Source organism: Corynebacterium sp. KPL2825 (assembly GCF_037908445.1).
GTDB lineage: Bacteria > Actinomycetota > Actinomycetes > Mycobacteriales > Mycobacteriaceae > Corynebacterium > Corynebacterium kefirresidentii.
This window is the reverse complement of record NZ_JBBMGI010000015.1, coordinates 1-56,754: the sequence shown is the minus strand read 5'-3', so window position 1 is coordinate 56,754 and position 56,754 is coordinate 1. Positions and strand designations below refer to the sequence as shown.

General features: G+C 56.4%; 55 protein-coding genes and 1 tRNA gene. 16 read left to right on the top strand and 40 right to left on the bottom strand.

Annotated features, from left to right (window positions below; translation table 11 throughout):
- Positions 1–166 precede the first annotated feature (166 nt).
- From WMQ00_RS11055 to WMQ00_RS11020, 8 genes are all read right to left on the bottom strand, one after another.
- Complete coding sequence (locus WMQ00_RS11055; protein ID WP_308767035.1) at positions 167–1,009, bottom strand: ABC transporter ATP-binding protein; 843 nt, start codon at positions 1,007–1,009, stop codon at positions 167–169.
- On the bottom strand, positions 993–1,904 hold the full coding sequence (locus WMQ00_RS11050) for an ABC transporter permease (RefSeq protein WP_308767036.1): 912 nt from the start codon (positions 1,902–1,904) through the stop codon (positions 993–995). Before WMQ00_RS11050 ends, WMQ00_RS11055 begins: the two co-directional genes overlap by 17 nt.
- 117 nt (positions 1,905–2,021) lie before the next feature.
- On the bottom strand, positions 2,022–3,329 hold the full coding sequence (locus tag WMQ00_RS11045; RefSeq protein WP_340441037.1) for a glycosyltransferase: 1,308 nt from the start codon (positions 3,327–3,329) through the stop codon (positions 2,022–2,024).
- A gap of 34 nt (positions 3,330–3,363) precedes the next feature.
- Positions 3,364–4,209, bottom strand: coding sequence for a hypothetical protein (locus tag WMQ00_RS11040; protein WP_340441036.1), 846 nt, complete (start codon positions 4,207–4,209; stop codon positions 3,364–3,366).
- 6 nt (positions 4,210–4,215) lie between these two features.
- The gene (locus WMQ00_RS11035; RefSeq protein WP_340441035.1) at positions 4,216–5,004 is read right to left on the bottom strand and encodes a hypothetical protein; all 789 of its coding nucleotides are present in this window, start codon (positions 5,002–5,004) and stop codon (positions 4,216–4,218) included.
- Between the two features lie 8 nt (positions 5,005–5,012).
- Complete coding sequence (locus WMQ00_RS11030) at positions 5,013–6,464, bottom strand: glycosyltransferase (RefSeq protein WP_340441034.1); 1,452 nt, start codon at positions 6,462–6,464, stop codon at positions 5,013–5,015.
- Positions 6,465–6,482: 18 nt separating this feature from the next.
- Positions 6,483–8,042 (bottom strand): glycosyltransferase family 4 protein, encoded by a 1,560-nt coding sequence (locus WMQ00_RS11025; protein WP_340441033.1) that lies wholly within the window; start codon positions 8,040–8,042, stop codon positions 6,483–6,485.
- Positions 8,039–9,331, bottom strand: a complete 1,293-nt coding sequence (locus WMQ00_RS11020; protein ID WP_340441032.1) for a glycosyltransferase family 4 protein — start codon at positions 9,329–9,331, stop codon at positions 8,039–8,041. The genes WMQ00_RS11025 and WMQ00_RS11020 overlap by 4 nt, the downstream gene beginning before the upstream one ends.
- 230 nt (positions 9,332–9,561) lie before the next feature.
- Between WMQ00_RS11020 and WMQ00_RS11015 the strand changes: the two genes are divergently transcribed.
- Positions 9,562–9,634, top strand: a tRNA-Asn gene (locus WMQ00_RS11015).
- A 78-nt stretch (positions 9,635–9,712) separates the two neighbouring features.
- Here the strand turns inward: WMQ00_RS11015 and WMQ00_RS11010 are convergent.
- From WMQ00_RS11010 to WMQ00_RS10995, 4 genes are all read right to left on the bottom strand, one after another.
- Positions 9,713–11,086, bottom strand: coding sequence for an NAD-dependent succinate-semialdehyde dehydrogenase (locus tag WMQ00_RS11010; RefSeq protein ID WP_200288806.1), 1,374 nt, complete (start codon positions 11,084–11,086; stop codon positions 9,713–9,715).
- 98 nt (positions 11,087–11,184) lie between these two features.
- Complete coding sequence (locus WMQ00_RS11005; RefSeq protein WP_340441031.1) at positions 11,185–12,390, bottom strand: oxygenase MpaB family protein; 1,206 nt, start codon at positions 12,388–12,390, stop codon at positions 11,185–11,187.
- Positions 12,391–12,433: 43 nt separating this feature from the next.
- A complete protein-coding gene (locus tag WMQ00_RS11000; protein WP_239208752.1) occupies positions 12,434–13,801 on the bottom strand; it encodes an oxygenase MpaB family protein in 1,368 nt (455 codons plus the stop codon).
- A gap of 44 nt (positions 13,802–13,845) precedes the next feature.
- The gene (locus WMQ00_RS10995) at positions 13,846–15,213 is read right to left on the bottom strand and encodes an oxygenase MpaB family protein (protein WP_234288169.1); all 1,368 of its coding nucleotides are present in this window, start codon (positions 15,211–15,213) and stop codon (positions 13,846–13,848) included.
- 464 nt (positions 15,214–15,677) lie between these two features.
- Between WMQ00_RS10995 and WMQ00_RS10990 the strand changes: the two genes are divergently transcribed.
- A complete protein-coding gene (locus WMQ00_RS10990) occupies positions 15,678–16,745 on the top strand; it encodes a PDR/VanB family oxidoreductase (RefSeq protein WP_200288804.1) in 1,068 nt (355 codons plus the stop codon).
- An 11-nt stretch (positions 16,746–16,756) separates the two neighbouring features.
- On the opposite strand, the gene WMQ00_RS10985 is transcribed toward WMQ00_RS10990, so the two are convergent.
- The 4 genes from WMQ00_RS10985 to WMQ00_RS10970 form a co-directional block, all read right to left on the bottom strand.
- Positions 16,757–17,680, bottom strand: coding sequence for a DMT family transporter (locus tag WMQ00_RS10985; RefSeq protein ID WP_239208750.1), 924 nt, complete (start codon positions 17,678–17,680; stop codon positions 16,757–16,759).
- Positions 17,681–17,848: 168 nt separating this feature from the next.
- Positions 17,849–19,222: an acetyl-CoA carboxylase biotin carboxylase subunit gene (accC, locus tag WMQ00_RS10980; protein ID WP_239208748.1), complete on the bottom strand. Its 1,374-nt coding sequence runs from the start codon at positions 19,220–19,222 to the stop codon at positions 17,849–17,851.
- 33 nt (positions 19,223–19,255) lie between these two features.
- Positions 19,256–19,807 (bottom strand): acetyl-CoA carboxylase biotin carboxyl carrier protein, encoded by a 552-nt coding sequence (accB, locus tag WMQ00_RS10975; RefSeq protein WP_239208746.1) that lies wholly within the window; start codon positions 19,805–19,807, stop codon positions 19,256–19,258.
- A gap of 2 nt (positions 19,808–19,809) precedes the next feature.
- Entirely contained in the window at positions 19,810–21,369 is a 1,560-nt protein-coding gene (locus WMQ00_RS10970) for a hypothetical protein (RefSeq protein WP_023021020.1), read from the bottom strand.
- A 398-nt stretch (positions 21,370–21,767) separates the two neighbouring features.
- Here WMQ00_RS10970 and WMQ00_RS10965 point away from each other — a divergent pair, with 398 nt between their 5' ends.
- Positions 21,768–23,120, top strand: coding sequence for an MFS transporter (locus WMQ00_RS10965; RefSeq protein WP_200288803.1), 1,353 nt, complete (start codon positions 21,768–21,770; stop codon positions 23,118–23,120).
- A gap of 160 nt (positions 23,121–23,280) precedes the next feature.
- Here WMQ00_RS10965 and WMQ00_RS10960 read toward each other — a convergent pair whose 3' ends face one another.
- A complete protein-coding gene (locus WMQ00_RS10960; protein WP_086589098.1) occupies positions 23,281–23,922 on the bottom strand; it encodes a 3-oxoacid CoA-transferase subunit B in 642 nt (213 codons plus the stop codon).
- Positions 23,922–24,665 (bottom strand): CoA transferase subunit A, encoded by a 744-nt coding sequence (locus tag WMQ00_RS10955; protein WP_023021017.1) that lies wholly within the window; start codon positions 24,663–24,665, stop codon positions 23,922–23,924. Before WMQ00_RS10955 ends, WMQ00_RS10960 begins: the two co-directional genes overlap by 1 nt.
- 115 nt (positions 24,666–24,780) lie before the next feature.
- Between WMQ00_RS10955 and WMQ00_RS10950 the strand changes: the two genes are divergently transcribed.
- Positions 24,781–25,551: an IclR family transcriptional regulator domain-containing protein gene (locus WMQ00_RS10950; RefSeq protein WP_200288802.1), complete on the top strand. Its 771-nt coding sequence runs from the start codon at positions 24,781–24,783 to the stop codon at positions 25,549–25,551.
- Positions 25,552–25,563: 12 nt separating this feature from the next.
- A complete protein-coding gene (locus tag WMQ00_RS10945) occupies positions 25,564–26,781 on the top strand; it encodes an acetyl-CoA C-acetyltransferase (protein ID WP_200288801.1) in 1,218 nt (405 codons plus the stop codon).
- A gap of 55 nt (positions 26,782–26,836) precedes the next feature.
- Here the strand turns inward: WMQ00_RS10945 and WMQ00_RS10940 are convergent, their stop codons facing one another.
- The 3 genes from WMQ00_RS10940 to WMQ00_RS10930 all read right to left on the bottom strand — a co-directional run bounded on the left by WMQ00_RS10940 (position 26,837) and on the right by WMQ00_RS10930 (position 30,087).
- Positions 26,837–27,502 (bottom strand): DUF1707 SHOCT-like domain-containing protein, encoded by a 666-nt coding sequence (locus tag WMQ00_RS10940; protein WP_023021014.1) that lies wholly within the window; start codon positions 27,500–27,502, stop codon positions 26,837–26,839.
- Positions 27,499–28,722, bottom strand: coding sequence for a non-hydrolyzing UDP-N-acetylglucosamine 2-epimerase (wecB, locus tag WMQ00_RS10935; protein ID WP_200288800.1), 1,224 nt, complete (start codon positions 28,720–28,722; stop codon positions 27,499–27,501). Before wecB ends, WMQ00_RS10940 begins: the two co-directional genes overlap by 4 nt.
- 84 nt (positions 28,723–28,806) lie before the next feature.
- A complete protein-coding gene (locus WMQ00_RS10930; RefSeq protein ID WP_234288168.1) occupies positions 28,807–30,087 on the bottom strand; it encodes an acid phosphatase in 1,281 nt (426 codons plus the stop codon).
- Positions 30,088–30,519: 432 nt separating this feature from the next.
- Between WMQ00_RS10930 and WMQ00_RS10925 the strand changes: the two genes are divergently transcribed.
- Positions 30,520–30,801, top strand: coding sequence for a hypothetical protein (locus WMQ00_RS10925; protein ID WP_023021011.1), 282 nt, complete (start codon positions 30,520–30,522; stop codon positions 30,799–30,801).
- 66 nt (positions 30,802–30,867) lie between these two features.
- On the opposite strand, the gene dnaG is transcribed toward WMQ00_RS10925, so the two are convergent.
- Positions 30,868–32,790: a DNA primase gene (dnaG, locus tag WMQ00_RS10920; protein WP_200288799.1), complete on the bottom strand. Its 1,923-nt coding sequence runs from the start codon at positions 32,788–32,790 to the stop codon at positions 30,868–30,870.
- A 211-nt stretch (positions 32,791–33,001) separates the two neighbouring features.
- Between dnaG and WMQ00_RS10915 the strand changes: the two genes are divergently transcribed.
- A complete protein-coding gene (locus WMQ00_RS10915) occupies positions 33,002–33,463 on the top strand; it encodes a ribonuclease domain-containing protein (RefSeq protein WP_200288798.1) in 462 nt (153 codons plus the stop codon).
- 2 nt (positions 33,464–33,465) lie between these two features.
- A complete protein-coding gene (locus WMQ00_RS10910; protein ID WP_023021008.1) occupies positions 33,466–33,699 on the top strand; it encodes a barstar family protein in 234 nt (77 codons plus the stop codon).
- A gap of 150 nt (positions 33,700–33,849) precedes the next feature.
- Here the strand turns inward: WMQ00_RS10910 and WMQ00_RS10905 are convergent, their stop codons facing one another.
- Positions 33,850–35,142 carry a deoxyguanosinetriphosphate triphosphohydrolase gene (locus WMQ00_RS10905; RefSeq protein WP_200288797.1) on the bottom strand — a complete coding sequence of 431 codons (1,293 nt, stop codon included), beginning with the start codon at positions 35,140–35,142 and terminating at the stop codon, positions 33,850–33,852.
- 47 nt (positions 35,143–35,189) lie between these two features.
- Positions 35,190–35,765, bottom strand: a complete 576-nt coding sequence (locus WMQ00_RS10900) for a YdcF family protein (protein WP_200288796.1) — start codon at positions 35,763–35,765, stop codon at positions 35,190–35,192.
- 54 nt (positions 35,766–35,819) lie between these two features.
- Between WMQ00_RS10900 and WMQ00_RS10895 the strand changes: the two genes are divergently transcribed.
- The gene (locus tag WMQ00_RS10895) at positions 35,820–37,844 is read left to right on the top strand and encodes a TPM domain-containing protein (RefSeq protein WP_259825547.1); all 2,025 of its coding nucleotides are present in this window, start codon (positions 35,820–35,822) and stop codon (positions 37,842–37,844) included.
- A gap of 60 nt (positions 37,845–37,904) precedes the next feature.
- Here WMQ00_RS10895 and WMQ00_RS10890 read toward each other — a convergent pair whose 3' ends face one another.
- The 3 genes from WMQ00_RS10890 to WMQ00_RS10880 are packed head-to-tail and all read right to left on the bottom strand — an operon-like array spanning position 37,905 to position 40,242.
- The gene (locus WMQ00_RS10890) at positions 37,905–38,351 is read right to left on the bottom strand and encodes a hypothetical protein (RefSeq protein ID WP_200288794.1); all 447 of its coding nucleotides are present in this window, start codon (positions 38,349–38,351) and stop codon (positions 37,905–37,907) included.
- Positions 38,351–38,860 (bottom strand): hypothetical protein, encoded by a 510-nt coding sequence (locus tag WMQ00_RS10885; protein ID WP_200288793.1) that lies wholly within the window; start codon positions 38,858–38,860, stop codon positions 38,351–38,353. The genes WMQ00_RS10890 and WMQ00_RS10885 overlap by 1 nt, the downstream gene beginning before the upstream one ends.
- Positions 38,861–38,862: 2 nt before the next feature.
- Positions 38,863–40,242: a glycine--tRNA ligase gene (locus WMQ00_RS10880; protein ID WP_259825548.1), complete on the bottom strand. Its 1,380-nt coding sequence runs from the start codon at positions 40,240–40,242 to the stop codon at positions 38,863–38,865.
- Between the two features lie 183 nt (positions 40,243–40,425).
- Here WMQ00_RS10880 and WMQ00_RS10875 point away from each other — a divergent pair, with 183 nt between their 5' ends.
- Entirely contained in the window at positions 40,426–40,716 is a 291-nt protein-coding gene (locus WMQ00_RS10875; RefSeq protein ID WP_200288791.1) for an ArsR/SmtB family transcription factor, read from the top strand.
- 70 nt (positions 40,717–40,786) lie between these two features.
- Positions 40,787–41,206, top strand: a complete 420-nt coding sequence (locus tag WMQ00_RS10870; RefSeq protein WP_049361563.1) for a Fur family transcriptional regulator — start codon at positions 40,787–40,789, stop codon at positions 41,204–41,206.
- A 110-nt stretch (positions 41,207–41,316) separates the two neighbouring features.
- Here the strand turns inward: WMQ00_RS10870 and WMQ00_RS10865 are convergent, their stop codons facing one another.
- Positions 41,317–41,979, bottom strand: coding sequence for a CPBP family intramembrane glutamic endopeptidase (locus WMQ00_RS10865; protein ID WP_200288790.1), 663 nt, complete (start codon positions 41,977–41,979; stop codon positions 41,317–41,319).
- A gap of 120 nt (positions 41,980–42,099) precedes the next feature.
- On the opposite strand from WMQ00_RS10865, the gene WMQ00_RS10860 reads away from it, so the two are divergent.
- Together WMQ00_RS10860 and WMQ00_RS10855 are read left to right on the top strand one after the other, a co-directional pair.
- Positions 42,100–42,567, top strand: a complete 468-nt coding sequence (locus tag WMQ00_RS10860; RefSeq protein ID WP_234288167.1) for a hypothetical protein — start codon at positions 42,100–42,102, stop codon at positions 42,565–42,567.
- Between the two features lie 3 nt (positions 42,568–42,570).
- A complete protein-coding gene (locus WMQ00_RS10855; protein WP_200288788.1) occupies positions 42,571–42,765 on the top strand; it encodes a helix-turn-helix transcriptional regulator in 195 nt (64 codons plus the stop codon).
- A gap of 24 nt (positions 42,766–42,789) precedes the next feature.
- Here the strand turns inward: WMQ00_RS10855 and WMQ00_RS10850 are convergent, their stop codons facing one another.
- The 4 genes from WMQ00_RS10850 to WMQ00_RS10835 form a co-directional block, all read right to left on the bottom strand.
- Positions 42,790–43,545, bottom strand: a complete 756-nt coding sequence (locus WMQ00_RS10850) for an isoprenyl transferase (RefSeq protein ID WP_200288787.1) — start codon at positions 43,543–43,545, stop codon at positions 42,790–42,792.
- A 10-nt stretch (positions 43,546–43,555) separates the two neighbouring features.
- Positions 43,556–44,272 carry a DNA repair protein RecO gene (gene recO, locus WMQ00_RS10845; RefSeq protein ID WP_049361567.1) on the bottom strand — a complete coding sequence of 239 codons (717 nt, stop codon included), beginning with the start codon at positions 44,270–44,272 and terminating at the stop codon, positions 43,556–43,558.
- 6 nt (positions 44,273–44,278) lie between these two features.
- The gene (gene era / locus WMQ00_RS10840; RefSeq protein WP_200288786.1) at positions 44,279–45,316 is read right to left on the bottom strand and encodes a GTPase Era; all 1,038 of its coding nucleotides are present in this window, start codon (positions 45,314–45,316) and stop codon (positions 44,279–44,281) included.
- A gap of 182 nt (positions 45,317–45,498) precedes the next feature.
- Positions 45,499–45,645 carry a hypothetical protein gene (locus WMQ00_RS10835; RefSeq protein ID WP_234288166.1) on the bottom strand — a complete coding sequence of 49 codons (147 nt, stop codon included), beginning with the start codon at positions 45,643–45,645 and terminating at the stop codon, positions 45,499–45,501.
- Here WMQ00_RS10835 and WMQ00_RS10830 point away from each other — a divergent pair.
- Positions 45,644–46,024, top strand: coding sequence for a hypothetical protein (locus tag WMQ00_RS10830; protein ID WP_200288785.1), 381 nt, complete (start codon positions 45,644–45,646; stop codon positions 46,022–46,024). The two genes, WMQ00_RS10835 and WMQ00_RS10830, sit on opposite strands and share 2 nt — an antisense overlap.
- Before the next feature lie 84 nt (positions 46,025–46,108).
- Here the strand turns inward: WMQ00_RS10830 and WMQ00_RS10825 are convergent, their stop codons facing one another.
- The 8 genes from WMQ00_RS10825 to hemW all read right to left on the bottom strand — a co-directional run bounded on the left by WMQ00_RS10825 (position 46,109) and on the right by hemW (position 54,150).
- Positions 46,109–47,125: a formamidase gene (locus WMQ00_RS10825; protein WP_200288784.1), complete on the bottom strand. Its 1,017-nt coding sequence runs from the start codon at positions 47,123–47,125 to the stop codon at positions 46,109–46,111.
- A 276-nt stretch (positions 47,126–47,401) separates the two neighbouring features.
- On the bottom strand, positions 47,402–48,250 hold the full coding sequence (pdxY, locus tag WMQ00_RS10820) for a pyridoxal kinase PdxY (protein WP_200288783.1): 849 nt from the start codon (positions 48,248–48,250) through the stop codon (positions 47,402–47,404).
- 51 nt (positions 48,251–48,301) lie between these two features.
- Entirely contained in the window at positions 48,302–48,919 is a 618-nt protein-coding gene (gene ybeY / locus WMQ00_RS10815) for an rRNA maturation RNase YbeY (RefSeq protein ID WP_200288782.1), read from the bottom strand.
- Positions 48,916–49,896: a PhoH family protein gene (locus WMQ00_RS10810; RefSeq protein ID WP_200288781.1), complete on the bottom strand. Its 981-nt coding sequence runs from the start codon at positions 49,894–49,896 to the stop codon at positions 48,916–48,918. The genes ybeY and WMQ00_RS10810 overlap by 4 nt, the downstream gene beginning before the upstream one ends.
- Positions 49,897–49,919: 23 nt before the next feature.
- Positions 49,920–50,681 (bottom strand): 16S rRNA (uracil(1498)-N(3))-methyltransferase, encoded by a 762-nt coding sequence (locus WMQ00_RS10805; protein ID WP_200288780.1) that lies wholly within the window; start codon positions 50,679–50,681, stop codon positions 49,920–49,922.
- A complete protein-coding gene (gene dnaJ / locus WMQ00_RS10800) occupies positions 50,681–51,832 on the bottom strand; it encodes a molecular chaperone DnaJ (RefSeq protein WP_200288779.1) in 1,152 nt (383 codons plus the stop codon). Before dnaJ ends, WMQ00_RS10805 begins: the two co-directional genes overlap by 1 nt.
- A gap of 69 nt (positions 51,833–51,901) precedes the next feature.
- Positions 51,902–52,951, bottom strand: coding sequence for a heat-inducible transcriptional repressor HrcA (gene hrcA, locus WMQ00_RS10795; RefSeq protein WP_200288778.1), 1,050 nt, complete (start codon positions 52,949–52,951; stop codon positions 51,902–51,904).
- A gap of 59 nt (positions 52,952–53,010) precedes the next feature.
- Complete coding sequence (gene hemW, locus WMQ00_RS10790; protein WP_200288777.1) at positions 53,011–54,150, bottom strand: radical SAM family heme chaperone HemW; 1,140 nt, start codon at positions 54,148–54,150, stop codon at positions 53,011–53,013.
- A gap of 147 nt (positions 54,151–54,297) precedes the next feature.
- On the opposite strand from hemW, the gene WMQ00_RS10785 reads away from it, so the two are divergent.
- Both WMQ00_RS10785 and WMQ00_RS10780 read left to right on the top strand, forming a co-directional pair.
- Positions 54,298–55,692: a hemolysin family protein gene (locus tag WMQ00_RS10785; protein WP_200288776.1), complete on the top strand. Its 1,395-nt coding sequence runs from the start codon at positions 54,298–54,300 to the stop codon at positions 55,690–55,692.
- On the top strand, positions 55,692–56,750 hold the full coding sequence (locus tag WMQ00_RS10780; RefSeq protein WP_200288775.1) for a CNNM domain-containing protein: 1,059 nt from the start codon (positions 55,692–55,694) through the stop codon (positions 56,748–56,750). The genes WMQ00_RS10785 and WMQ00_RS10780 overlap by 1 nt, the downstream gene beginning before the upstream one ends.
- Positions 56,751–56,754 lie beyond the last annotated feature (4 nt).

Below are 56,754 nucleotides of genomic sequence, written 5' to 3'. Positions count from 1 at the left end.
TTCACGCTCATTCGCTTCAGATGCCATAGGAAGCTCTCAGCGGCTCCCCTTCCGTTCTTGTCCTGGTCTCTATATTCTTTTAGGGTCCTGGAGCCTTTCGAATGGTAGTCATGAAACTTCAATTGAGCTTCTGAGAGCGCCCAGACGAGGAACCGCAACTATCGAATCAATTTAACCATTTACTTACTTGGGAATCGAATAAAATAGTCGGCTTTTTGTAAGCATTTTTGACACCGCAGATAAGTTCCTCTGCCGATTCAAAATTCTTTCTGGCCATTCGCGCAGTCCACTTACTGTATAACAGCGTGATTGTCGTTACATCTCCATCGGCGATAATTTGCCCATCATGAAGCCAAACTACTCTCGTACACATGCTTTTGATTGAAGACATGGCGTGAGAGACAAGGAAGATGGTTCCAGTATTAGTTAAGAAGCCATTCATCCGATCTTGAGCTCGTTCAGTGAATGATGCATCACCTGTTCCTAATGCTTCGTCAATCAGTAATAGATCACGCTGCACAGCAGTTGAAATCGCAAACTTCAATCTAGCCCCCATTCCAGAAGAATAGGTTTTCATGGGACGATCAACCGCCTTGCCAATCTCTGCAAAATCAATAATTTCGTCCGTAAGATTTTCGATCTGGTCTTGATCTACTCCCTGAGCCAGTAAGCCAAGCCTAATGTTAGTTCTACCGGGAAGCCTAGGTTGTAAGGCTGCCGAAACATTTAGAAGCGTTGGTGTAGAAGAAAGGAGTACTTCTCCTTCGTCAGGTGCTTCGTTTCCCGCGATCAGTCGCATCAACGTAGACTTCCCCGAACCATTTCGCCCTAGTATGCCGATGCATTCGCCTTTTTTGGCATACATCGAAACTCCGTCGAGGGCTCGTACAAAGTCGCCTTCTCGCTCATTAGATAACTGTGGCCGGCGAAAGATGCTTCTTTTGTTGTCCGCTCGATAATATCGCGCCACATCTCGTACAACGACGCTCGGACTATCTAACGTGTACATATCGGTCTTCAGCTCTCCAGAAAAAAATAAATCCCATTACAGCCGTACCAACGGACCAAAGAACCAAAACTAGCCACTCCGTAGAATTTGGACATTGTCCGTACATAACAACTCCCCTGGCCGCCTGCAAAAATTGGTATGCAGGGTTTGCCTGCATCACCTGTTGAACTTCAGGAATACGAGCGTACCGTTCGACCGAGAAAAACACCCCCGATACGTAAAACCAAGCACGGTTAATAAAAAACACAATTTTTTTAGCATCAGGGAGGAATGCGGTCACTCGCACTGAAAATAGAAGTAGCCCAAACGAAAATATGTGAATAAGACAGTAAATGGGGATAATAAGAACGATAGTCCATTTAGGCCATGTACCCCATTGAAAAGCCAATGCAGCCACAACCGCTAGCACGCCGGGGATAAGATTACTGATGAAACCTCTGATCGCTTCACCGACAACCAACGAAACTCTAGGGAACTTGAAAGTCCGCATCATCGCTTTTGATCGCTGGAGTAAGCCCGATCCGCTCCCTAGCCCACGTGACATCATTGAGAAATAGGTCAAACCAATGATCAAAAACCCGACGAAGTTATCTACGCCCCTAGACGTCCGCAATATTAATCCGAACATAAGCCCGTACATCGCGATACGCAACAATGGCTCAAGCAGGTTCCAGAGACGTCCCAAGAACATGTCGTCGTTGTCTACCGAGGCCTTGAATTTAGCGTGCTCGTAAATGAAATGCCGGTAATGCCACGTCTCAGAAAGATAAGAGGCTAACGTTTTTCTTCTATTGCTAGCAGACAGATCCTCGTCGGGCACCAATACAGTGAACTTCCGTTTCGGGGATGCGTCTTGAAGGAAGCGGATCGCCTCAGCTTCTTGCTGATCAGCCATTGATCTCCCTTTTCTGAAACTTACTGGACATTCTTTGTTGGGAACCTAACAAATGTTTTCAATCCTATCACTGTCCCCTGATGTAAAATCAGGTCAGACCTGTGACATTTCGACCAATCAAGCCTCATAAAGACTATAGATTTCTTCCAGCGTTTTTTCTGCAAAGAGAAGGCTATCTCCCTGAAGACGGTTAAGCTTCGGCTTATATACTTCAGCCATGGTCAATGCGAGTTGATATTTTCTAAAACGCTGAGTCAGACCATATTCTTTCAAAAGTATCGCCTGAGCTTTTTCTCGAATTAATGCACGGGAAAAGTAATCCATGCTTGCAACATTAGTAACTGAATCATTCCGCTCGGCGTAATATACAACGTAGGGGCGAGAGCACAATACGATACGCCTTGCTTTCAATAAAATCTCCCATCCGAAAACTGTATCTTGTCCAACAGCGCCTTCTATAAACCTCAAGCTGCAATTCTGGAGGAACCGTAGGTCAATAACTGAGGCTTGGGTCGAAATTACAGGAAAACGGGGGGCTCGCTGCATTAACGACTTCGGATTTGAAATTATCTTCCGTCTCCGGAAGGTATGGCGTGAATTAGCGCTTAATTTTTCTCCTACTTTTATTTGATACCCTGTTGCTATCTCAGGGCGCTGCTGACAGGAATGAAACTGACGGAGCAGCTCATCGTAACCTCCGACAGAAATTTCATTGTCAGGGTCAAGAAAAGAGACGAGTCCCGAACTCGCCTTTGATAGCCCTACATTGCGAGGCACCGACGCAGAGCCACTAGGCATTCCCTGTAGCCTAATTACCTCTACATTGCTGATTCCGGCCTCTAGCTGGCCCAATATTTCCTGTGTCTTGCAGTCACATGAGGCGTCGTCCACGATCAAGACACGCATTCTTGCCCAAGCTTTGTTTGCCACAAGACTCGGAAGACATTTAGCGAGCAGATAGACGCCGTTATTATGGACCGGAACAACTACGTCTAATTGGCTCGGTTCCATGGAAATAGCTTGGGAGCGCTTCTTTACTTCGTCCCAGGCAGCATTGTGCAACCAGCTTGATGAAGGAGCTCGGGCATCACTGCCATCGCCCATTTGAATCTGTTCATACTGAAGAGCACACTGTCTTAATGCCGCGATCAAATCTAGGTTTCTTCCTAGATCCGATGTTAACGAGCCTGAAAAAGGTAATCTTACGCTGGGAAACCGATTGAAGAGCTGCTGGCTATAAAGTGTGGTCTCGACCTGTCGAGACTCCTCTATCTCGGACGATACCGCCTCTAAAAGCACCTGTTCGGCCGCAAAACTCCGCACATACCGCTGATTCGCTACCGAACGCAGACGAAGGGCATATATTTTCAACGCAAGTATATGCGGAATTCGACCAGCCGTAGAAAGGATAAAAGTGGGATTCATTTGAGGTCCAAGAGCGCGTTGAAAAAAGGAAGTTTCATTCGCTACACAGGTTCTTCAATTCATTATTTATGATCTGGATTGTATAAGGCTTTCCAAGAGGGTTGTGCCCCATGTTCGCATCAAAATAGAAATTAAAACTGAAAGTAGGGTTCTTTCCCAATGATCTAAAGGTCTCTAGTCTCGATAAGATTGGTTTTAGTTGCTGTTCAACATCTCCGGGGCTAGCAATATTCAGAAGCACTTCAGTCTTCGGCACATAACCGAGATATTCGAATAGATCTATTACATTAACCCGCCAAGGCTGCTCACTCCGCACCAGATCAACTTTTGATCCATGAAATACCTCTCTGAGAAGCGTATTTACAAAACGCTCGTTGTATAAAGACCAATCGAGTTGAGGGTTGTTCACTAGGGCGGTGCTCCCTCTATCCATAGCAGCACAACAAACGGCTTGAAATCCACCAGCAGAACTACCATAGTGCAGTGTCTTGTCGGATCCGACTAAGTCGAATCGTTCACGAAGTGCCTGGATAACTTCGTAATAGGCGCTAATTGCCCATTCTTCATCAGAAAACTGAGCCCAGCCAATCTGCAACCGCTTGTTCTTAAGCATTGTTGGATCAGCAATCTGGATTACGGTCGCCTCAAACTCATCCAACCATGAAGACCTTTGGAAAACAATACCATCAGGTGCCTTTGATCTCTGGATAGCACCGTTATAGGTAACAAGCAAAGCATCTACGCTGTTCTTTGCTGGCCGAAGCAGTACGGGAACATGACAAGAACCGACTGCGATTATAAAGCGGAATTCACCCCGTTCACCTTTTACAAGTTCCTCATCGGCAATATGTTTAACGTCGTCAAGATTATACGTTTTCAAAACTGTTTACCTAACATACTCGACAAGTTTGGAATACTTAGCCGGCTCGAGTGCCGCACTTGGGTAGAACAAACGCACGCCATGCATAATTCCTACGGGCGCAATTTCCTTAAATCCATGAATCGACGAAACCCTCTCCCTGCATCCAGCTTCAACAATCAAAAGGGCGCTATGTCGGAGATAGTTTTTCGACAAAAGTAGACTACGTCCCAAATTAAAACTGTCTCCATCAACGACGGTTAATTTTACTGAACTTTTCTGCACCAATTCCGCCGAAGGGTTAGTCCAATTTACAGTATCTACCTTCAATTCTCGTCTAAAACGCTCACACCATTTATCTGTAGTTAAGACGAGAGTGGGGCTCATCCATTTTACAACTTTATTTATGGAAACCATGGACGATAGTGGGATTCCATCTTCCGCTGGCTGAAATTCATTCATCTCCCAGATAAATGAATCAATTTGACTTGGCAATAGATTTTCAGCCCGTTTAGAATCTTCAGTCTCATCAGTTTTAGCGCCGCCGCTCAACACGTCGTCAGCAAGGCTGTCAACTTTTCCTCCTAACTTGGCAGCCTCGGTCTTCAGCTGGCGCTGTACCTTTTCTATTTTTCGAAATGCTCTGAAGCTCCCCCTTTCAGTTGCTCGCAAAACAATTATAAGTCCGAGGGTCAATAAGACAGGTTCTATATAAAGCAGCAAATCGCTTTTTACGATAATGCCCACAGCCGCGCAAGCAATAGAAAGGAAAAGTATCAAAAAGAGCAACAGCTGACGACGTGAAAAATTCTTCATACTTCTCCTTAAGATACAGACGGATATACTAAACTGCCGCTACGATGAGCTTGCGCAACATCGGTTAGAAATGGCAAGCGCTGAAATGGCACTGCAGTCGCGCTTATTTCACGCGCCATGGTTGCTGCCACCCGGTTCCAATTGTGTTCATCACTAACTAGAGACTTTGCATACTTCGAAAGTGCAATCTGCTTTTCCCGATTTCCCAAAAGTTCTAGGATCTTTTCGAGCAACTCTTCCGGATCACCTTGTTGAAATACAGCCGCAGCTTTACCATCGCGAGACACTTCCGATAGCGCAGATACTGAAGATACAACTAGTGGCCTCCCGGCTGCCATCGCCTCGAATGGCTTTAAAGGAGTTACATTTTCAGTTGCAGGTGTAGACAATCGCGGAAGAACGATCAGATTCGTTTCTTCAAAAACCTCTACCGCTTCCTTCGGAGAAACGGAGCCCGGGATATCCACTAGGTCTGAAATACCCAACTCCTCAGTAAGGGCGCTGAGCTTCTCAAGCTCAGCGCCCTTACCAACGATCTTAATACGAAGGGGCTGCTGCCGCTGCTTCCCCAAGGCCACAGCACGAATAAGGGTTTCCAGTCCTTCATAGTCGACCAAAGACCCTACGTAGCCCGCATCATATTCAAACTTATCCTTCTCCTCCAGTGGAGTGAGATGCGAAAATTTCGACGTGTCGACGGCGTTTGGTACCAACCCGATATCGAGCCCATTTTCGCTACGATCGTTCAGTAGCTTCGCCATTGAGCTATTCATGGTGACTACGCGATCAGCATAGCGACAAGTAGCGTCTTCCATCCGCTCAATCCTTCGGGCTTTGCCGAGTTGCGCTCGACCTTCAAACACGAGTTCCCATAGTCCTGAAACTTCATACAACACCGGGACCCCCAGTTCATGAGCAGCAATCAAGGCGGGTAACGCAATCAGGTAAGTGGAGCGCACATGTACCACATTCGGGCGCTCGACCAAGAAGACCTCCCGATACCATTCAATAGCCTTATACATGTACTCAAATTCACCGTTCTTCCGACGAAAATCGGCTGGTAAATGTCTGTATTCGACACCGTCCACTTGATCCACCGGATAAGGAAAAGCTTCTTTGGAGTTTACGCGTTCGGAGTAGAATCCCGGCCGTGTATAAGCCCGAACATTTATACCGTTGCGCATCAGACCTTTCAGAAGCCCCTGCGCCCTTCCGGTATAGCCTCCGGTATGATTCGGCAAGCTCGCATGCAAAATGGTCACGACTTTGACATCGCCTATGCTTTCTAAACCAGCTTGTTTATTAGGCTCCTCTATAGCGTGAGCGCGCTCAAACAATTTGAGAGCATACCTAGACTCTCTGATAGCTCCTCTAATGTCTTTACGCTTGAAACGACTTAGTTTCTGACCAGCCACGAACTCAAAGTCTGCCTCATTCCACGCATCAATAACTTTAGACATCTTCCTGCCCCCAAATCCCTACGATGGAGTAGATAGTTCTTCGTATAGCTTAGCCAATTTTCTACCATTGGCTTCCCAGGTCTTTTCATCAAGCCATGATCTCTTAGCCAGCAATTCCGCTGGGGCTTCGATAGCTTCACGGATTCCATCTGCTAGCTCAGAATGTGAGTTAGGCGGAACAAACTTAGCATACCCCCCAGTCACTTCTCTGAGAGCCGGCAAATCTGAGCAAACGACTGGCGTTCCCAAAGCCAAGGCGTTTAACAGTTTAAGAGGAGTGACATTTCTTGTGACGGTAGAATCTGTTCGAGGGACTACAAATACGTCAAAGATTGAGTACCACCCTTGAATCTCATTCCTAGGCTGCTTCCCCGCAAAATATACTCGGTCACTTACTCCTAACGACCTGCAAAGGGCCGATAGTCTCCCGCGTTCCTCCCCGTCTCCCACCAAAACCAATTGGATATCCTCATCGAGCAACGGTATCGCACGAACTAACGTTTCCAGTCCCTCATACGCGACCAAGGAGCTAACCGTCCCGATAATCTTTTTATGTTGGAATCCTAGTTTCTGGCGTATTTTAAAGGCGTTCCTTCTATCGGGCTTCATATCCCGCTCAATGGCATTTGGCACTATTGTCAGTTTGCTCTCGGAAACACCTAATTCAATTAGCTTCTTTTGAGACAATTTGCTTAGCACTAGAACCGCACTTGCTTTTTTCGCAGCTTCCAACTCAAGATTCAGAGATCCTCGGTAGTAGAAAGACTTTTTCGCTTCGGACACCACTGAGTCCGAGAATTTGGACAACCATGTGTTGTGCGGTTCACCACGTATCTCGTAAATCCACGGTATTCCCAACTCACCTGCAACATCTGAAATCAATGCCGCGTTTTTGAAATCAGTAGTTGTTTGAATAACCGATATGTTCTGTTCCCTGCAGATTTCAATGAGCATTTTCTTGGCTAAGTCATATTTTTTCTGCTCGCCAAATGGCCAAATTTTTGGAACCAAAAGCGTCAGTTTATGCACATGCTTACGCGCGTCTGGAATTTCCCCTACAACCAAGGGATACCCTAACCGGCTCACTACAGTTAAGGAGTTAATTTTATCACGGAGAGAGTCAACTGATGCCGCAGTACGCACAGTGTATCCAGATTGTGTATAGGGCAATGAGTTATTGACGAAATACAATACATTAGGTTTTCGAACACCGTTAATCGAATTCGTTCCCTTGTATATTTTGAAATCAAATTGTTTTCGCTTAGCCCTCACCAAAATAAACTTGCGAAAATAGATAATCTTTCCCACCAAGGAAAGCTTCGAGTACGCCGAATCAAACTCTTGATAGTTTCCGGTTTCTATTAGAAATTGAAGTGGCTTTACCCCTGTTAACTTGCTCCAGCCGAGAGCGTAGTGCGAACCGGCTATATCCTTAGATCGGCTCCCTTTAACAGCCTGATACCCAAAAATTCTTTGCTTTACTTGATGAGCAAAGCGTTCAGGCTCCATAATAAATTTTTCCACTGAAAAGGCAGCGGCGACCACAACATAATTTAGCCATCTAAAAACGCTTTTCATTTTAAATGCTCAATCCAATTTACTATTTTTTTAACCTCTCCAGGTACGACAGCTTCCCTCTCGGATTCCACCCACATGCGCCCCTTTGCAGTCACCGAGAGCCGAGCAGGTTCGTTGAACAATGCAGTCCAGAGCTCAGCCAGCTGATGAGGATTTTCGGGTTCGACGATGTCGCCCGCGTCTAGCTCCTTAATGATTCGTGCGGTCTCACCATTTACAACGCCCGAAATGTGAATTCCTAAAGTCATTAACTCATAGGTTTTAGAAGGCACTGCTCTATCCAATGGCTCCCAATCTGTTAAATGCACCAAAGCAGTGTCGGCCCACTCGTAAAATTTCACTATCTCCGCAACGGAACGCACTCGGTAGAAACTAGCGTTTACCCCCATCAATCCTGCATACTTTTCCAGTTCTCCAGCAGCTGCACCCCCGCCAACGAAGACTAGTTCCACTGGGGTTCCCTGTTCCTGTGCAATTGCAGCCGCATCAATTGAATTTCTTAAGTTCTGAGCTCGTCCCAGCGTTCCAGCATAGAGAACGCGTAGCGTATTAATATCAAACGGATGCCTTTTAGCTAGCTTAGGTATATTTGCCGGAAAGACATTTCTAATCGTTGTGATTAACTGCTGATTTTGACTATTCGAATACTTGGATCTCTGATTCCGTAGTTTCTCTGCTAGATCTTCAGAAGTCACTATGATCGCGTCAGCGCGCTCGAGTAATGCGTTTAGCCCCTTTTCAACGATCCAACTCAATATACGGATCGGGCCTGAATTGATTATCTCTTCATGCCTCGAGCGCGATTCCAGCGCTCGATTCCAATTTCGATACTCTTTCATGAGATCTGGCCAAGCATCTCTAAGGTCAAGTAAGTACGGAACGCGAGCTACTCGAGCTACGAGAAAAGATACGACGGCAGTCGGCAAAGCAGGAACTGTCCCAACTACCGCGTCAACTGCACGAATTCGAGACCAATCTCTAACTACCGTAATCAGAGCTCCTGCGGCAATAAAAGCCTGAGAAAACGCACGAGCTGCGAGTGATTCACCGGCAAAAAGAAAGGGACTACGGTAGATTTCTTCCCCTACCGGTCCAGTTTCAATTTGAGAACCTGGGGCGAAGGATTTCAAAGAATCTACCAAGCCAAGTTTTCGCCGATAACTTGGAGGAGGCGCTACAACCGAGATTGCTGCGCCCATATCGGCAAAAATATTACTTAACCATGTCCACCGCCGCTGTGGAACACCATTCTCTGGATACCAAAACTGCGAAAAGACAAGAAGCCTCATCTATCCGCACCTCCAAGCTGGGCAATGTTTATTCTGACATCGTACAACGGTTTTATAAAAGCACGAGTACTCCGTCACTTCTACATTTACTAGTATGCACACATCGCGTTTAGGAGATTCTATGAAAAAGCTCCTCTTTACCTGCTGATTTGTACCTAAGACGATGGAGCCTATATAGTTAATTCTCGTTGCACAGAGAACACGAAGTTCGATGTACAGCATACGCATAATCCTCCATAGCTCAGTTGGCAGAGCATTCGACTGTTAATCGAAGGGTCACTGGTTCGAGCCCAGTTGGAGGAGCAAAAATCCCGCTTAGCTTTGCTAAGCGGGTACTTTTGTATTGAGCCCTATTACCTCTGGGCTAGAACGGCTTGTGGCCTAGTCGTTGATGTACAGATACTGCTTATTTACGAACTCATCTAGGGCAAAGACAGAAAGTTCGCGGCCGTAGCCGGAATTCTTGATTCCGCCGAAAGGCAGCACTGGGGAGAAGTACTGTCCCAGGTTGACGTGGATCATTCCGGTATCGATCTGGTCAGCCACGTTGGTGGCACGCTCGGTGTCCTCAGAGAAGACGGCGCCGCCCAGACCGTAGTTGGAGTTATTGGCTAGCTCCACTGCTTCCTTTTCGGAAGAGACCTTATAGATTTCGGCCACAGGGCCGAAGAACTCCTCATAGTAGGATTCGGAGCCTACGGGGACGTCGGTAAGCACGGTTGGCGTGTAATAGGCCGCGGTTTCATGCAGCTCGCCACCGGTACGGATGGTGGCGCCTTTGTCCACGGCGCGCTGGACCTGCTTGTCTAGGTTCTCCGCGGCACTGCGCGAGGACATTGGGTAGTACTGGTTATCCGCTGGGCTGGAAGGATCACCTTGTTCCATTCCCTCGGCGATGCGCACCATTTCATCAACAAACTCGTCGTAGATATCCTCCATGACGATGATGCGCTTATTGGAGGTGCAGGCCTGGCCGACGTTCTCGATGCGCTTGACCCAGGCTTCCTCAGCCGCCTTAGTGATATCGGCGGCATCGAGAATAATATACGGATCAGTGCCGCCGAGCTCCAGCACAGCCTTCTTAAGGTTGCGGCCGGCGATTTCCGCAATGGCGGCGCCGGCACGCTCAGAACCAGTGAGAGAAACACCCTGGACGCGCGGATCAGCAATAACGTCCGCAATCTGGTCATGATCGGCATATATATTGATGTACACGCCCTCGGGCAGGCCCGCCTCGCGGAAGATCTCCTCGATAGCAGCGGCGGACTTCGGGGTAATTTCGGCATGCTTTAGCAAAATGCAATTGCCATTCATCAAGTTCGGTCCGGCAAAGCGTGCGACCTGGTAGATGGGGTAGTTCCACGGCATGATACCCAGGAGAGAGCCAACGGGAAGGCGGCGAACCACGGCCTTTCCGCCGGGTACATCGACTGGCTTGTCTTTATTGTGCTCTGCCGCGTTATCCGCATAGAACTGCAGGATATCGCCGGAGAAGTTGATCTCCCACTCCCCTTCCGGGGTGGCCTTGCCCATTTCTTGGGCCTCAATCTTGGCTAGTTCGCCCTTACGCTCCTTAAAGAGCTCAGCAGCACGGGAGACAATCTTGGCGCGCTCGTCAATTGGGGTCTTACGCCAGGTTTGAAAGGCCTCGTGAGACTTGGCTAGTGCATCCTGAATCTGCTCGTCGGTAAAGGTATCGAAGGTTTCTACCACTTCATTTGTGGCGGGGTTGGTAACTGCGTAGCCCTTAGACATCGGGACTTCCTTCCTATGGGGTGTTGATATTGATGTACATCGCGCAGGCATTGTGCCTGTCACAACAGTACGCGACTTTTGTTAGCCATGTCACCGATTTAAGCGCCGACGGCCATCGAGCCGTCCTTCATTTTCACGCCCTCATCCTGCTTCATGTAGGTGGCATCACGGGTAAGCATCTGGCGGACCATGTCCTCATTCTTCTGGATTTCCGCCTCGAGGGCTTCCTTGTCTTGGCGCAGCAGGTCAAAACGTTCTTGCACTAGTGGGGCTTCCATCTCCAAGATGGGCTGCATCACGGACTGCGCCACGCCACAGGCATCAGCCACCTCATCGCCGTGGATGATGCGCACGTGCGCAGCGGTCCAATCTGTAAGTGTGTCTTCTGGGAAACCAGTGAGTTCCCTAGCATTGACAACGAAGCCAGACATCAAGGTATCGACAAGCTGGCGGGCAGCCTCGTTAATCTCGCCGTCGACGGCATGGATGGCGTCCATGGTCTCCTGTGAGGCCTCTACGCCATCCTCGCCGCGGAAGAGATCGGGACGGATTCCCAACATGCGGCCGACTATCTTCCACAGGTAGAACACATCCTTTTCTTCTTCCGCGGTGAGCTGCCAGCCCATGCGGCGCAGCCCGGCATATGGGATATACGTGAAATCGAACCAGGTGCGCAGCATGTCGAATTCACTAATCGGCGCACCATAGTCGGAATAGTCCAAGCCTTTGCGGTTATGTACGCGGCGCACATGAGCGTGAATCGCGCGCACCATGCCTGTATGAATAAAGCCCTCCCCTCCTGGCTGCAAAGCATCCGGCAGGTAAAGCGAATAGGTCCAATTTGTGGTGTAGGCAAGGCGCTTGACTGCACCGTCAGTAAGCTCACCGGTGTTAACCAAAAGGTCAGCGATGGCCGGGGTAGCATACGTATGCACCAAGGAACCAGGGCCCAACGCCAGACCGTGACTCAACGGCGGGATGGATAGGTAAGTGCGGCGACCACGCTCAAGCTTTTCGGCGTCTAGACCAGCAAGCGCCTTGGTCATATCCTCAATCAATGCCGCTACCTCCGGCAGGGTATCGTCATCGGCGGTGCCGCGAGCTAAGGCCTCGCGCAGGTTGGGCATGATTTCCTTGACCGTATGACCGCTGGTGAATAGGGCGTCTGCCACGGGATCCATAGCCCAGAAGGCCTCTTGGTAGCGGTCTGCGCGCTGCGTGCCATACTTGGCCACAAATTCTTCGCGGCTACCGCGGCCGGCCGGCCATTCATTTACGGTGCTCAACGGTGCTGGTGCATTCATTGTGGTTTCTCCTTATAGTCTGGTGAGAGTTGGTGAAGTCGGTTTAGCTGCGGGCTTCTTTCGAGTCATCGTGCAAGGTGTAATCGGACTTGGTATCTGGTTCGTTCTTAGCGATGTAGTCTTTGATCACCTCCGTCACCGCAGTCCAAGGGGGCTTGCCGTTATTGGCTCGCTTTATCCTGGCCCTTTTCGCACCTGGCAGCTTGTCCCGAATTCGGGCCGCACGAGCTTCCGCTTTAGCGGCTGCCTTGAAGAGGATGGCCCAAGGCCTAAAGTTGATCTTTTCCCAGCGTGTGCCCTGCACCATAAACTTGGTGTCTTTCTCGCCGCAGATGGTAGATAGTGCGCCAAGGGCAACGTGCGGCACGAGGGGGTTGAGGCTTTCTAGGATGGACATCAGCGCGGTAGCCACACGCTCGTGGTAAGCAGAGGAATATCCGCCATTGCCATAGATGTAATCAGTCATCTTGCGCATTTCATCGCCAGTTTTAGGGATAAGGCGCTCCTCCGCTCCCATCATGTAGAGGATGTATCCCCAATACTGAGCCACGTCATCCCACTCCTGGCCGCTATGCGGACGGCCAAAGAACTCGTCGATTGCAAGCGGCATCATGCCAAACCAGCCTTCTCCAGAGACGAGGAAACTGGAGCCGATTGGACGCCCGAACTCGTTATAGTGCTCCGGACCCCACATCTTTTCCAATCCGCGGTTTGCCTGGGCGTGGAGCAAACGCACGCGCACCGCCGCCTTGCGTCCCTCACCAAAACGCTCGAAAACGTTCTTCTTTCCTAGATCCACAAAGAACTGTGCAGTCTCAATAGACCGCTGCATGGCTTGGAACTCGAACATTCCGGTCTCACCTGTGGCCGCTGAGGTGCGGTCCTCCAACGTGGTTGCCCAATAAGCAAAGGCGATAGCAAGAATCTCTGAGGTGCGGGTGACGTTGTAATAGGCTACGCGCCCGCGTTCGGCGGCCTCGAGGTCTAGCCAACCTGGGATCCGATCTACTTCTTGGAAAAACTCCACCAACTCAGGGGCAGGTTCACGCACCGTATCGATGCCCTGATTTAGCGCCTGCTCGAATTTTTTCCGCGATTCCTTCGCTCCATCGCGACGGAAGGCTTGGGCGAGCTTCTCACCCGTCTCATCGGTTTGCCACATGTGGTCATCTAAAAGGCGGGTTTGCGCAGTACCGTAGCCCTCCCAAGAATCTTCCACTGAGTGCCAAGAATCAAAAATATTATGGCGCAACACGGACCAGCTCGGGGTGGGGGTGCGCCGCTTAGGTGCCGGGCGCAGCGGCATTCCATCGCGGTAAAAATAGCGGAAATCCTCATAAGGATTATCGGACATCGGCAAAATCTCTGGCTGCGTGGCTTCGCTCGCCAAGGGCTTCGTGGGGGTTGACATTCGAGTCACTTCACTTTCTAATCTTTAAGTCGGTAGCGCGGGATCTAACGCTTTGCTTCTTTCGAATCGTCGTGCAAAGTCCAGGCCACCTTGACGTCAGGCTCGTTATTTTTGATGTATTCCTGCACCTCTTCCAAGGCGTTCGACCACGGCGGGCGACCTTGAGTAGCTTTCTGCTTCTTATAGGCTTCAGCGTCTGGTCGTTGGTCCGCTTCGCGGGCTTCTTCAGCCTCTTTACGGGCCTTTTCCTCAAAATCCTTCGCAGCCTGGCTAAAGTCCAATTCGGCCCAACGGGTCCCCTCCACCATGAACTTGGTATCTTCAGGGCCAACCAACGTGGCCAACGAGCCCAGCATTTCTAGCGGCAGATTGGGATCCATTTGTTCCACAATGGACATCAGCGCAGTGGCAACACGCTGGTGATACGCGGAAGACCGCCCACCATTTGCGTAAATGAAGTCGGTCATTTTGCGCATCTCATCACCATTTTTTGGAATGAGACGGTGCTCTGCACCCATCATGTGCAAGACATAAGCCCAGTACTGAGCTACGTCATCCCAATCTTGTCCAGAGTGAGGACGACCGAATAGCTCGTCAATGGCTAGTGGCATGAGCGCAAACCAGCCCTCACCCGAAACGAGGAAGCTCGAGCCAATCGGCCGTCCGAACTCGTTGTAGTGTTCTGGGCCCCATAGCTTTTCCAGTCCCCTATTAGCCTGTGCATGCAAAAGGCGAACGTGCACTGCCGCTTTGCGGCCTTCCCCAAAGCGATCAAAGACATCCTGTTTGCCCAAATCAACAAAGAACTTGGAAGTCTCTAGCGCGCGCTGCATCGCTTTGAATTCGAACATGCCGGTCTCACCCGTGGCCGCAGAGGTGCGATCCTCCATGGTGGTAGCCCAATAACCAAAGTTGAAGGTGAGCAAATCTGCGCTTGGCGTGGCATTGTAATAAGCCACGCGTCCCCGCTCAGCGGCCTCCAGATCAATCCACTCAGGAATGGTATCTACCTGCTCAAAGAAGGCAACGAGTTCTGATGACGGTTCTTCGACGGTTTCGATGCCCTTATTTAGAGCTTGCTCAAAGTCGGCCCGAGCTTTCTTTGCGCCATCGCGACGGAAGGATTCAGCCAAAGCGGCGCCTTGTTCATCCGTTTGCCACATATGGTCATCTAGGAGTCGTGTTTGGGGCGTGTCATACCCGGCCCAGTCATCGTGGACAGTGTGCCACTTGTCAAAAATATTATGGCGAAGCGTGGACCAACCCGGTTTGTCTACGCGCCGCTTAGGCGCCGGGCGTAGCGGCATTCCATCGCGGTAAAAATAGCGGAAATCCTCATAAGGATTATCGGACATCGGCAAAATCTCTGGCTGCGTGGTTTCGCTCGCCAAGGGCTTGGTGGGGGTTGACATTGCAGTGACTCCCTTTCTTCACTCAAGTGTGAGACCACACACTGTTGAACAATATGTGCTCTATGTCACCTTTAATACGTAGTGGTCATCGTATAGAGAGTCAGATTGCACCGCAATGGAATTCGCGGAGGTTTACCCATTTTGCTCTGCTTTAAACTTTCAACAGTGGACAGAAGGGCTTGAATTACACCCCCTACCATGAGAAATAAGACAGAAGGATGCGCCAGGAAATCTTTTAATTTGAAGCCTTCACCCACCCATGTGGGTGTATCGAATGCGCTTAACTGGCCCAGTGTTACTACATGAGTGACATAGAACTCAGTTAGTGGCTACTATGTCCTCAATTACTTTAAAAGCTGAATGGCGTGAAGTGGTGCCGCGAGATGCGAATGGGCCGCACAGCGTTAGAACGCTTCACAGGCTTCCCTCGCTCCGCCCACGCCATTGAGCAGAAAGGGGCCACAATGGACGAAACTTCCTTAAAACACTCTCCGGCACGAGGCACAGCAAAACGGAGCGAAGGTTCGCGGCTGCGGGCCACAGTACAGCAGGTCACCCCAGTCGCTGATGACCTTATGGTGCTGGAATTCTGCTTTAAGAAAGGAGCGAAACTCCCCGACTACTCCCCTGGCTGCCACGTAGACGTCACGCTCACCGGGCCAGAGGATACGGAGTTAGTGCGCCAGTACTCCGTTTTTGAAATGCCATCCAAAGAGACCCCCTGTGGCGGCGCCGGTGCGGATTCAACCTACGGCATCGCCGTTAAACGCGAAGAGAATTCGCGGGGTGGCTCCCTTGTCATGATGCAACTTCGCGCGGGCGATGAGTTACTCATCTCCCCAGCGCACAATAACTTCGAACTCGTTGACACCGCCAGCTACTATGTGCTCGCCGGCGCCGGTGTTGGTATTGCGCCTATGCTTTCCATGGCCCAATCGCTACAGCGCCAAGGCAAACCCTTCATGGTTCTCTACTTCGCCTCTAGCATTACCCGCGCCGTACTGCTGCCCCAATTGCGCAGCATATGCGGCGATAGTCTCATTGAAGTTTTTGGCTCACCCCGTGCACGGCAAGAAGAAATCTACCGACACCTGTTGTCCCAAGCCCCGCAGGAAACAGTGTTTTATGTATGCGGTCCGCAAGGGTTCATGTCCGGCGCAAAGGAGGTAGTGCTGGACTATCTTCCCCACCAGAATTTCCACTGGGAAAACTTCCACCCTGATATGGAAGCGCTTAGCGGAGAGAAAAATGCCGGTGCAGGCGATTGCGCTTTCGACGTGGAATTTTGTGGGGAAACCGTTCACGTTCCAGCCAATGTCACTGTACTCGAGGCACTCGAGGAAGCTGACTTGCCGGTGATGTCACGTTGTTTAGAAGGCACCTGCAGCACCTGCGTTATGAAAGTGATAGAAGGCGAGCCAGATCATCGAGATTCCGTCTTTAATGAACAAATGCATGCAGACGGCGCCTTTGCGCCCTGCGTTTCACGGTCACTGGATAGACGCCTGGTGCTCGAGCGCTGGCGCCGCTAAGGCACTACGCTTTAGAGCGAACGCACCATCACGACCCCAATGATGACTAAGGCCAGTCCCACTACGCGGTGAATAGGGGGCAGTCCCCGGCGCGCATGCCCCCAGCCGAGCGACTCTACTACCTGACCGCACACAATTGATCCCACCAACGATCCAATCACGGTCGTTCCCGTGCCCAAGATGGGAGAAAGCGTAGCCCCACCAACCACGAAGAGTGCCCCAAGGACTCCACCGAACCACATCCACCACGGACCAGGGGCGGGACGGGTGAAAAGAGCACGCCGCGGACCTCGGGGGGCGATAGACAGCACTGCAAGCAAGAGCACGCCGACTGCTAGAGAAACCTCGCCGGCGGGAAGGGGGTTGCCCAATGCACGGCCGAGGAAGCCGTTGACAGCAGTTTGGGTTGCTGAGCCCATTCCAATAAGAACCCCAAAAAGCCGCCACAACCACAGCTTCACACCACTGGCTGTAGCATGCGTAGTAGCGGCACCGCGCCCGATTTCCAATACCAACGCGATTCCGACCAACACCACGGCCACTCCGAGGATGCGCAGCGGGCCGACTCCAACGTGTGGGGAATTAAATATGCCGGTGGTATCGCAAAGCAGACCCATTGTTACCTGCCCCAAGATAGGCAAGATAACGGTCTCCACACTGCCGATGCGAGGGAAAAGCAGAATATTTCCCACGATGAAGGAAACTCCCATAAACCCGCCGAGCCACACCCACCAGGGCTGTTGCGCAGCGGTGGCTAAATCCGGAATTAGGTGACCGGTGAGCGCAAGAGCAATAAGCGCAGAAACGAACAAGCCAATAATAAAGGAAAAGAATCCCGCCACAATTGGGGAACCAATACTTTCACGAAACCGCGTATTAATGGCCGTCTGTACCGGCACTATGGCGCCGACCAGCAGGGCGGCAATGACCAACATAGAGCGTCCTTTCTTATAGGCAGCTGGGGGGCATCGCCAAGCATGGCTTCTGCCACATTGCACAATGCAGAAACACTGAGAGTGCAGGCCCAGGGTTGTGGGACCTGCACTCTCGGAGAGGCGGCAGCACTGCCATGAGATGGTGCGGGCTAGCTACCAGAAGATTTATTAATCCGTGGGAATGGAGTCCGTGTTCTCCAGTAGCTTGGCCACATAACCGGTATTGAACTCACCGCTGCGGAACTTTTCGCTATCGAGCAACATCGCCTGGAACGTCGCAGTCGTCACCACGCCCTCCACCTCTAGCTCATCGATAGCGCGCAGCATTCGAGCGATGGCTTCATCGCGATCTTCTGCCCACACGATAAGTTTGCCGACCATAGAATCATAGAAAGGTGGGATCGTGTAGCCAGTTTCGATGTGGGTATCCATGCGTACACCAAAGCCGCCTGGAACGCGATAGTGTTCGATCTTGCCGGGGCGAGGAGCGAAGTTTTGGTTCGGGTCCTCAGCATTGATGCGGCATTCAATAGCGTGGCCGCGTATCTCAATATCATCCTGCCTGATGGACAACTTCTGTCCGGAGGCAATGCGTAGCTGCTCCTTGATAAGGTCCACACCGGTAATCATTTCCGTAACCGGGTGCTCGACTTGGATACGGGTATTCATCTCGATGAAGTAGTACTTGTTTTCCGTGTTGTCGAACACGAACTCGATGGTACCGGCGTTTTTGTATTTAACTTCCTTGCACAGGTTGATGGCAGCTTCCTGCATCCCCGCTCGGAGTTCCTCGGTCAGGACCGGGGACGGGCCTTCCTCAATAAGCTTCTGGTTACGGCGCTGGGAGGTACAGTCACGCTCTCCCAAGGCCACGACGTTCTCTCCATCCGAAAGCACCTGGATCTCAATGTGCCTAATATCGGTGAGATAGCGCTCGATGTACACCGAGGGATCGTTGAACGCCGATTCGGCCTCGTTCATGATCTCATTGAGATCTTTTTCCAGCGTGTCCTCGGATTCAACCACGCGCATGCCACGACCTCCGCCGCCGGCTGCAGCCTTAATAAGCAGCGGGAAGCCTGTGTTGCGGGCGACTTCCATCGCCTCATCAATTTCGGTGACTACTCCATCGGAGCCGGGCACGGTGGGCACCCCGGCAGCTTGCGCGATGCGCTTTGCCTCGATCTTATCTCCCATCAAACCGATGTGTTCGGCAGAGGGACCGACAAAGCCGATGTTTTCTTCTTCCACCATGCGTACAAAGTCGGGCTTTTCAGATAGGAATCCGTAGCCGGGGTGAATGGCGTCGGCCTTAAAAGCCATGGCCGCAGAAAGGATGAGCTCGGGGCTGTTATAGCTTTTCGCGGCGTTGGCTGGGCCGATGCAAACGGCCTTATCAGCTAGTTTAACGGGCAAGGAATCCTTATCACCCTCAGAGTAGACGAGGATGGATTTTATCCCCAGCTCCTTGCAGGCGCGGATAACGCGCAAGGCGATCTCGCCGCGGTTGGCGATCAGAACGCTATTTAAGAGATCTGACATGTTTTCCTCCAGATCGTTGTGCGGGAACGGGGCTTACTTTGGTTCGATGATCATAAGTGGCTGGCCGTGCTCAACGGCATCCTCGTTGTCCACGAGGATTTCCTTGACAGTTCCGGCAAACTTGGCCTCAATATTGTTCATCAGCTTCATAACCTCGACGATGCACAGCACCTGTCCTACCTCGACCTCATCGCCAACTTTGACGAATGGGTCCGCGCCCGGCTTCGGGGAAGCATAGTAGGTACCGACCATAGGAGCGGTGACGGTCTCGCCCTCTGCTGCCGGAGCTCCGGAAGCCTTCGACTGCTCCTGATCAGCTGGTTCTTGTGCAGCGGGTGCCGATGTGGGCTCTTCCTGCGCTGGCGCCTGCTGTGCGGGGACTTGCTCTGCCGGGGATGCGGCTGGAGCAGCTGCAGGTGCGGCAGCTGCTTCCGGAGCCGGGGCTGGACGGTTGAGGCCGCCAGGCGTGCGGGACATGGCGAGTTCGATGTCGCCATACTTGATCTGCAGCTCCTGGATATCATCGGAAAGGTTGGCCCACTTCAGGAGGGCCTTCAGATCCTGCAGGTTGGTGGTATCAGTCATGATTACTTTTCTCCTTTAGTGAGGTTAATTTCCAGGTCAGAGGTCTTGAGGTGGAAGTCGGTGGTATCGGAAGAGTTGTAGATTTGCTGGACGAGGGAGGTCAAGACGCCTCCTTTGACGCCTTCGCCCTCGCCGGCGCGGCCCTCAGCTACGAAGCGCTTCATTTCATCGACTTGGCTGCCGGCGAACATAACGCGCAAAAGCAGGGTGTCGATGTCCTCGTCCGGATGCGCCTCTTTCAGGCCCGGCAGTACCGGCTTGAGTTCTGGGATTTCCTCGGTGATTTCGGAGGAACCGTTGGCCAGGATCTTTTCCAATACCTCTGGGTCCAGCGGGGCCAGAGGTTCACCGTAGTAACCCAGGGCATACTTCTTAATCTCATTTGGGACCACGGAGTAGCGCTCACCAGTCATCACATTCATGACGGCCTGTGTACCCACGAACTGGGCAAATGGCGTAATCATGATGGGGTATGCCAGCTCTTCTCGCACGCGAGCCACCTCATAGAGCAGCTCCTCAAATCGATCTCCTAGTCCCGCAGTTTCCAGCTGAGATTCAAAGTTCGTCAGCATGCCGCCTGGCAGCTGGTGCATATAGTGGAGGCCGTCGAAAGCACGCGGCACACCCACCGGCTTATCCTCAGTATCGGCGATTTCTTGGATCCGGTCACTGGCAGAGGCGATGCGATCATCGTCAACGTTTACGGTATAGCCGAGCGCCCGCAGATCTCGTACCAAGGCCTGGGTCGCAGGCTGACCGGGGCCGTTGGCAAGCGGGGCGATGGAGGTGTGAATGGAATCCACGCCCAACTCCGCGCCAAAGAGATAGGTCAATGGGGACAAGCCGGTCAGGGAGTGGGTGTGTACCTCCAGCGGGATATCTTCTCCAATGGAGCTGCGGATAGCCGGGATAAGGGTTCTCATGCGGTCCGGAGTGAGCAATCCGCCGGCGTCCTTCAGCATGATGCGGTCGACGTCGGTGCGTTCAAGCAGCTCCTCCGCCTTTTGCTTGTAGAGCTCATCGGTGTGCACTGGGCTAAGGCAGTAGGACAGTGCACCAAAGGTCTCAGCGCCAAGTTCCTTGGCAAGCTTGAGGCCCTTGTCAATGTTGTCGATGTCATTGAGCCCATCAAAAGAACCAATGACACGGAAGCCGTTGGCATAAAGGCGTTCAGTCCAGTTAAGGATGGCATCATCCGGCAGGAAGTCAAAGGATGCCAGATTCTTGGAGCGAATCAGCGCGCGGAACTTAGTACCGGGGGCGGCATGCTCGTGGACGAGGCGCACACGTTCCCACGGATCCTCTTTGAGATACCGCACGGCCACGTCGAACTGAATGGGGGCAACTAGGTCAACGTGCTCGAACCCGGCATTGGTGATGTCATCCAGCAGAGAAAGGATGTGTTCCGTGGTCATGCGGGTGGCCCAGATACTCTGGTGCGCATCGCGCAGGGTGGTATCGATGATCTTAATTTCACGCTCGCTATCGGCTGGGCGTCCGCCCGCGGCCATGACTTCGGCGAGGCTTTCTGTGCTCAATTCCTCGGGACTAAGAGCAGTCATAAATCCCTCCTTAGGGTGTGGCTCCGACAAGACTCGGGTGGCTTAGGACTCATACCTTTCCGTCCGTGTCATGTGTCACACGCTACACCAGTGTCCACCACTGTGAACCTAAAACTTTTACCTAAGGAGGGCTTTCCCGCCGTTATCCAAGCTCAGAAACGCTAGACATTTACCCAACTACCCCCAAGTGGGGTCACAATGCGCACCCAAGTTCACAATGCGAACCATAAATCTAACCACAGGTTGTCCCCGAAAGGGGTTCATCACGTGCAGTTTCTCACGCGGTAAACAACATCAATAGCGCCAGACGATCTCAATACTTTGGATCCTCGCCGCCCATTTGTGTGATCTAGGTAATATTTTTCCCAACCGTCCCGGTCCCACTACAAGGAGAACTCATGACATCCACCACCAAACCGACATCGCCACCAGATACCGAATCCGGCAAAAACGCAGCTTCTACCACCGACATCAAATCCCTAGGAGCCAGCCTTACCGGGCAAATCCTAGAGTGGTATGAGTGGAGCTCCTATGCAGTCTTTGCCCCATTCATTGCCACCGCAATGTTCAATAAGGGTGACTCCACCTCCGCCCTTTTAGCTACCTTCGGCGTTTTTGCCGTTGGCTTCCTTGTGCGTCCACTCGGAGGCATCGTCTTCGGCCGCGTAGCAGATCAGCGCGGCCGAAAATCTGTACTCATGATGACCATTATCATGATGGCCATCGCCTCCGCGATCATCGGAGTCATGCCCACCTATGAGCAGATCGGCATTTGGTCCTCTGTGGGTCTTTTGGTGATCCGTATCCTGCAGGGCTTCGCCCACGGCGGTGAATCAGCTGCCGCCAATAGCTATATCCCAGAAATCGCCCCCAACGCCCACCGCGGTAAATGGGGCTCTATGGTCTACGTTTCCATTTTCGGTGGCTCCGTCATCGCCTACGTGCTCGGCGGCCTAATCTCCCTCGTACTCAATGATGACCAACTTGCCTCATGGGGTTGGCGCATCCCCTTCTTCCTCTGCGCGCTCTCTGCCTGTGTAGCGCTATATCTACGCCGCCACATGAAAGAGTCTGATCACTTCAAGGAAATTGACAGTTCCGAGCCCAGCGTAGACACCCCAGCGCGCAAGGAGCGCGCAGCAATCCCTCAATCTGCCTCCGCTACTCGTCCGGCTTGGATCAATATCCTGCTCGTTATCGGCATGGTCTCCGGCGTTACTTCCGCGCACTACACGTGGACCTCCTACGTTTCTACCTATGCCATTAGCCACGAAGGAATGACCACACAAGGCGCGTACTGGGTCACGGTGGTTGCTCAAGTTGCTGGCCTTATCGCTCTACCGCTGTGGGGCAGTCTCTCGGACAAGATTGGACGCAAACCCGTCATCTATATCTGCGCGGTAGGTATGGCCGTTTTGCAAATCCCACTCATGGCGTTGATCGATTCCCGTCCGTGGACCCTGCTCGTCGCTTCTACTGTAGGCGTGATTATCGTCGCCGCCGGTGGTGCGCTGCTATCTTCCATCATGTCCGAGGTCTTCCCTACCGCCCAGCGCACGCATAGTATCGGTCTTGCATACTCCCTCTCTGTAGCTGTCTTTGGCGGAACCGCGCCCTATATCTACCAGTGGTTTGTCGCGCACGATCTGGCGTGGGCCTCTGGCTTTTATGTCATCGCCCTATGCGTCCTCACCATCATTAGCATGTACATTCTCCCTGAAACCAAGGGTGTAGACCTACGCGATGTCTAACTAGTACCTCTCTCATTCCCACCTAGGGCTGGGCCGAAGCATGAATCATTTCGGCCCAGCCTTTAGCTAATTCAGCACCAAAGAACCCCACTCATTAGAAATGAAAAAGAAAGCCCGCCTTCCGAGTGCTAGAAGGCGGGCTTTCGGGAACAGTTCAGGACTAAGACAGGTCCAGCGTGAATGGGGCATCAGTAACCTCGCGGATGGAGTCCTCAGTCTCCCCCTCAGCCATCTGAACTAAGGTCAGACCTTCTAACTCATCAACCTCGAAGACGGCGCGGTCCGTAATAATAAGATCCACGCAACGCGCGCCGGTGAGCGGCAGTTGGCATTCTGAAAGGATTTTGGACTTGCCATGTTTGGACACGTGCTGCATCATCACCACGATGCGTTTGGCGCCATGAACCAAATCCATGGCACCGCCCATACCTTTGACCATCTTGCCCGGAATCATCCAATTGGCAAGGTCTCCGAATTGGGATACTTCCATGGCACCAAGTACCGCTACGTCGATAGCGCGTGATCGAATCATTCCAAAGGATTCCGAAGAAGAAAAGAATGAAGCTCCGGGAGCAGCAGTGATGGTCTCTTTGCCAGCATTGATAAGTTCCGGGTCCACCTTATCTTCGGCCGGGTACGGACCTACGCCCAAGATGCCATTTTCAGAATGAAGCACCACTTCGAGGCCCTCTGGGAGGAATCCAGGAATCAACGTTGGCATGCCAATTCCTAGGTTGACGTAGTCGCCGTTTTTCAATTCCTGTGCGGCCCGAGCCGCCATTTCTTCACGTGACCAGGTCATTACTTGCTCACCGTCCTAAATTCGATTCCAGTTTCTTGCTTTCCCACTTCTACGACGCGATCGACGTAGATGCCCGGCACGTCAACCTCGGCCGGCGGAATCGCCTCCACCAATTCTTCTGCCTGCACAATGGTGATATCAGCGCAACGAGCGGCATCCGGGTTAAAGTTCTGCGCAGTCTTGGCAAAAGCTAGGTTGCCGTATCGATCTGCGCGAGCGGCATGAACGAAGGCAAAATCTGGGGTCAGTGCCTCCTCCAGCACGTAGAGCTCGCCGTTAAACTCACGAGTTTCCTTCGGCTTAGAAGTCTGCGCTATGGACCCATCCGGGTTATAACGGGTGGGGATATCCCCTTCCGCAAGCGGGGTTCCCACGCCGGCCTTGGTATAGAAGGCGGGAATGCCAGCACCGCCGGCACGCATACGCTCGGCCAACGTTCCCTGCGGGGTAAATTCCACAGTCAGTTCTCCTTCGAGATACTGGCGGGCGTACTCCTTATTCGTTCCGAGATAGGAACCAATAGAGCGGGAAATGCGATGATCTTTAAGCAAGAGCCCGAGCCCGAAATCGTCGGTACCAAGATTATTGGAAATGATGGTGAGGTCTCCAGAGCCGAGTTCGCGCAGAGCATCAATTAGACGCGCCGGAATTCCCACGAGCCCGAATCCGCCCACCGCAATGGAAGCGCCGTCTGGAATATCTGCTACGGCATTTTCTACTGAGTCGATGACTTTATCTAACATGGCTTCAGCCTACGTGTGGTTCATATATTGCACAAGGGTTCACAGTGCGAACACTTTTGGATACAATTACGAGACGTAGGCCACTTCATCAATTTTTAGAATCGGAGACCACACCTTGAACGACACCCCCACGGTGCAGTCACTCGCCCGCGGATTAGCCGTTTTGCACTCTTTTAATGGCGAGCGCCCACGCCAGACTCTGGCCCAGGTTGCCGAGGTCACAGGGCTAGCACGTGCCACTGCACGTCGTTTTTTGCACACCTTGGTAACGGAGGGGTACGCGCGCACGGATGGCTCTGAGTTTTGGCTTACCCCCCGGGTTTTGGAACTGGGCTATTCCTACCTATCGAGTTTGGGTCTTCCCGATATTACCCAGCCCCATTTGAGGGAGTTATCCACCAAACTCGATGAATCCTGCTCTGTCAGTGTGTTGGATAGGGACACCGTGGTTTATATTGCCCGCGCCGCTGCACACCGCATCATGGCCACCAATATCACCATCGGCACCCGCTTTCCCGCGCACGCGACCTCAATGGGACAGGTACTGTTAGCGGATCTCACTCCATCGCAGTTGGACGAATTCCTAGAAACGGCGTCGCTGGAGAAAGTCACCCCTCACACGCTCACCGCACCCGCGGATCTTCGGGCGCGCCTAGCGGAGATCCGGAAACGCGGTTGGGTCATCGTAGACCAAGAGCTGGAGAAGGGCCTGCGTTCCATTGCAGTTCCTATTCGCTATGGTTCGGGCCGCACTGCTGCAGCCATCAATGTCTCAACCCAAACATCCGTCTATTCCACTGAGGATCTCACCACGTGCATCCTGCCGGAGCTCATCGCAACCTGCAAGGCAATCTCCCATGACCTTGCCACCACCGAACTTTCTTAAAGGAGAATTATCATGCACACCCGCGACGTAGTCCTTTGCTACCCCAAGCGCACCCCTGTCGGCCGTTATGGTGGCGCGCTAAAGTCCGTCCCCGTCCAAGAATTAGCTAGCCTCGTGGTCAAGACCATTGTGGAAGAGTCCGGTATCGAGCCCACCAAAATCGATGACGTCATCTTGGGCCAAGGCTCCCCTAATGGTGCCGCACCCGCTTTGGGCCGCGTGGCTGCCTTAGACGCTGGCCTGCCCACCACCGTGCCGGGTATGCAGCTCGATCGCCGCTGCGGATCGGGTCTGCAGGCCATTATTACCGCAGGTGCCCACATTGCTACTGGCGCTGCCGATGTCATCATCGCCGGCGGCGCGGAGTCTATGTCCCGCACCGAATACACCGTTGATGCGGATGTACGCTGGGGAGCAAAGGGAGGAAATATGATCTTTCGCGATCGCCTCCAAGAAGCCCGCGAGGCCGCCGGCGGAAAGCACCACCCGATTGCCGGCGGCATGATTGAGACCGCCGAAAATCTCCGCCGCGAATACTCCATCGAGCGCGTCGCCCAAGACGAGCTCGCTGCACGTTCCCACCGCAATGCCGCCGCTGCACAGGAACAATCGCTTTTCGACGCCGAAATCATCCCCGTCACCGTCCCCCAGCGCAAGGGGGAGCCTATCGTCGTAGACAAGGATGAACATGTCCGCCCAGATTCCAGTACAGACAAGCTATCTAAACTGCGCGCGGTCATGCGCAAGGAGGACGAAGAGGCAACGGTTACCGCCGGTAATGCCTCGGGCCAAAACGATGGTGCCGCGGCCGTCCTAGTGACTACCCGTGAAAAAGCCGAGGAGCTAGGTCTTACCCCAATGGTCACGCTCAAGGGATGGGCCCTAGCCGGCGTGGATCCGGAACGCATGGGTATCGGCCCGGTGGAGGCTTCCCGCAAGGTTATGGATCGCCTCGGCATCACCTTCGATGATCTTGACCTCATTGAGCTCAATGAGGCCTTTGCCGCCCAAGCGCTGGCTGTACTCAAAGAATGGGACATTTCGGCAGATGATCCGCGCTTCAACCCGCACGGTTCTGGCATTTCGCTCGGCCATCCCGTGGGTGCTACCGGTGCCCGCATCGTCGTCACCGCCGCGCATCACCTTCACCGCACCGGCGGTAAGCTCGCGCTGGTTACCATGTGTATTGGAGGCGGACAAGGTCTAGCAGCGATCATCGAGGCCGACTAAGCACTGGCCCACGCTCATTAGTGCAAGTGGTTGCTTGCACTACAATCGCGCTTGGTTACTCGCCGTAGCGGCGCCCCACGTGAACGTCTACGCCGCCGAAGAGGCTATAGCAGTTCACAATAATTTCTGGCGCGTCTACTGGGAGGTCATTCGGATGGATGGCGCCGTTCTCTACCTTGAGGTCATGTCCGCCAAAAAGGCCAACGCCGCTGACGTGGACGCGGAAGCCTTCGGGAATATAAACATCGACGCCACCAAAGACGCCCGCCGCGTTGATGGTGGTAGTACGACTGTGCAGGGCGACGCCCGTGAGATCGATGTCCACGCCACCGAAAAAGCCCAACGCCGTCAGAGAACGAGCTACTGCCCCGCCGCTGACAGTAGACCCGCCGAAGATCCCCACCGCAAGGGAGCGGGTCTCCTGCACGCTCGGCTGCACCTGGCGGATAGCCTGCTCCACCTTGGCGATGGCTTTGGATTCTTGCTGGCCCGCATAGGCCTTTGCGATTTTTCGTTCTTGCCCGAACAGGAGAATTTCTGGGTCCTCTACAAGGTCAGCCAGCGGCTCGATGAGCTCAGCGCGAGTCGTCGCATTAACGCAGGCGGCCGAGCGTTTTTCAAAATCATCGAGGTCAATCTGCCCTGCCGAAAGCGCATCTCCTAAAATGTCTGCAGCTTTCATGCGCTCTCGGTGGTTACAGCGGATATCCAGCGGTTTCATACCTTTAATATATCCGCTTTCTCCGGCAGGCGCGCGAGTGATTCCTCGCCTTTGGGCCCCTTAGAGGAACCTGCCTCCGGCAGAAAATCCTCTACGCGCTCGCCTACCCCGGTCAACTCTGCGATAGCCGCAATAGCGCGCTGCGCGCCCTTGCCGTCACCATAAGGATTGACGGCGTTGGCCATGGCGTCGAATGCGGCGTCGTCGGAAAGCAAAAGCTTTGCCTCTGCCACAATGAGATCGCGATTAGTGCCCACCAGCTTAACCGTGCCGGCAACGACGGCTTCGGGGCGCTCGGTGTTTTGGCGCATGACTAGCACCGGCTTGCCCAATGCTGGTGCCTCCTCCTGGACTCCGCCGGAGTCAGTCAAGATGATGGTGGCACGGTTTTGTAGCTGCGTGAACTGGTCATAAGGCAGCGGATCCGTGATGATGATATTTGGCAGGTGCTCGACCTCCGGCAGGACCGCCTGGCGCACCTTGGGGTTGAGGTGCAGCGGCAATGCGAAGTTAATCTCCGGATAGGCTTCTGCCAAGTCCTTAACTGCACCACCGATTTCCTTCATCGCCTCAAGGTTCTCGCGGCGGTGGGTGGTAACTACGACAAGCTGCTTATCGGAGTCTGCGGCTTCCTGCAGGGCAGGGTCTGCGAACTTCGTGTCCCACGATGCTGCTTCCAGCAGAGCGTCAATGACGGTATTACCGGTGACCACAATGTCCTTGGAACGCACATTCTCGCGGCGCAGGTTCTCCATCGAGCCTTCGGTTGGAGCCAGGTGCAGCTCGGCTACCTGACCAATGAGCTTACGGTTAGCTTCTTCTGGGAACGGCGAATGAATATCGCCGGTACGCAAACCGGCTTCGAGGTGAACGATCTTTACCCCGCGATGGAATCCGGCGAGCGCTGCAGCCATAGCGGTAGAGGTATCGCCTTGGGAGATGATGACGTCCGGCTTTTCTTCCTCAATAATGGAGTCCAATCCAGCGATGGCGCGGGAGACAAGCTCATTGAGTCCCTGTCCCTGTTTCATGAGCCCCAGGTCGTGCTTCGGCTGGATGCCAAACATGGTGTTGACCTGCTCCAGCATCTCTTTATGCTGACCGGTAGAGACCGGGATGGATTCAAAGCGCTCATCTTTATCCAGCGCCTTAACGACGGGGGCGACCTTAATGGCCTCCGGCCGGGTGCCGTAAACGGTCATTATCTTGGGCTTAGTCACTAATCTTTTCCTTTAGAGTGACGGAGATATTTCTAAATTGAACCATGGTCTGGAGATCTGTACCCCCACAGGTTGCAGAACCTGCTAGCCGCTGACGCTCACGCCGCCGTCTGGGGCGATGGTCACCCTGGCCGCCATGGCGCGGGCTAGATCGAGACGCTGCCATGAGCCTCCTTCTGCTTGCCAATCCAATGGGTTGCCGGCTGGACGCGCGGTCTGGCGTAGCACCTCGGCACGCTGATCCCAGCTGAGCTCTGGATGGGATGCGGCAAGCAGCACTGGAGCGGCCTGCGGGACGACCATCGGGGCGTCAGTTCGGTAGCGCGGGGCGAAGTCATAGTCCATGAATGTGGAGTATTGTTCTACCGCATCCGCCGTGGACCGATAGTCGGTGCCCTCTGCCCGATCCTGGGCCACCAATTCTTCCACCGTCTTGCCGGTGCGCCACTTAATTTCCTTGCGCACTTCCATCGAGGCTTGCCACAGGGCATTGCGCATGCGCTTGTCATTCAAGCGGTCAGCCGCGGCGGCCTGTCCTGTCATGCGCCCACCGATGACATCCAGCGGGTAATGCACGCCCAGTACTACGCGGTGGTTGCCGGCCTCCGCGCCGCGCAGCATGAGCTGTGGGCCTACCTCAGGCAGCATGAAGGACATCAGCGTGGTAATCCACGTTGCCTGATTGGTATGGCCCGAAGGGAAGGCTGGCGAGGTGGGATAGAGATCCTTGGAGCCATCGTCATAGCGCTTAATCGCCTGCGGCGCGCGCTGGTACGGGCGTTGATAGTTGAAGTAGTACTTCTCCGACATCGTGGAATTGGCCAGTCCGCCTGCGCGGGCCGCATAGCCATTTCCTAGGAGGTATTCGGTCTTGGGCAGGCGGTGCTCGGCCAAGGCAGCGCGGAAGGCATCGCCTAGGTTCTTGCCCATCGAGTCAGAAACGGCGTTGAGCACGCTCGTCGAGCTGGCCTTGGCATCGGCCTGCGCGCGGCGGATCAAAGCGGGGTCACCGGCTGCGGCGTTATTGATGGCCACGGCCTTGTCCATATTTTCTTGGCGGATTTCTGGCTGAGCCTTGATGTGATCAAAAAGCTGGACTACCTGCCAGTAGTTGCCAAATTGATAAGAGGAAACATCGGATTCAAAGCCCGCGATATAGTCCGTGCTAAACGGCTCTGGAACCGGGGCACCGGGGTGCTGGACCGGAGGAGCGCCGGTGGTCTGCTGGGTAACAGGCTCGCGGAGCTGTGGCACGGCCACGGGGAGGGCGGCGCTGGCAGCCGGTGCCAGCGTTATGGTCAGTCCGGTGGCCGCGCACAAGGCGAGTGCGCGAACTGCCGGGCGGAGTTTATTCCGATAGTTCAACGTGGAAACCTTTCACTAGTAACGAATTCCCACGCATAATATCTAGCTAAAGTTACAAAAAGGTGAACGTGACGCTAAACCCGCATGCACAAAGCTGGGACGGTGACTACACCTTCCCGGTACTATCTAGCAATCCTCGGACCAAGCTGAAGCTTTCTGCGTAGTAGCAACACCGGTGTTCTGGTTACTCGATTCTGCCGAAATACTCGCGGTAAATAGCGCGGCCAGCGCTACTGCTGAGGCCGCGGCCGAGTCCCTACGCGCGTTTATGTCCACCTCTTTAAACTAGCGCGAATTCCTGTTTATGAAAAGAGCTGTCCTACAGCAAATCGAGCTTTACCCCTTAACGGTGGCTAGCAGCGAGCGACGGGCCTTCGCGGTAGGCTAGTGGAGAACTTTTACTCGTACTGGAATAAGGGGACACGCTAAATAATGATCCAATTCGTCTTCGGCGCCGCAGCAGGATACGTTTTTGGCACCAAAGCAGGCCGCAAGCGCTACCACCAGATCAAGGGCGCCTACGAGAAGGCCATCAACTCCCCCGTAACCAAATCTGCCGTCACTTCTGCGCGCAAGGCAGTAGCCAACCGCTTGGATCCGGAACCGCGCATGCGGGAGGTTCGCGATCTATCTTCCAAGCGCAAGGGCAAAGGCCGGCTGCGCGGTTCCCAAGTAGACAACGCGGACCGCATTTATGAACCTGATGAGGACTAAATTAGTTTCAGCCTCTTCCCTCCCCTCGCTGCGCACCTGAATCGGTGACATGGCGAGGGGATATTTTTAACCTTGGGGAGGCGTGCCGCGGAAGGCGCGGTCATTGAGCTCGCGACGGGCTTGCTCTAAAGCGACGAGGTCAGCAAAAAGCGAGTTATAGCTAGCCTCATCATCAGAGGGACGCATGCGGCCAAGACGAGCCTTCAGCTGGGCAATTTGATCTCCCACCACGGTTTCTTGCAGGCGGGAAAGCACGGAGTCAGCGTATTTTTCGGGGCCGACGTCGGTTGGCAAAATGGCCTCTACGGCAAGCTCCGAGACGAAGTTGCGGCCGGTGAGATCCTGCATTTCCCCGGCCACCGCGGCGATCCATTCCACGGCCGGCATGGTGGCGCCCTGAGCTGCGCCGCCCACGGTAGAGATGGCTTGGCGCACGAGGCGGTAGGCGTCGTTGGTATAGGCGTCGGCAGTAATGCCATCGAAGTACGAGCCTGCCACCTGCGGCATCTGCAAGGCCAGCTTGAGGGCCTCGCGCTGAGGCCACAGGTGGGTCTCCTTCGGGCTCGGCGGATGGATCATCGGCACGTCCTGCTGTGCCGGCTGCTGCTTCGCATTGTCGAAGCGACGAATGGTGGGCTTTTCGGCTTTCTTGGGCTTGCGTGCCTCCGCGCGCACCTGCCGGAGAACCTCTTCCGGATCCGGCCAGCCCACCCAACCTGCTAGACGCCGGGCATATTCACGCTGCAAAGGTTGATCACGGATCTGTGCGACCACGGGTACCGCGCGGCGCAGGGCCTGCAGGCGCCCCTCGGCGCTGTCAATGCTGTATTCCGCGATGACGGACTGGATAACGAACTCGAACATGGGGATGCGGTCCGCGATGAGCTCGCGCACGGCGGCATCGCCTTTGTGCAGACGCAGATCGCACGGATCCATGCCGTCGGGCGCTACGGAGACAAAGGATTGACCGGTGAACTTTTGCTCGCCATCAAAGGCGCGCATGGCGGCCTTCTGCCCTGCCTCATCGCCGTCAAAGGTATAGATGAGCTCGCCATTGAAGTAGGAATCATCCAGCATGAGTCGGCGCAGCACCTGCAGGTGCTCGCCGCCAAAGGCGGTACCACAGGAAGCAACAGCGGTCTTGACGCCTGCGGCATACATGGCCATGACATCCGTGTAGCCTTCTACCACCACGGCTTGGTGGTTTTCGGCGATATTGCGCTTGGCCAAATCGAGGCCAAAGAGCACCTTGGACTTGCGGTAGAGCATGGTCTCAGAGGTGTTCATGTACTTGCCGAGCTTGTCGTCGTCGAAAAGCTTGCGGGCGCCAAAGCCAATGACGTTGCCGGAAAGGTCCTTAATCGGCCACAGCAAACGACGATGGAAGCGGTCGATGGGACCACGCTTGCCCATCTTGGAAATGCCAGCTGCTTCCAGCTCTTCAAAGGAAAAGCCTAGGCGCAGCAGGTGTTTGGTAGCCGTATCCCATCCCTCTGGGGCATAGCCGCACTCGAAGTCATAGATGACCTCGCGGGAAAAACCGCGATCCAGCAGGAAATCGCGGGCTGTAGCCGCTTGTGGGGTCTCCAACTGCTGGCGGTAAAACTCGTGGGCGGCTTTATTGGCAGCGATGAGGCGCTGCCGCGTGCCCGGCTTCTCATTGCGCGCGCCCGTAGAACCGCCCTGGTAGTTGATGTGATAGCCGATCTTCTGCGCTACCGCTTCAACCGCTTCTGGGAAGGAGACCTGCTCCATTTCCATCAGGAAGCTGAATACATCGCCACCCTTGCCGGTGGAAAAGCAGTGATAGTAGCCGCGCTGCGGGCGCACGTGAAAGGACGGAGTCTTTTCATCCTTGAAGGGGCTAAGGCCCTTAAGCGAATCGTGCCCGGCGGGCTTGAGCTGCACGTACTCGCCGACGATTTCTTCTAAAGGCGCGCGTTCACGGATAGCTTGGATATCGCTGTCCGGAATTCTGCCTTTTGCCATGCGTACAGACTACCCCGCGCGCGGTGGGAACGCTTAACTGCCTAGGACAGGAAGGTGCCCTTCGCCAGGGTTCACAGTTTGGGCGCAAATTACCCTCTGTTGGGGTACTTTACCCACGCTGTTACCTACCCCCGTGACGGGGGAATTTTTGACCTCTCTATTGGCCCAGGGCGATTTATACTTTTAGCGCCGCACCTGCAACAATAAAGGTATGCCCAAGTCCAAAGCGTCCAAGAAATCGCTCCCCGTTGCCCTCGGCGGCCTTGCGCTCGCCGTCGTGGCAGGCTACTTCGGCTTCGACCTCGGCGGCAATGATGAATCCTCTGCCTCTTCACCGTCGGAGTCCGCAGCAGGGACCGCGACTGGCGACGCCGATACTTGCGAGATGTCTTCCCTACCCGCCGAGGCCAAAGACACCGCAGACGATATCTTGGCCGGTGGCCCCTACGACTACCCGGATAATGACAACGCCCGCTTTGGCAATTACGAGGGCCGGCTGCCCCAGCAGGACAAGAATTACTACCGCGAATACACGGTAGAAACCCCCGGCAGACACAACCGCGGTGCCCGCCGCATCATCACCGGTGGCGGCAGCGAGACCGACCCAGACGTGTGGTACTACACCGACGACCACTATGAAAGCTTCTGTTCTATCCCGGACGCAGAGGAGTAATCATGCGACGCATCCTCATTACTGAACACATCCGCACTCGCGCGGACTTCTTTAACGCACTCGGCCGCACCCGCGGCTGCGAAGACTGCGGCCCGCGCAACCTCGATGACCTAGCGGATTTCCTACGCGAGCAGCGCACCAGCGTCATCGTTGCCTCCAATATGGATATCGAAGGCGAGGACCTAGCGGCGGTAGCTAGCGTGCTCGAGGACCAAGGTGTCGCGTTGGTGCGCTAGCGACTCGGGCCCTGGGGTTGGAGCTGAGGCGTTAGGTCCATAGATATGAGGCCGAATTGAGGGTTTTGAGCTCTCAATTCGGCCTTTTCGCGCTCAGATCGGCCTGATGACTCTCGACCTAACTCTAGCGCGGTGGTGGGCAAGCCAGGTTTAGCTGAGGAACCCAGACAGCTCCGCGCTCCGGCGGGCCAAGCGCTCGAGGCGGGACTCCGTCATGGACGCAATTTGGTCGATGATGGCGCGGTCACGAGCGGCATCAGAATCGGCTTGCTCCCACCACAGCCGAAAGGTGGCATCGAGGGAGCCGGGGGCGCCGGCGACGAGGTAATCGTAGACGCGGTAGATGCGCTCGCGCTGGCGGTCCTGGCGGGCAAGGTGGGCGGGCTCATCCATGACATAGAGGACCGCGATGGTTTTAAGCAGTTTGACCTCGGCCTCGGCTTGCTTGGGCACAATGAGGTCACCGTGCATGCGGCCAAGGGTATTGGAGGCGATGAGCTCGGAATTAGCCTCGCTGGTAGCGCCGACGGTCGCGCCCACATAGCGGCCTACGAGCTCAGAGGTCATCTTCTTCAAGTTGGCATAGTCGCGCAAGGAGTAATCAAAATCGCCGATGGCATTGATGACGCTTAAGTTGCGCAGGCTATCGGCCGCCTCCAAGAGCTCATCGGCGGTGCCGCCAAAGGCTTTAGCGCCCTTTTCTGCCAGCTGGGCTAGCTCAACTAGGTCCCAAAGGACTTTGAGGGAGATGCGCCGGGAAATAATGCCGTCTTCCACGTCATGCACGGAGTAGGCGATGTCATCGGACCAGTCCATTACTTGGGCTTCGATGCATTTGCGATTATCGCTATGGCCCTCGCGCAGCCACTCGAGCAGATCCGCGTCCTCGTCATAGGCGCCGTATTTGCGGTTGGTGCTGCCATCGGGATTGGTTTTGGTCCAGGGGTATTTGCAGGCACCGTCGAGGGCGGCGCGGGTGAGGTTGAGGCCGAAGCTGCGCGGCACGCCGCTGGCATCGTCCACGATGATCTTGGGCTCTAGGCGGGTGAGGATGCGCAGGGTCTGCGCGTTTCCTTCAAAGCCGTTGAGGGCGACCTCATTGAGTGCGTTTTCGCCATTGTGCCCGTAGGGCGGGTGGCCGATGTCATGGGTCAGCCCTGCCATGTCGCACAGATCAGGATCGAGTCCAAGTCCAGCACCGATGCTCCGCGCAATTTGGCCCACCTCCAGCGAGTGGGTCAGACGGGTGCGTGGAGTATCGCCATCGCGCGGCCCGACGACCTGAGTTTTATCGGCCAGACGCCGCAAGGCTGCCGAATGCAGCACGCGGGCGCGGTCACGGGCAAAGACGCCGCGATGTTCTTCCACGCTATGGAAGGCTGAGCCCTTCGGCTTTTCATCGGCCAGGCGGGCGAAGTCGGCGGCGGAATAAGAATAGGACACGCCCCAAGTTTATTCCGTGAACTGGCCCTTTGGGTGAGCAACGTGGCCTAAGTGCGGTCGTCATCCTGCTCAATCGTCTGATGCCGCAGCTTTTGATTCGGGCGCAGGAGCTGCTCCACGCGGTAGAACCCATTGCGCAGTGCGGCGGCACCGCGCGGGGGCAAAAGTCCTGCTACCAGCGCGTAGGCCACGCCACCGGTTTCGTGGGCAAGGTAGCGCCACCAGGGTGTGGAAAAGCGTGCGGCTGGGTAATACGGCGTGCCGGATACGGTGGCTTTTAGTCCTTCTTGGCGGGCGATGAGTGCGGTGCGCAGGCGGTGGAGGGGATCGGTGATGATGGTGGCGTCGGAAAGCGCGAAGGCTTCCTTGGCCGCTTTCAGGGAGCTGCGGGTATCTAGCCCCTGCTCCACCGCGTGGACGGTCAGGTGCGGGAAGTGCTCGCGCAGAAAGGTGCGGCCGACGCCGGCCTCAGTAAACCTATCGCCGGGGAGCTTGCCACCCACGGTAATGACTTCCAACCCCTCGGCCGTGGCTAGCTCGCCGGCATGGCGCAGGCGTCCGGCAAGGATGCGGGAGGGCCGGCCGTCATATTGGGCAGTGCCTAAAACAATTACGTACTTCACTGCCCCATTACACTACCCGCCGAAGAGCTAAGTGGAGCCGGTAAAGTGGTGGGCATGAATTTGAGTGCACGTTTGGGCCGCGCGGCCATCGCCGCTTTCATCTTGGGCTGCACCTCCATCGGTGCGGGCTCTGCCTTTGCCGCTGAAACCACCACCGTGGCGCAGGGCACCGGTACGGCCACCCTCACGGAGAAGGTTACCGATGACGCGGGAGTTTTAAGCACCCAAGAAAAGGCCGAGCTGAGGGAAAAGATTGGCCAGCTGCAAAAGGACGAGCACCGGGTCCTCTTTGTCTACATCACCAATAAGCTAGATACGGATCCGGAAAGCTATGCCGCCCAAGTGGTCAAGGACAAGGGGGAAAACTCTGCGGTGTATGTCCTGTCCGTCGATGACCGCAAAATGGGAGTGCAGACCGGCAAGGATTGGCCCAAGGGCCGGCTCGACCAGATGTATGACGCCGCCTATGACAAGCTGACCAGCGATGAGTACGGTGCTTCCGCCCTCGCGCTTGCCGACGCCGCCCTGGGCAACACCAGCAGCTCCAACTCTTCCGATTCTTCCGGCCTAGCGTGGCTGGGCGGTGGCGCGGCCGCCATTGTCGCCGCCGGTGGCGGAATCATGTACTACTCCCGCCGCAATACTAAGAAGAATAAGGCGCAAACGCTCGAGTCGGCCCGCGAAATCGCCCCGGGCGATACCGATCAGCTCAACCGTTTGTCACTTGAGACCTTGGACCAGTTGGCGCAGGAAGAGTTGGTCTCGACCGATGAGTCCATCCGCCGCGGCAAGGAGGAGCTCAATATCGCACTTTCGGAGTTTGGTCCGGAGCGCGTGCGCCCGTTTACCAAGGCGATGAACCACTCTACTTCTACCCTGCAAAAGGCTTTCCACCTACGCCAGCGCCTAGATGATGCCGTTCCGGAGTCCCCGGCCGAACGCCGCCAGATGCTCGTGGAAATCATCTCCTCGTGCGGACAAGCTGATGATGCCTTAGACACGCAGGCCGCTGAATTTGCCCAGATGCGCGACCTACTTATCCACTCCGATGAGAAACTGGACGAGCTCACCCAGCGCACCGTGGGCCTGCGCGCCCGCCTGCCGGAGGCCGAATCCACGTTGGCTCGGTTGAAGGGCAACTATGACGAGCACGTTTTGTCCTCCATTGCCGATAACCCGGAGCTTGCCGCCGCTTCGCTTGATGAGGCAGAAAAGCTCCTAGAAAAGGCCCGGGGAATCCAGGCCCGGCCGGCCGGCCAGCAGGGCCCGCTGGTGGGGCTCATCCGCGATAGTGAGCATGCCTGCGCGATGACGGATCGCCTAATTTCCGGCGTGGAAAACGCGGAGGAGAATATCGCCACCGCCCGCGCTAACCTCGAGTCCCTCATTGCCGAAGTCGAAGGCGAAATCGACGAGGCCCGCGAGCTCGAACGCCAAGGCAAGGCGCAGGGAACCACGGCGGATTGGAACGCGCTCGAGGAACTGCTCGGCCGCGCTGGCACCGCAGTCACTGAGGCCAAAGCCCACGGCCAGCAGGATCCATTGGGCCAGCACACCGCGCTGACCTCTATCGATACTCAGTTGGATGAGGCGCTTGACCGCGTGCGGGAAAAGACCTCCACCCACGCGCGCCAACTGGATCTCTTCCGCCAGCAGATTTCCGTGGCGGAATCCAATATTCAGGCTGCGGAGGACCTCATTTCCTCCCGCGGGCGCATCATCGGCTCGGGCGCACGCACCGCGCTTGCCGACGCCAAACGTCTCCACGCCCAAGCCCTCCACACCGAGCGCAGCGATATCCGCGCCGCCCTGCAGTCTTCCCGCGAAGCGGTGGCCGCGGCCCAGGCGGCGCTGCAGCGCGCCAAGGATGACATTGACGAGCACCGTCGCCGCCAGCAGCGGCAGCAGATGGGCAACGCGGCCGGCAATATCGTCACCGGTATGGTCCTGGGCCAAATGCTCGGCGGCGGCCGCGGCTTTGGTGGCGGTTTCGGAGGCGGCGGCTTTGGTGGAGGCAGCTTTGGCGGCGGAGACTTCGGCGGCGGCGACGGAGGCGGCTTCCGCGGCGGCTCCTTCTAGCCGAGCAAAGGCCGCCCCGTCTCACTCTCCGTGGGCGGCGCCTTCGTTGATTGCGCCGGACTAGGTGCGCAGGGTGCGCGGGGTGGCGTCGAGAAGCGCACAGGCGTAGCTCAAGAATATGGCGTCGAGCTCCGGCAGCTCACCCACGCTCACCTGCAGTCCGTTTCCCGCCGGGGCGGTGCTGGCAACCTCGGCGCCCGAGCGGCGAGCTACGATGCGGCGCTCGCGGCGGAAAGGGTTGCGGCGTTCTAGCAGGTACTCGCGCTCCCCGCAGGCCGCACGCAGGCGGGTGATGGTAATCCCGGCCTGGGAGACCGAGAAATCCTCGCCCGCGCCCGCCGCGGTCTGCGCGCGCAAGAAGAAGCGCGGGGAGGAGTAATCCAGCGAAGATTCCAAGGTTAGGCGCTCGCCGGCCGCGGTGGCGAGCACACCGTCGCACACGGAAGCCAGTTGCTCCCCCGCGGCACTGCTGAGCGCACCCTCGCCCCAAGTCCACTGCACAGTCATTAGAAGATGAAAAGCGCGAGGATGGCAACGATGGAAGCGAGGACCAAGGTGATGATCCACGCCCAAGCCTTGCCTTGGGTATTGGCATCAAGGATGACGCGGGTAAACCAGCTCAAACCGGCAATTTCGGCGGTGGTGAGTCCTTCGGCTTCGTGCTCGAATTCGAGGATGGACTTGCGCACCCCAGAGTTGCGGGAGGAGAACTGGCCTACCTTGTCATCATCGACATCATCGATGATCCAGTCGCCGCTGTTTTCATTGATGAAGTGAAAAGTGCGGCCGTTGAGCGATGCCTCTAGGCGCTTATCGCGGCCGAGGCGGCCGGCGAGGCGGTAGATGGAGCCGTCGGCAAGCGTGGCAGAGGCGCCAAGGTCACTGACCTCGGTGCGCCAGAAGTGGCCGTCGACCTCCGCGGAATGCTCCGAGAATACGCCCAGCTGCTCCGGGCCGTCTTCGGCCAAGAGCACGGGGTTTGCGCGGTCAGAGCGATCCCAGCTGGTGTAATGCATCCCTAGCACCCAATCAGGCGGGAGGCGAGGTAAGCCTCGAGGTCATCGAGCTTCACGCGCTCCTGCTCCATGGTGTCGCGCTCGCGCACGGTCACGGCATCGTCTTCGAGGGTGTCGAAGTCGAAGGTGACGCAGAACGGGGTGCCAATCTCATCCTGGCGACGGTAGCGGCGGCCGATGGCACCGGAGACGTCAAAGTCCACGTTCCAATAAGCGCGCAGCTTATCGGCCAACTTGCGGGCAGGCTCAGAGAGCTCTTCCTTCTTGGAAAGCGGAAGCACGGCTACCTTGATGGGGGCCAGGCGGCGGTCCAGGCGCAGGACCACGCGCTTATCGGTACCACCCTTGGCGTTGGGAGCTTCTTCCTCGTCGTAGGCATCAACCAGGAAGGCCATCATGGAACGGCCCAATCCGGCGGCCGGCTCGATGACGTACGGGATCCAGCGCTCGTCATTGGCCTGGTCATAGTAGGACAGGTCCTCGCCCGAGCCCTTGGCGTGTACGGACAGGTCATAGTCGGTGCGGTTAGCCACGCCTTCCAGCTCGCCCCACTTGGAGCCCTTGAAGCCAAAGGCGTACTCCACGTCCACGGTGCGCTTGGAGTAGTGGGAGAGCTTTTCCTTCGGGTGCTCGTAAAGGCGCAGGTTTTCTTCCTTGATGCCCAGGTCCACGTACCAGTTATAGCGGTCATCGATCCAGTACTGGTGCCACTCTTCGTCCTCGCCTGGCTTAACGAAGAACTCCATCTCCATCTGCTCGAACTCGCGGGTGCGGAAGATGAAGTTACCTGGGGTAATTTCATTGCGGAAGGACTTGCCAATATTCGCAATGCCAAACGGCGGCTTCATGCGCGAGGAGGTCATCACGTTCTTGAAGTTAACGAAGATGCCCTGTGCGGTCTCCGGACGCAGGTAGTGCAGGCCCTGCTCATCATCGACTGGGCCAAGGAAGGTCTTGAGCAGGCCGGAGAAAGCCTTCGGTTCGGTCCAGTCACCCGGCTGGCCGGTTTCCGGGTCATTGATATCTGCCAGGCCGTTTTCTGGCTCGTGGCCGTGCTTTTCCTCGTAGGCCTCAATGAGGTCGTCGGCACGGTAGCGCTTACCGGTGTGGCGGGATTCCACCAGCGGGTCGGAGAATACTTCAACGTGACCGGAAGATACCCAGACCTGGCGTGGCTGGATGACGGAGGTATCGACACCCACGACGTCTGCGCGGGACTGGACCATGTGGCGCCACCACTGACGCTTGATGTTTTCCTTGAGCTCTACACCAAGAGGGCCGTAGTCCCACGCGGAGCGGGAACCGCCGTAAATTTCACCTGCCTGGTAGACCAAGCCGCGGCGCTTACACAGGTTTACAACGGTATCGATGACGGATGCCATAAGTTTTCGGACTCCTCTGGTAGGGGACAGTCTTGACAATCTCGTTCAGTCTAACCCTAAGCGCTTGCCGGCGGTGGATTAGGGCATGAATTTAATTTGAAATACATACGAGTTATTGAACACATCGGGTAATATAAGGGTGCCCGACAGGTAATAGGTATTTAATTGAAAGTGACATTCCCTATGACGACCACTGATACGGCGATTAATAGTTCTGCGGCCGCCGGCGTGATCGCTGCCCTCGATTCGCCCCTACGCATCGCCATCATCTCCCGCCTGGCCGAACGCGATCACTTTGTACACGAGATCGTCAAAGCCACCGGCAAGTCTCAGCCGCTCATTAGCCAGCACCTGCGCGTTCTCAAGCAAGCGGGCATTGTTGACTCCGAGCGCAGCGGGCGCGAGGTGACCTACTCACTCATTGCGCCGCAGGTATTGGACTTGCTTGCCGACGCCGCCAGGATCGCCTCCTAGCCCTCCCCTCCTTGCATATAAAGCCGCCTGACTATGCAGTTGTTGAAAAAGAATTGATAATATAAAGGTCATGGCTTTACACGACAGTATTCCCAAACTAGGAGCGCGCAATACCAAGCAGCGCACCGCAGTCGTCGAGGTGCTGCGGGATATGGAGAAATTCGCCTCCGCCAAGGAGATCTATCACGAACTCCAGGAGCGGGAGGAAAAGGTGGGTCTGACAACCGTGTACCGCACCCTGCAGTCCCTAACCGATATCGATGCAGTGGACGCGCTCCACATGCCCAATGGCGAAACCCTCTACCGCCATTGCGAGACCGACGCCCATCACCACCACTTGGTATGCACCAAGTGTGGCCGCACCGAGGAAATCGACGGCGGCCCCATTGAAAAGTGGGCGACCTCCGTGGCCAAGGAGTACGGCTTCGAGCTCACCGGCCACGATGCCGAGGTCTTTGGCATCTGCAGCAACTGCGCCGCTTCCGCCTAAGCATCCCCACTCCGCCTAGTGAAGCCGCTCCTCCCCTAGCCCCAGTCTCCACTCCGGAGCCTAGGGTTTTCTTGCGCGGCCCGACTGTGGCAGGGCCTTCCACGCCAAGACTATAGCGCCGAGACCGCAATCAACTGCACGACCACATTATTGACCAAGTGCACAATAAAGCCTGCGCGCAGCGAATTGTGGAAGCGGGTTACAAGCGCGCACCCCATTCCTAGAAACGTCGCATACACCATGACCGGCGGCGCAATATGGACGAGACCAAATAGCAAAGAGCTGAGGATCACGCTGGCAAACGCTGGGACGCTGCGATCTAGATACCCCATCAGCAGGCGGCGAAACACAATTTCTTCCACCAGCGGTGCCAGCAAAAGATAGGAGGCCAAAGAAACGACCACCATGACACCGCGTCCATCTGCTGCAGATGTACTTTCCGAGGGCGATAGCCCCAACAGCGGCCCCACAATCGCGGCAGCGACTCCCGCTACAAAAATGGCGAGAGGAACTTGCCACAATAAGTGCCAACCACGTCGACCTAAGGGAACAAAGCCGAGACTAATTCCCCGACGCTTGAGGTAATACACCAACGCAACAGTCGGCACTACCACTGAAATAACAAGTGCAGCAGGCAGAACTACACCGAGCCCACCCGTGGTCAAACCGGTCTTCAGCATGGCAAAAACTGTCACTACCAATAGGACATCCATTGAGATGATTGCCACTATTCCGATTAGTGCGTCTTTTAGCCTGATGTCGTCTTCTGCCATGCTTTTACCCTAAAAGGCCGCCAATCATCCTTAAGAATGAATTTACCCGGGACAGTAAAGCACCCTTTACAGTAAAGGATGCTTGACATATAGTGGGCGTCAAGCACGCTTTACAATCACTTGTTAGAAGAGGCTTCCTTGCAGACCACCCGCTTTGGCCGCCCCAAGTTTGGCGGCACCCAAACCAAGCTCATCACACTATCCGTTGCAGCAGGCGCGGGCCTTGCTGCAGCCGCCGGTGCCATCGTGGCCGCTTTCGTACACGATGATTCACCGCTACTAGCGTTTGCTGTGTACGCACTGTGCCTATTTCCTGTAGCTACGGCGGCTAGCTGGGGATTCATGGTGGATCGAGACACCATCCGTGGGGCAACACCCGATCCGGAAAATTCCATCGAATCCCATTGGTATTCGCAAGCCTCCGAAAACACCCTGCACGCCATGCTCTTTGGCATCGGCGGACTTGGCATCGCCTCCTCTTTTTGGGATTTCCACGTTTCGGGCACCCTGCTCACTATCATCTTGGGAGTCTTTGTGACCGGCACCTTTGGCATTAGCTACTTTGCCCACAAGCGGGCGGCAAGCTAAGCCATGGACAACCGGCTTAAAGAGATTCGCGAGAGCCAAGGTCTCTCCCAGCAGGGCTTAGCCGCGGAGCTAGGCGTATCGCGCCAAACGGTCATCAGTATTGAAAAGGGGCGCTACGATCCTTCGCTCCCCCTCGCATTTCAGATCGCGCGCCACTTTTCCTGCCGAATCGAGGACATCTTTATCCCCGAGGTATAAAGCACACCACTTTGGTGCTGCGCGTTACTTCTTAACGCCACCGAAGCGGCGGTCGCGCCGCGCGTATTCCTCGATGGCGGCGAAGAGATCCTCCGGGGTGAAATCTGGGAAGAGCTTATCCTGGTAAATCATCTCCGCATAAGCCGACTGCCACAGTAGGAAGTTAGATGTGCGCTTCTCCCCGGACGGGCGCAGGAAGAGATCCACATCCGGCATGCCCGGATCATAGAGATGCTGCGCTATGGTTTCTTCCTTAATATCGCGCGGGTTGAGCTCGCCGGCTGCAACTTGCTTGGCGATGTCCCGGAAACCATCCACCAGCTCTGCCCTACCGCCGTAGTTCACGCACATGGCCAAGGTCATCTTGGTGTTATCCTTGGTCAGTTCCTGGGCAGCCTCGAGCTCCTTAATAACCGAGCGCCATAGGCGCGGGCGGCGCCCAGCCCACACCACGCGCACACCGCGCTCATTGAGCCACTCACGCTGGCGGCGCAGCACATCGCGGTTAAAGCCCATAAGGAAGCGGACCTCCTCGGGGCTGCGGCGCCAATTCTCCGTAGAGAAGGCATATGCCGAAAGATAAGGAACGCCGGCGGCCAGGCAGGCATCGACGACGTCAAGAAGCACGGCTTCGCCGCGCCTATGCCCCTCGGTGCGCTTCATGCCCTTCTCTTGGGCCCAGCGGCCATTGCCGTCCATAACCAGCGCAATATGGCGCGGCATGAACTCATCCGGGATATTCGGCGGGGTCAAAGTGCGGTTCGGGTCTGGCGTAATCACGGGCTATATTCTACTGCTCCATTACCTGCAATGCGGAAACATTGCGCTCCATGTGCCACTGCAGGTGCGCCCGCGCTAGGCGATGCCCCTCCTGCTTTTGCGCATTCGTGGGATTCGTCGGGTAGTTATGCGCTAAAAGCCACAGGTGATGCAGCGTTTCCGGATCCACCTCGGCTGCACCCGGCGGCCGGCATTCGTGGCACGCCGCCCCGCCGACTGCCGGGTGAAAGGCGTGGTGCGGGCCGGGCCGGTTGCACTGGGCACAGTTGAAAAGGCTCGGCGCCCAACCGGCATGCGCCATCGCCTGCAGCAAGAAGGCATCCAGAGTCATGGTTGGGTCCGCAGTTTGCAGCCGCTCCAAGGTCGCGGTGACGGATTCGTAGAGGTAGGGGTCATGGGCTGCGTCGGCAAAAGCCAGGCGCTCGGCTGACTCCAGCACCGCGCAGGCCGCCGTGTAACGCTCATAGTCCTCGATGAGGCGCGCGCCAAAGTAATCCACCGTATCCGCTTGGGAAATGGTGGCTAGGTTCTTGCCCACGTACAGCTGAACATCAAGGTTAACGAAGAGCTGCAGGCGCGAGCCAAAGCGCGACTTGGCACGGCGCACGCCCTTGGCCACCGCGCGCACGAGGCCGTGATCGCGGGTGAGTAGGACAATGACGCGATCGGCCTCACCAAAATCGTAGGTGCGGATGACCACTGCGCGGTCACGATAGTTCTCGCGCATAGTGGTTTAAAACCCGAGCCTACCCAGCGACTTCGGGTCAGACTGCCAATTTTTCAGCACTTTAATGCGCAAGTCTAGGTATACGTTCTGGCCCAGCAACTCGATGATCTCCTTGCGGGCATTGCCCACAATGCGGCGGAAGCGCAGGCCATCCTTGCCTTCGATAATGCGCTTTTGGCCAGGCCGCTCCAAATACAAAATGGCGTGGATATCCAGCACACCCTCACGGGTGCGCGATGGCAACATCTCATCCACCTGCACCGCCACCGAGTGCGGCAGCTCCGCCTTCAAGCCGGATAATGCAGCCTCACGAATGAGTTCCTCGATGCGCTTTTCCTGGCCTTCATCGGTGATGTGATCATCTGGGTAGAACTTCGGGCCTTCTGGCAGGTGATCCACGATGACCTGCACGAGCTCATCAAGCTGTACACCTTCCTTGGAGGACACCGGGATGACTACCGCATTCGGGTCATCTTGGGAAAGTAGCTCGTGCAGGGCCAAAAGCTGTGCGCCTACCTGGTCTTTGCTGGCTTTATCCAGTTTGGTGACGATGCCGATGATCGGCGTCTTCGGCGCAATGGAGCGCACGTTGTCCAGGATCCAGCGGTCACCCGGGCCAATCTTCTCATCGGCCGGGATGGTCAGGCCAATGACATCCACATCGGCGTAGGTATCCTTGACTACCTCATTGAGGCGCTCACCCAACAGGGTGCGCGGGCGGTGTAGGCCCGGCGTATCCACGACGATTACTTGGGCATCTTCGCGGTGTACCAAGCCACGGATGGTGTGGCGGGTGGTCTCCGGCTGGTCAGCCGTAATCGCAATCTTCTGACCTACCAGGGCATTGGTCAGCGTCGATTTACCGGTATTCGGGCGGCCGACAAAGGACACGAAGCCGGAACGGAATCCTTCCGGGGTGTCGGTGTACTGCGAATAGTCAAGCGGGGCGGCCGCATTCTCGGCGCCTTCCGGCACGGCATCATCGGGGTCTTCTGGAAGACCCTCGAATGCCGCATCAAACTGTGCATCAAAATCAGAACTCATTACCCGCAATAATAGCCCACAGAGCCAAAATCTCCGATTAGTTCACAGCCAATTTCTACCAGCGGTACAGAATAGGGCTAATCTATGGAGAAACCTCTTCTCCCCAGCACAAACCGTGCTGCCTCCCCGGAAAGGCTCCTCCATGCCCCGCACCTCTCCTGCGCTCATTTTGAGCGCTGCTCTTACCCTCTTCCTCTCCGCCTGCTCCTCCCCGATTCCGAGCCATCAGCAGAGACGAGCACTACCTCTGCGACGACCTCTTCTTCGTCCGCCACCAGCTCTTCGAGTACGGCCTCTTCTGCTGCTACCAGCAGCGGCGAAGAGAGCATGCCTGAAGAACCTGCAAATAGCGTTGCTGCAGAGCCAGAGACCCAGGCCGAGGCTGCAGCTGCGGAGCCAGAGTTGCTGTATTGCGATGACGGGCTAGGCGCGTTTGGCCATTTTTCCGATGGCTCTTGGCACCCAACTGAGCTCTGCAACACTCCAGAGCTACAAAGAGCTGTTCGGGCTGAAGAAGTCTGCGGTGGTCCAGGCGGACAATATAAGTACCCCGAAGAATGGGCCGAGCTGTGCAATGGAGGCCTTCCGCCTTCAGATTCGCTTAATGACTATGGCGACGTAGATGCCGGATACACACCAGAGTCTGACGCAGTGTTAGATACGCCAGCCGATGCCGATACAGGTGCGGTAGAAGGCGACGAGTATTAGCAGCAAAAAGACCGCACGCTGGACAACACCAAGGCCCTGCGCCCGTCGAAACGGGTGCAGGGCTTGCCGCTAAATTAGTGAAGCTTACTTAAACTCGTCCGGCAGCGGTCCAAGCTGCGGGCCGTCCGGGTAGTACTTCCAGCCGTCCTTGATGCGGACGTCGTCAGCCCACGGGAGCTTGTATTCGCCCTTGGCCAAGTCCTCGACCCAGGTGAGATAGTTTTCGGTCTTGCCGCCGGGGTAGCCAACGTAGCCGCGGTTACCCAGGTTGAAGATGTTGTTTTCAAGGCCCCAGTTGATGCGAGCCTTATCGGCCAATTCTGGGAAGATTTCGGCGGTGACGATTTCACCGGGGTTGCGGTGACCCTCAGAAATCATGTGGCCATCGTAGTTGCAGACGTTGCCCTCACCGAAGTAGTAGAAGGTGTTGTCATAGCCAGCCAGGTTCACCGAAGCAGTGAACATGAGGTTCTGGAAGGCATTGGTCTTATTGGTCATGATCCACTGATCCTGGGTCTGCGTGGAGTAGCCAGAAATGCGGATATAGACATTGGCGCCCTTATAAGCGGCCTCGCGTGCCAGCTCGGGGAACATGCCATCGTGGCAGATATTCACGGCGAGCTTGGAACCCTTGGGACCGTCACATACCGGCATACCCAAATCGCCTGGGTACCACGGTTCGATAGGAGTCCATGGCTGGAGCTTGCGGTAGTGCAGCGCAATTTCGCCATCGGAGTTGATGATGATGGCGGTATTAAATGGCGGCTTTCCTTCCTCATGGTTGGGCTCCATGATGGAGAAGACGCCCCAAACGTCATTTTCCTTACAAGCCTGCTTGAACTGATCTACCTTGGGATCATCGAGACCAATGAGGAATTCATCATAGGACCAAATCTTGGTGTTGAGACCGGAGGAAGAATATTCCGGGAAGACAATGAGATCGAGATCTGGGTAGCCCGCCTTGGTGGAGGCAACCATGCGGCAGATTTCATCCACGCTGGCTTGGACGTCCTCTGGGGTGTTAACCACGGGGACGGGGTACTGAATGAGTGCCATCAAAAGGCCGTCGGGAGAGGCGCTGATGCTTCCGGTACTAGACATGGTGAGCTCCTTCTACTTGATGAGAACGTGACTGCCGCCATATTAATAGGGCATGGTGCGCCATACCACTTTTAAGCAGGCGTGGGTGTCTCATATGAGAGACTCGGAAAGTAATACAAGGAGCAGATAAAGAAAGCCGAGCTGAGGCTGCATCCTCAGCTCGGCCAAATCAAGCTAGACCTAGCGTGGCATTACGCCGCAGTGCTGCGCTAGGCAACCTAACCTCTCACTGGATAGGGTCCGCAACAATGGGCTTTCCGTAGAGATTGCCCAGGCCTAAAGCTCCTCCGCGTGGAACTGCATGCGCGGGTGTGCGAATACATCCTGAGACTGGATGAGCTGAAGCTCAGCAGTCTCGGCCTCATAGGTGTTTTCCAGCAGGTCGTAGACAGAGGAGGCGGTGCGGCGCAAGGACTCCTTAACGTCGCTGGTCTCGGTGTAGTGGCCGGTAAACAAGGCGGCGGTGACATCGCCGGAGCCGTTACGCTTAAACGGCAATAGTGGCGTGGACACTAGGAAGGCGCGGTCGCCGTCAACGGCGAGCATCTCAATCTGGCCCTCTGGAGTTTCGGGACGCTTGACGGAGGTAACCAGAACGGTCTTTGGACCGATTTCCTGCGCCTTCTTCACCGCGGCGAGGGTCTGATCGAGGGTACCGACCTCGGAATCGGTGAGGTAGCCCAGCTCAAATTGGTTGGGGGTGATGATATCGGCAACGGGCACAACGCGGTCACGCAGCAGCGGCGGGATCTCATCGGAGACAAAGCAACCGGACTTAGCATTGCCCATTACAGGATCGCAGGCGTAAAGCGCCTTGGGGTTAGCGGCCTTAATGCGGCGGACGGTTTCCACGATGGCGTCGGCAATGTCGGCGCCGCCCTGGTAGCCAGACAGAATGGCGTCAATCTGTGGGAAGGCACCGCGCTTTTCAATGCCATCGATAATGGAGGTGACATCGCTGGCCGGAATCATCGGCCCGCCCCAGTCACCGTAGCCAGTGTGGTTGGAGAAATTCACCGTGTGGACCGGCCATACTTCATGGCCGGCGCGCTGCAGAGGAAAGACGGCCGCAGAGTTGCCAACGTGGCCGTAGGTGACGTGGGACTGGATGGAAAGGATAGTCATAGGTTTCCATTGTGCTATGCGGCGCACGCGCTCACAAAAGAAAGCGAAAAATTATTCTTCCGGGCGATCTTGTGGTTCTCCCACCGCAGGTATTCCCCCACCGGGAACCTGCTTGTCCAGGTTGGCGCGTTCGGCGGCATCGGGAAAAGCCTTCGGCCCGGAAGGCTTGGGCTGATAAGCCACGCCACGATCGGCCACATCGTCGTACCAATCCGCAAGCAGCTCGTTTTGGCGGCCGAACATTTCCTTTTCCTCGGCCGGAGTGGAGTGGTCATAGCCCAGCAGGTGCAGGCAGCCGTGGACCGTAAGCAGGGCAAGCTCGTGACCTAGGGAGTGCCCAGCGGCATCGGCCTGGCGCAATGCGAATTCGGGGCACAACACAATATCGCCCAACATGGCCGGGCCTGGATCGGCGGCATCCGGGCGGCCGCCACCAGCAATCGCACCGGGGGTGAGCTCATCCATGGGGAAGCTCATGACATCGGTAGGGCCTTCCAGGTCCATCCAGCGCACGTGGAGATCCTCGATGGTCTTCAAATCCACGCAGGTAATTGTGCACTCGGCATCGGGGTTGATGTCCATGGCGCCGAAGGCATAAGAAGCGACGTCAATCAGCATCTCCTCGTTGACGCCCTCGAAGCCGGATTCATTGAGAAACTCGATACTCATTCCATTCCCTCGTATTCTGCGGCTTTCTTATTATCAAAGGTCTCATAGGCATTGACGATGCGCCCGACCAGCTGGTGGCGCACCACGTCTTTCGCTCCCAAGTCCGCAAAGTGAATATCCTCCACGTTGCGCAGGATGCGGCGCACGATGCGCAGGCCGGAGACCTGGCCATGCGGGAGATCCACCTGGGAGACGTCGCCGGTGACCACGATCTTGGAGCCAAAGCCCAGGCGGGTGAGGAACATCTTCATCTGCGCGGGCGTGGTGTTTTGGGCCTCATCAAGGATGACAAACGCATCGTTCAATGTGCGGCCGCGCATATAGGCCAACGGAGCGACCTCGATGATGCCGGCCTCCATGAGCTTAGGGATCATCTCTGGATCGAGCATGTCCCGCAGGGCGTCGTATAGCGGGCGCAGGTACGGATCAATCTTGTCATTGAGCGTGCCCGGCAAAAAGCCCAGCTTCTCCCCTGCCTCTACAGCCGGGCGGGTGAGAATAATGCGCGAGACCTGCTTGGTTTGCAGAGCCTGCACCGCCTTGGCTACCGCGAGGTAGGTCTTGCCGGAACCGGCCGGGCCGATACCAAAGACCACCGTATTATCGTCGATGGCCTGCACGTATTCGGACTGGCCCACCGTCTTTGGGCGGACGGCCTTGCCACGGCGCTTGACGATGTCCGCCGCCAGCGCCGCCGAAACCGACTGCGGCGCCTCTACCGCCACCATGTCCATCGTGTGCTTGACCGTATCGGTGGATACGGCGTGGCCACGGCGGGCGATGGCTTCGAGCTCGTCAAGGATCTTCGCGGCGCGGGCCACCTCATAATCGGGACCGGTGATAGTAACGACATTGCCGCGGGCAAAAAGGTCCGCATCCAGACGGTTATTGAGCACGCGCAAGTTATCGTCCGCGCTACCCAGCACGATGCTGACGTAGGCGGAATCTAGCTCACATTTCTTCGTGATGATAGGCACGTGCTTTAGGCTACCAGCGCCGGCTACCACCGCTGGGTGCGCATGCCGATTGCCGCCAGCGCCACCATTGCCGCGCTGGCTGTGCGCAGCACCTCCGGGCCGAGCTTGATAGGCGTGGCGCCGGCCTCCTTGAGGCGATCGAGCTCGGCGTCACCGATGCCGCCCTCGGGGCCGACGAGCAGAACGACATCGTCTGCGAGCGTGACATCCTTGATGGAGGCGGTGGCTTCTTCATGCAGGACAAGCACGGTGGGTGCAGCCGCCGCATCACCGGCGGCACGGTCGCGGCTGAGTTCTTGGACGAGCTGCGGGGTGGTCAGCGGGCCGCGCACCTGGGGGATGCGGGCGCGGCGGGATTGCTTGGCCGCAGAATCTGCGGCCGCCTGCCACTTGGCCACCGCTTTTGGTGCCTTCTTGCCGTCCCATTTGGCCACGCAGCGGTCTGCCTGCCAGGCGATAATCTCATCGGCGCCGGCTTGGGTGGCCAGATCCACGGCGAGCTCGGCACGCTCGGACTTCGGGATGGCCTGCACCACGGTCACCCGCGGGGTGGGCTCAGGCGTGGTGACGATGGACTCAACCATGCCCTCTAGGGAGTCCTTGCCCGTGGCGGCGGTGATGGTGAGGGTGAGGCGGATACCGGTGCCGTCGATAAGCTCGAGGCGCTCGCCCTCCCCCATGCGCTTGACCGTCACGGCGTGGCGGGCCTCCGGGCCAGAGAGGCTGAAGGCCTCGCCGGTGCGCGCGGCGGAAAGGTCCGGGTGGATGAAGACGGGGAGCGACATTAGCGGCGGAACTTATCGCGGATGCGGCTGAAGAAGGATTCCTCTTGACCGTCGCCGGTGGTGCGCACGCGCGCGCCCTCGTCGCGGGAGTTGCGAATCTTCTCCAGGGACTCGCGGGTCTTGCGGTCCAGGTCCTTTGGCACGACGACGTCCACGTGGGCAAAGAGGTTGCCAAAGCCATCGGTGCGCAGGCGCGGCATGCCGGCACCGTCGACCTTGATGGACTCACCCGGCTGGGTGCCCGGTTCGATATCGATCGTGAGCTCTTCGCCATTGAGCTGGTCGATGGTGAAGTTGGTGCCCAAGGCGGCGTCAATCATCGGCACGCGCACGGTGAGGTTCAAATCATCGGCGTTGCGCTGGAAGACGGGGTGCTCCTCCGTGTGGACCTCAACATAGAGGTCACCGGCTGGGCCGCCGCCGTGGCCGACCTCGCCCTGGGACGCCATGCGGATGCGCATGCCGTCGTTGATGCCGGCCGGGATATTAACGGTAATATCGCGACGCTTCTTCACGCGGCCGTCGCCGGCGCAGTGGTTGCATGGATCGGTGATGACCTCGCCAAAGCCCTGGCACTTCGGGCACGGGCGGGTGGTCATCACGTTGCCCAAGAAGCTGCGCTGCATCTCCTGGATTTCGCCCATGCCATTGCAATTATCGCAGGTAACCGGCTTGGACTTGGACTCAGAGCCGGTGCCGCCGCAGGTATCACACAGCACGGCGGTATCCACGGTGACCTTCTTCTTCAAGCCGGTATAGGCCTCTTCCAAGGTAATGCGAGTGCGCAGCAGGGCATCATTGCCCGGTTGGACGCGGGACTTCGGGCCGCGGGAGCCGCCAGCACCGCCGCCAAAGAACTCGGCGAAGATATCGCCCAGGCCGCCGCCACCGAAGCCGCCAAATCCACCCGCACCGGCGCCACCGCCGCCTTGTTCCATGGGGTCGCCGCCCATGTCCACGATCTGGCGCTTTTGCGGATCCAGTAGGACCTCCTGAGCCAGCGCGGCATCGCGGAACTTCTCAGCCGCGGTTTCATCATCCGGGTTTAGATCCGGGTGATACTTGCGGGCCATTTTGCGGTAGGCCTTCTTAATCTCCTGGTCAGTTGCGTTTTTATCAACACCGAGGATGCCGTAATAGTCACGAGCCACTGTAAGAGATATTCCTTCTAATTCGTCTTGTTGGGGTTAACTTGAAAAAATAATGCGCGGCCAGCTAGTTTACTCGCACTGCTCGCCGGCCAAAATTTCGCTCACATACCGTGCAACGGCAGAGACCTTAGAGATTGTTCCCGAGTAATCCATAAAGGTAGGCCCCACCACGCCAAGGCCGCCGAGCGTGGCCACCTCATCGCCGGTGCCGAGACCATAGCCCGTGGCCACAACGGAGGCTTGGCGCAACTGGTCTTCTTCGTTTTCCTCGCCGATGACCACGGAGACGTTGCCTAGATCCGGCACACGGGCAAGCAGCTTGAGGACGACGACCTGTTCTTCCAACGCCTCAATAATCTTGGGTAAACCTTCTGGGAACTCGCGGGCCACGCGCGTCAGGTTGGAGGCACCGGCCATAATCAGCCGGTCGGAGGGCTGCTCCACTAGGGTCTCGATGAGCGTGGTGGCCACCTTGAGCACATGGTGGCGGATATCCAAGGGAGCCTCGTCGACGAGGTGGGCAAGTTCCACGGAGGCGTCGCTAAGCGTCTTGCCTACCAGCGCACTATTGACGATGTCACGCAGGCGGAAGGTCTGATCCTGGTCAATGATTTCATCGAGCTCCACGTTGCGCTGGTCCACGCGGCCGTTATCGGTAATAAGCACCAGCAGCAGGCGCACTGGGGACAGCGCCACAACCTCGCAGTGCTTTACGCGCGAGACCTTAAGGTTGGGCAGCTGGACGACGGCCGCCTGCTTTGTCACCTGCGCCAATAGCTGCACCGAGCGACGCAGCACGTCTTCCAAGTCCACGCCGCCTTCCAAAAAACTGAGCATCGCGCGGCGCTCCGGGGTCGAAAGCGGCTTGACCTCATGGAGGGAGTCGACAAAATGGCGGTAGCCCTGCTGGGTGGGCACGCGGCCGGAGCTGGCGTGCTGTTGGGCGATAAGGCCCTGGGATTCCAGCACGGCCATATCATTGCGGATCGTGGCCGAAGAAACACCTAACTGGTAGCGCTCCAGCAGCGTTTTAGAACCGACCGGTTCTTGGGAGGCAATATAGTCCGCCACGATGGCGCGCAGGACTTCCTTGCGGCGGGCATCGGTTGAGGTAGACACTATGTCGCTCCTATTCGCTTGGCTCTTTCACGTGCTTTCGAGTGTAGACGGGACGAAGATTAGGTTTCTTCAGCGACGAGGAGATCGGTGATGATGCCATCGGCCAGCAAGCGGCCGGGCTTAGTGATGCGTACGCGTTCGCCGGCGCGCTCGAGCAGGCCGCGGCCTATGAAGCGCTCGAGGGCGGGAGTGGCATGGGTATCGATCCAAGCCTCCGGGATACCTTCGCGCAGGCGCAGGCCAAGCATAACCTTTTCCATGTGGCGGTCGGCCTCAGTGAGCGCTTCGGTTTCCTTAATGGGCAGCTCACCGCGGCCAAGGGCGTCGATATAGCGCGAGGGGTGCTTGACGTTAAAGAAACGCTCGTTGCCTAAGTGCGAGTGGGCGCCGGGGCCTGCGCCCCACCAATTGCCATCTACCCAGTAGATGCGGTTGTGCTCGCACTCGCCACCAGGCTTGGACCAATTGGAGACCTCGTACCACTCAAATCCTTCCGCTTCGAGGGTGGAAGAAATCATCTCGTAGCGCCGGGCCAGCACGTCCTCATCAGGGGCGGGCAAGATGCCTTTGTTGACCTTGCGGGCCATGCGGGTGCCGTCTTCAACGATGAGCGAGTAAGCGCTGACGTGGTCCACGCCGGTCTCCAGCACGCGGTCTAGCGTTTCGCGCACATTGTCATCCGTTTCGGTGGGCGTGCCATAAATCATGTCCAGGTTGACGTGCTCGAAGCCGGCGGCGCGAGCCTCGCGAGCGGCGGCGAAGGCGCGTCCAGGGGTATGGGCGCGTTCTAGGACTTGGAGAACGCCGGGGGAAGCGGACTGCATGCCGAGGCTGATGCGGGTATAGCCGGCGTCGGCAAGCTGGGCGAAATACTCCGGTGAGGTGGACTCCGGGTTGGATTCGGTGGTGACTTCCGCCCCTGGTGCCAAGCCGAAGGTGGAGCGGACGGTGTTGAGGATCCGGGTCAGCCCCTGCCCGCCCAGCAAAGAAGGCGTGCCGCCGCCAATGAAGACGGTCTCGGCCGGGCGGCCTACGCGCGCGGCCGCCAACTCCAGCTCGCGGTCCAAGGCATCCAGATAAGGCCCGGTGAGATCGCGCGGGCTGCCGAGCTCTCCTGGGGTATAAGTGTTGAAATCGCAATACCCGCAACGAGTGGCACAGAAAGGAACGTGGATATACAGCCCGAAGGGTTCAGTCATGGATAAAACCCTAATAGGGCGGGAACAAAATGGCCGAAAGGGGGGTTAAGCATGTAGTATGTTTGCATCTTCCCAAGTAGAAAGGCACCCTCAGTGGAACCTCCCAGTCGATGTCCCTACCTCCTTCTAGGCGGTGGGGAGTAAATCATGTTATCGGCTATTTTGATGATCCTGGCCGGATTTGTAGTCATCGGCCTCATCATCGTCGCGAATGCATACTTCGTGGCCCAGGAATTTTCTTTTATGTCCGTGGACCGCACACAGCTGCGGTCCCAGGCTGCTGAGGGGGATAAGACGGCGCAGCGCGCGCTGGCTATTACCCAGCAGACCTCCTTCATGCTCTCCGGCGCGCAGCTCGGCATTACTATTACCGGCCTGCTCATCGGCTATGTGGCCGAGCCGCTCGTGGGCCAAGGACTGGGCGTCCTGCTCGGCGGCGTTGGTGTGCCGAGCGCAGTGTCTATTACTGTGGGCACCATCCTGGCGCTTTTCATCTCCACGATTGCAACCATGCTCTTCGCGGAGCTTTTCCCCAAGAACTACACCATCGCCGCCCCTATGAAGACGGCGCGCTGGCTGGCCTCCTCCACGCAGCTTTACCTGCGGCTATTCGGCTGGCTCATCCACTTCTTTGAGTACTCTTCCAATGCCATCCTCAAGGTTTTTGGCATTGAACCGGTAGAAGACGTGGACTCCTCCGCCACCGCCGATGACTTGGAATCCATCGTGGATTCCTCCCATGAGGCCGGCGATCTGGATGAGAATACTTATATGGTGCTCGACCGCCTGCTGGATTTCCCTGAGCACGACGTAGAGCATGCCATGATCCCGCGCTCCCGCGTGGACGTCATTGACCCGGACACCACCCTTGGTGAGGTTCGCGAGATGATGTCGTCCGATCACACCCGCTACCCCGTCATCGATGATGAACATAACCCGGTGGGCGTCGTGCATCTTATCGACGTGCTGGGAAGCGACCTTCCCGCCGCCACCAAGGCCACCAGCATCATGCAGGACCCCGTCGTGGTACCCGAGCTGATGCCGCTACCAGATGTCGTGGAAGAACTGCGCGATAGCGAGCAAAAGATGGCCTGCGTCATCGATGAATACGGCGGCTTCGTAGGCATCGTGACCATGGAGGACTTGGCCGAGGAAATCTTGGGCGATGTCACCGATGAGCACGATATCGAAGAAACCGAGGAAATCACCGAGCAGGACGATTCCCACTGGGTGGTAGATGGCGATACGCCCATTGATGAAATCGAGCGCGCCATCGGCCACGACCTGCCTGAGGGCGACTTCGAAACCGTCGCTGGCCTCGTCATCGCCCACTCCGGCGCGTTGCCAGAGGTCGGTGAGGAACACGCCATTCAGCTCGAGGCCGAGCCCGATGATTGGGTGGACCACGATGAGGCGCCCGTGCGCTCTATCCGCCTGCGCGTGCAAGAGGTGGACCGCCACGTGCCCTCCGTCCTTGCCATCGAGCTGGTGGAGGATTACCCCGACCAGTCCGATGATGACGATGAGAAGGAGGATGCATAATGACCGAATCTTGGTGGCTTAACCTCCTCGTTACCCTACTTATCATCGCCGCTTCCGGCTTCTTTGTGATTATCGAGTTCTCCTTGATGGGCGCTCGCCGTCACCGTTTGGAAGAGTATGCGGAAAATTCCCGTACTGCCCGGGCCGGCCTGCGCTCGCTCAATGAACTGACCATCATGCTTGCCGGCGCGCAGCTGGGCATTACCGCCGCGACCTTCGTGCTGGGTGCTGTGACCAAACCGTGGGTCCACCACCTGCTCATGGCCCCGCTAGAAGCTGTGGGACTACCACTGGGCATTGCCGATGTCGCTAGCTTTATCCTCGCCCTCTTCATCGTCACCTTCCTTCACCTAGTGCTGGGTGAGATGGCGCCGAAGTCTTGGGCGATCGCACACCCTGAAACCGCACTGCAGGTCATCGCAGTTCCCGCGCGCGGCTTCGTGTGGATCTTCCGCCCGCTGCTGAAATGGATCAATGTCATGGCCAATAAGCTCGTGGCCATGGCGGGCGAAGAGCCCGTCGATCGTGCCGGTGCGGCCGGCTACGATGCCGAGACCCTGCGTACCTTGGTCGAGCATTCCCGCGAAACCGGCGCATTGGATGATGACTCCGCCAACCAGATTTCCGATGTCATCGAGTTGGAAAACTCCACTGTTGGCGCCATGGCCCGCGCCCACGGCTCCGAGGTAGTGCCCCTGCCTTCCGACGCCACCGTGGACGATCTCCAGGACCTCGTCGTGCGCAAGAACATCATGCGCGTACTGGTCTTTCCTAAGGACTCCCGCGTTCCCCGCGTAGTCCACGTGCGCGATACCTTGCTGGCAGCTCCGGAGACCCCGGTCCTCGAGTTCTCCCGCCCCGCCCTGTCCGTGTCTTCTTCTACTACCGTGCAAAAGACCTTGGACCATATGCGGGCCCGCAACGAGCAGCTCGTCATGGTGGGTAAGGCCGATAAGGACAATGCCGTGTGGATCCTTACCTGGGATGACATCATGGGCCAGCTGTGGCCGCAGATTACCGAGCAGCTAGACAAGGTCACCCCTCCCCCGGCCGTCTAAGTCC

Excerpts from the sequence above, each read along its gene's own strand:
- WMQ00_RS11055 (WP_308767035.1), bottom strand. The coding sequence starts at position 1,009 with ATGTACACGTTAGATAGTCCGAGCGTCGTTGTACGAGATGTGGCGCGA.
- WMQ00_RS11050 (WP_308767036.1), bottom strand. The coding sequence starts at position 1,904 with ATGGCTGATCAGCAAGAAGCTGAGGCGATCCGCTTCCTTCAAGACGCA.
- WMQ00_RS11045 (WP_340441037.1), bottom strand. The coding sequence starts at position 3,329 with ATGAATCCCACTTTTATCCTTTCTACGGCTGGTCGAATTCCGCATATA.
- WMQ00_RS11035 (WP_340441035.1), bottom strand. The coding sequence starts at position 5,004 with ATGAAGAATTTTTCACGTCGTCAGCTGTTGCTCTTTTTGATACTTTTC.
- WMQ00_RS11030 (WP_340441034.1), bottom strand. The coding sequence starts at position 6,464 with ATGTCTAAAGTTATTGATGCGTGGAATGAGGCAGACTTTGAGTTCGTG.
- WMQ00_RS11025 (WP_340441033.1), bottom strand. The coding sequence starts at position 8,042 with ATGAAAAGCGTTTTTAGATGGCTAAATTATGTTGTGGTCGCCGCTGCC.
- WMQ00_RS11020 (WP_340441032.1), bottom strand. The coding sequence starts at position 9,331 with ATGAGGCTTCTTGTCTTTTCGCAGTTTTGGTATCCAGAGAATGGTGTT.
- WMQ00_RS11010 (WP_200288806.1), bottom strand. The coding sequence starts at position 11,086 with ATGTCTAAGGGCTACGCAGTTACCAACCCCGCCACAAATGAAGTGGTA.
- WMQ00_RS11005 (WP_340441031.1), bottom strand. The coding sequence starts at position 12,390 with ATGAATGCACCAGCACCGTTGAGCACCGTAAATGAATGGCCGGCCGGC.
- WMQ00_RS11000 (WP_239208752.1), bottom strand. The coding sequence starts at position 13,801 with ATGTCAACCCCCACGAAGCCCTTGGCGAGCGAAGCCACGCAGCCAGAG.
- WMQ00_RS10995 (WP_234288169.1), bottom strand. The coding sequence starts at position 15,213 with ATGTCAACCCCCACCAAGCCCTTGGCGAGCGAAACCACGCAGCCAGAG.
- WMQ00_RS10990 (WP_200288804.1), top strand. The coding sequence starts at position 15,678 with ATGGACGAAACTTCCTTAAAACACTCTCCGGCACGAGGCACAGCAAAA.
- WMQ00_RS10985 (WP_239208750.1), bottom strand. The coding sequence starts at position 17,680 with ATGTTGGTCATTGCCGCCCTGCTGGTCGGCGCCATAGTGCCGGTACAG.
- accC (WP_239208748.1), bottom strand. The coding sequence starts at position 19,222 with ATGTCAGATCTCTTAAATAGCGTTCTGATCGCCAACCGCGGCGAGATC.
- accB (WP_239208746.1), bottom strand. The coding sequence starts at position 19,807 with ATGACTGATACCACCAACCTGCAGGATCTGAAGGCCCTCCTGAAGTGG.
- WMQ00_RS10970 (WP_023021020.1), bottom strand. The coding sequence starts at position 21,369 with ATGACTGCTCTTAGTCCCGAGGAATTGAGCACAGAAAGCCTCGCCGAA.
- WMQ00_RS10965 (WP_200288803.1), top strand. The coding sequence starts at position 21,768 with ATGACATCCACCACCAAACCGACATCGCCACCAGATACCGAATCCGGC.
- WMQ00_RS10960 (WP_086589098.1), bottom strand. The coding sequence starts at position 23,922 with ATGACCTGGTCACGTGAAGAAATGGCGGCTCGGGCCGCACAGGAATTG.
- WMQ00_RS10955 (WP_023021017.1), bottom strand. The coding sequence starts at position 24,665 with ATGTTAGATAAAGTCATCGACTCAGTAGAAAATGCCGTAGCAGATATT.
- WMQ00_RS10945 (WP_200288801.1), top strand. The coding sequence starts at position 25,564 with ATGCACACCCGCGACGTAGTCCTTTGCTACCCCAAGCGCACCCCTGTC.
- WMQ00_RS10940 (WP_023021014.1), bottom strand. The coding sequence starts at position 27,502 with ATGAAACCGCTGGATATCCGCTGTAACCACCGAGAGCGCATGAAAGCT.
- WMQ00_RS10925 (WP_023021011.1), top strand. The coding sequence starts at position 30,520 with ATGATCCAATTCGTCTTCGGCGCCGCAGCAGGATACGTTTTTGGCACC.
- dnaG (WP_200288799.1), bottom strand. The coding sequence starts at position 32,790 with ATGGCAAAAGGCAGAATTCCGGACAGCGATATCCAAGCTATCCGTGAA.
- WMQ00_RS10915 (WP_200288798.1), top strand. The coding sequence starts at position 33,002 with ATGCCCAAGTCCAAAGCGTCCAAGAAATCGCTCCCCGTTGCCCTCGGC.
- WMQ00_RS10910 (WP_023021008.1), top strand. The coding sequence starts at position 33,466 with ATGCGACGCATCCTCATTACTGAACACATCCGCACTCGCGCGGACTTC.
- WMQ00_RS10895 (WP_259825547.1), top strand. The coding sequence starts at position 35,820 with ATGAATTTGAGTGCACGTTTGGGCCGCGCGGCCATCGCCGCTTTCATC.
- WMQ00_RS10890 (WP_200288794.1), bottom strand. The coding sequence starts at position 38,351 with ATGACTGTGCAGTGGACTTGGGGCGAGGGTGCGCTCAGCAGTGCCGCG.
- WMQ00_RS10885 (WP_200288793.1), bottom strand. The coding sequence starts at position 38,860 with ATGCATTACACCAGCTGGGATCGCTCTGACCGCGCAAACCCCGTGCTC.
- WMQ00_RS10880 (WP_259825548.1), bottom strand. The coding sequence starts at position 40,242 with ATGGCATCCGTCATCGATACCGTTGTAAACCTGTGTAAGCGCCGCGGC.
- WMQ00_RS10875 (WP_200288791.1), top strand. The coding sequence starts at position 40,426 with ATGACGACCACTGATACGGCGATTAATAGTTCTGCGGCCGCCGGCGTG.
- WMQ00_RS10870 (WP_049361563.1), top strand. The coding sequence starts at position 40,787 with ATGGCTTTACACGACAGTATTCCCAAACTAGGAGCGCGCAATACCAAG.
- WMQ00_RS10865 (WP_200288790.1), bottom strand. The coding sequence starts at position 41,979 with ATGGCAGAAGACGACATCAGGCTAAAAGACGCACTAATCGGAATAGTG.
- WMQ00_RS10855 (WP_200288788.1), top strand. The coding sequence starts at position 42,571 with ATGGACAACCGGCTTAAAGAGATTCGCGAGAGCCAAGGTCTCTCCCAG.
- recO (WP_049361567.1), bottom strand. The coding sequence starts at position 44,272 with ATGCGCGAGAACTATCGTGACCGCGCAGTGGTCATCCGCACCTACGAT.
- era (WP_200288786.1), bottom strand. The coding sequence starts at position 45,316 with ATGAGTTCTGATTTTGATGCACAGTTTGATGCGGCATTCGAGGGTCTT.
- WMQ00_RS10830 (WP_200288785.1), top strand. The coding sequence starts at position 45,644 with ATGCCTGAAGAACCTGCAAATAGCGTTGCTGCAGAGCCAGAGACCCAG.
- WMQ00_RS10835 (WP_234288166.1), bottom strand. The coding sequence starts at position 45,645 with ATGCTCTCTTCGCCGCTGCTGGTAGCAGCAGAAGAGGCCGTACTCGAA.
- WMQ00_RS10825 (WP_200288784.1), bottom strand. The coding sequence starts at position 47,125 with ATGTCTAGTACCGGAAGCATCAGCGCCTCTCCCGACGGCCTTTTGATG.
- pdxY (WP_200288783.1), bottom strand. The coding sequence starts at position 48,250 with ATGACTATCCTTTCCATCCAGTCCCACGTCACCTACGGCCACGTTGGC.
- ybeY (WP_200288782.1), bottom strand. The coding sequence starts at position 48,919 with ATGAGTATCGAGTTTCTCAATGAATCCGGCTTCGAGGGCGTCAACGAG.
- WMQ00_RS10805 (WP_200288780.1), bottom strand. The coding sequence starts at position 50,681 with ATGTCGCTCCCCGTCTTCATCCACCCGGACCTTTCCGCCGCGCGCACC.
- hemW (WP_200288777.1), bottom strand. The coding sequence starts at position 54,150 with ATGACTGAACCCTTCGGGCTGTATATCCACGTTCCTTTCTGTGCCACT.
- WMQ00_RS10785 (WP_200288776.1), top strand. The coding sequence starts at position 54,298 with ATGTTATCGGCTATTTTGATGATCCTGGCCGGATTTGTAGTCATCGGC.
- WMQ00_RS10780 (WP_200288775.1), top strand. The coding sequence starts at position 55,692 with ATGACCGAATCTTGGTGGCTTAACCTCCTCGTTACCCTACTTATCATC.